Source organism: Macrococcus epidermidis (assembly GCF_024205965.1).
GTDB lineage: Bacteria > Bacillota > Bacilli > Staphylococcales > Staphylococcaceae > Macrococcoides > Macrococcoides epidermidis.
In genome coordinates, this window is the sequence record NZ_CP073819.1 from 1,384,116 (window position 1) to 1,441,786 (window position 57,671).

A 57,671-nucleotide genomic window follows, 5' to 3' on the forward strand; every position below is an offset into this window, starting at 1 on the left:
TCATCATAAAGAGCTGCTGAAAGAAGCTTTTAACTCGAAATGACTCTTCAAGTACATCTTCTACAACGTCTAAATCCGTGTACTCAAACCCAATAGCATGTAATATTGTGTCACTCTTTAATAATTTCATTTCTTCTTCACGTTCTCTATGTTTCCATTTGAATGCTACATTAATCGTATTTTCTGCAAGGTCAAAATAAGCAAACTTCTGAAAGTTTACTTTCACCGTCTCATCTTCACGTAATAATTGGGCTAAGTCAGTCAAAGTCATTATTAATGATGGATCGACGCGCTCATCATTAAATAATATAAATTTTTCACTCATTAAAAATTCAGTTCCATTGCATTGATAATCGCATTTTGTTCTCGCTCATCATCCAACTTATCAATGATTGCACGTTTCGCTGCACGTTCAATCGGCATTACTTGTATTAAATCACAGAAATCAAGCAAAGCACGGACTGAACTTGCTTCTTCACTAATTTGACCTTGACTCGCCATCGTTACTAAATCCTGATTAAACTTTATAATCTGATCAATTATCTTGGTATCTTGTAATGTCGTCTGTTCTACTATAACTTGTTTTAAGACATCACCACTTATATAGTGAAGATCTAAAACGACAAATCTATTTTTTAATGCTTCGTTCATTGGTAATGTACCTACATAACCAACATTTATCGCTGCAATAACTTTAAAATTATCATGTGCTTTAATCACTTCTCCAGTAAACGGATTCGTTATTGTTCTACGAAAATCAAGCACACCGTTTAAAATAGGTAACGTTTCAGGTTTAGCCATATTAATTTCATCAATGTATAATATGTTACCTTCACGCATTGCTTCAATAACTGGTCCATCCACGAATACGATTCGAGATTCACCATTGCTATTTTCGATTGTTTTATAACCTAATAAACTCTCTGCATCTAAGTCTACCGAACAGTTAATACTATTCATCTTCTGATCCATATCAACACTCAAAGTTTCTGCTAATTTCGTTTTACCAGAACCAGTTGGCCCCTTTAATAATACATTTTTACTTAAATTTAGCATTGCCAGAGCGTCCTCGTATATCGTTACATCGCTATTTTGATATTTTTGCATGATCTAACTCCTTTTCAAAATAAAAAGAGGCAATATTTTGCCCCTTTATTGTTTAACCTTATTATACATGATTGTACTAATATTTTGTTATAAACTGTTTTTACGAAATTGTCACAAAAAGTATTATAAATATAATACTTTATCAGTATTTACTTTCTGTATTAATAAAATTCTTAAATTTCTTCAAAATATTCTTTATAATATCCGCCAACTTTACCACTATTGTCTCGTATATGATAATATTCTTCTGTTTCATTGACCACATCATAAACTTGACCGACAGTAAGCATATCGTTTACTTTATATTTTTTAGCATCAACATTAACAACTTTAACTTGTTTGATTGCAGCTTTATCTTGCCATTCTTCATGTAACATATTAACAACCCCATATCTTTATTTTGTTTGAATTGGTTTTAATGCGCTTTCAATTTCATTTCTACGTGCTTCTAAAAATGGTGGTAAACTCAAACGTTCACCTAAAGCATCAACTGGTTCATCAGATGCAAATCCAGGACCATCTGTTGCAAGTTCAAATAATATACCAGAAATATCTCTGAAATATAAAGATTTAAAATAATATCGATCAACTACCCCTGAGTTTGGAATATTACCAGTATTTAATTTATTTAAGGCAGCTTGTAATTTTAACGCATCACTCACTCTAAAAGCGACATGATGAACACCACCATATCCTTGCTCTGTCTGACCAGTACGTTTTAAAAGATGTACTTCACCGCCGTTACCACCGTCACCCATTGAAAATACATGTACTGTATCTAAAGAGTCACTATGTTCGTATTCTCCGGTACGTTCCATACCTAATATTTGTGTCAAAACGGATGCTGTAACAAGCGTATGTTCTACAGCAAGTAAAACGGGTCCTAATCCTAAAACCTGATGAACACTTTCTACAGGACTATGTGGATTAGGTTTCCCCATCGGAATACCAGTATTCAATTCATCTGAAATCAAATAAATTAAGCGATCATCGAAATCATAGCAAGGTAGTGCATGTTTGCCGTTTATTTTAATAACCGCATCATATTTAATCTGCATTTCATCAAAACGCTGTTTAAAATAATAAAGGCTATAATCTGTTGGTACACGCAATGAAAAGGCATAAATATCATTTGTGCCACGTAAATGTTTTGGTGCATCTTTAAAATCAAAGAAAGTCACATCTGTACCTGGACTACCTTCATTATCAGCAAAAAACAGATGATATGTATCGACTGCATCTTGATTAACTGTCTTTTTAACAAGCTTTAATCCTAAAACTTTATGATAAAAGTCATAACACTTTTGTGCATCACTCGTAATGGCAGTGACGTGATGTAATCCTAATAAATCCATGATTTCTCCTCCAAATATAAAAAAAACAGTAACTTATACTTATTATAACGTGTATAAGTTACTGGGTAAATTATTTATAACAAATTAGCTTTCTAATAATAAATCTTCAGGATTTTCGATTAATTCTTTAACAGTTTTCAAGAAACCTACAGCTTCCTTACCATCGATAATTCTGTGATCATAACTTAATGCGACATACATCATCGGACGATTTTCCATGCGTTCTTTATCAATTGCAATTGGACGTGTCACGATAGAGTGCATACCTAAAATAGCAGCTTGCGTACCATTGATAATAGGCGTAGACATTAATGAACCGAATACACCACCGTTAGTGATTGTAAATGATCCACCCATCATATCATCTAATCCTAATTTTTTATCACGTGCTTTAATTGCTAAATCATAGATAGAACCTTCGATTTCAGCAAAGTTCTTCTTATCACAATCACGTACAACAGGTACTACTAAACCTTCGTCAGTAGATACAGCAACACCGATATCATAGAATTGTTTTAAGATTAAATCGTCTCCATCAATTTCAGCATTAACAGCAGGATATTTTTTAAGTGCTGCTACCACTGCTTTTGTAAAGAATGACATGAAACCTAAACGTGTACCATCATGATTTTCCTGGAATGCATCTTTTTTACGTTTACGTAAATCCATAACATTTGTCATATCGATTTCGTTAAACGTAGTAAGCATTGCAGTATTCTGAGAAACTTCTAATAATTTATTAGCAATCGTTTTTCTTCTGCGACTCATTTTTTCACGAATTACAGGTTTCGCAGGATTTTCAGGTTTTGCAGGTTTTTCCTGTGCTGGAGCTGCTGGTTTTTCAGCTTGAACAGGTGCATTAACTGCATTTTGTACATCATGACTTCTGATTAATCCTTTAGGATCGCGAGGATTAATAGAAGCTAAATCAATGCCATGCTCACGTGCATACTTTCTAGCAGATGGTGTTGCTACAATACGTCCGCTTTTTTCGTTAGATGTCATAGGCTCAGATGATTCCGGAGCATTTTTAGAAGTTTCAGCTGATTGTACTGTTTCTTCTGTTTTTTCAGAAGTTGCTGGAGCAGCATCAGGTGATTTATTTTCTGCTGGTGCTGATGTTGCCCCACCTTCACCAACGATTGCGATGACTGATCCAACTTCAACTGTATCTCCTTCTTGTGCTTTTATTTCTGTAATAACACCTGCTTCTTCAGAAATAACTTCTACGTTAACTTTATCTGTTTCAAGCTCAACGATATTTTCGCCTTTTTCAACTGTATCTCCAACTTGTTTAAACCAGGTTGATATTGTACCTTCTGTAATAGATTCTGCTAATTCTGGAACTCTGATTTCTGCCACTTTTATTTTCCCCCTTATAAGTTTAAAGCTTCATTGATGATTTTTGTTTGAACAAGTTTATGAATCTCATTATCACCTTCAGATGGTGCAGCACGTCGAACACGACCATAGTATTTAACGTCAATTCCTTGTGCCATCTCCAGTAATTCTGGATAAATATATTGCCACGCACCTTGATTTTCAGGTTCCTCCTGAACAAATCCGATTTCAGTTAATCCACGTAAATCGTTAATAATTGCTTGAATTTCTTCCTTTGGTAATGGATACAATTGTTCTAATCGAATTAAGTGAATTGTATCATTTGGATTTTTTTGCAATTCAGTGTATAAGTCAATAGCTACTTTCCCACTTGCAATTAACAACTTCTTAACTTTCGTCTTTTTATAACTTTCAGAAATAATAGGTTTAAAGCTACCCTCAGTAAACTTATCCACCGTATCTGCTACGAAGTTATTACGTAATAAACTCTTTGGACTCATTAATACTAGTGGTCGCATCTGTAACGTATTTAAATAATGTGCCTGACGACGTAATAAGTGGAAATAGTTTGCTGTCGAAGTTACATTCGCAACCGTCCAGTTATTTTCACCGGCAAGCTGTAAGAAACGCTCTAAACGTGCAGAAGAGTGTTCCGGACCTTGTCCTTCATATGCGTGAGGTAAAAGCAACGTTAATCCACTACGTTCTCCCCATTTAGCATTTGCACTTGATACAAAATTATCAAAAATCATTTGTGCCATATTAGCAAAATCTCCATACTGAGCTTCCCATACAGCTAATGCATCATTATTTTCAAGATTATAGCCATACTCAAAACCTACAACAGCTGCTTCTGATAACGGAGAATTATGAATATCAAAAGATGCTTTTGCGTCAGAAATGTGTTGTAAAGGTACATATTTATCTCCATTGTTCTCGTCATTTAATACCGCATGACGATGTGCAAATGTTCCTCGCTCCGCATCCTGACCTGTATGTCTTACAGGTTTTCCGTCTTGAATGATTGTTCCATATGCTAAAAGTTCAGCATGTCCCCAGTCAATTAATCCATCTTTAGTAAATGGATCATTTCGACGTTCAAGAATTTTTTGAAGTTTATTAAATACTGTAAATGTCTCTGGAGTATTTAACATTTCTTCATTTAGTTTCTTCAATCGATCAAATGAAACGCCAGTTTCCACACTTTCATAACCTTCTGTCACTTCAACAGGTGCTAGCATTTCACTGTCATTATTTTTAGTACTCTTATCTATTTTATCATGTGCAGCACGCATTTCAGCAGTAACACTTTCAAAAATTGCATTCATTTCATCTTCGGTAATAACACCTTCTGCTACAAGTTCTTTACCGTATTTGATTTCAATACTTGGATGACCTTTTACTTCTTTATATAACATTGGGTTCGTAATTGTTGGTTCATCCATTTCATTATGACCGTAACGACGATAACCTACTAAATCAATTACGAAATCCTTGTTGAATTTTTGACGGAATGCCATTGCAAGTTCAATCGCTTCCATACAAGCTTCGACATCATCAGCATTAACGTGAATAATCGGTAAGTCATAACCTTTCGCAACGTCAGTTGCATACGTAGTGGATCTTGAATCATATGGCTCAGTTGTAAACCCTACACGGTTATTTGTAATAATATGCAGCGAACCACCAACAGAGTATCCATCTAAATTGCTTAAATTCATACTCTCAAAGTTAATACCTTGACCAGGAAATGCTGCGTCTCCATGAATTAAAACTGCTAATGCTTTATTGAAATCCTGTTCAGGTTTATTCACATCAGTAGTTATTTCCTGAACTGCACGTGTCTTACCTAAAACGACAGGTGCCACAATTTCTAAGTGAGATGGATTATTTGCAAGTGACACGATTTGTTCGTTACCATATTTTGTCGTTGTCTTTTTACCACCTAAGTGATATTTAACATCACTTGTCCAACCTTTAGTGACCACTAACGAACCATCTTCCGGCAAAAATTTCATAGGGTCGGTATGCATAAACTCAGATAACATCATTTCGTACGGCTTTTCTAAAATGTGTGTTAATACATTTAAACGACCTCGGTGTGCCATACCTATTTCAATATTTTTGATGTTTTCTTTGTTTCCAATACGCAATACTTGCTCTAACATTGGTACTAAAGCATCTACACCTTCAATAGAGAAACGTTTTGCTCCTACAAAATTTTTATGGATATATTTTTCAAAGCCTTCAACGTGTGCAAGACTCTTTAATAGATTAATCTCTTCATCTTTACTTAATTGATGATGCTCACGTGATTCGATTTGTTCAATTAACCATTCACGTTCATAAGCATCATTTATATGTGAAATTTCAAAACCAATTGTACTTTGATAAGCCGCTTGTAGATGAATGATTGCTTCTAATGCATTGGCAAATTTTTGAGCATATTGATCAGAAATAAGACCAGCTGGCAAAGATTTCAAATCTTCTTCTGACAGATTAAAATCCTCAAGCGATAATGCTGGCAAATTTTCTCTCTGTGGACGGTATAATGGATATATATCAGCTGTAAGATGCCCATACAATCTAATATTATCGATTAACTTTAACACACGCTTAACTTTTTCAGTATCGGCATTACCTGCACTAGTTGCATTGCCTGATTGTGCTGATTGCCCCCCCTGAATACTTGAAAATAAAACTTGTAACTCATCAGATACCGACGATGGATCCACTAGATATTGATCGAACATGTCTAAAAGAATACCTAAGTTCGTTCCAAATCTAGGTGGTGCTTCATCTAGGTTTTTACCTTTTGTCATGGTTCCACCCTCCATTTAATTAAATAAAACGTTTACATAGCTATTTTAACAAAGCAAAGCACGAAATTAAAGGGGAAAAACATATCTTTGTGAATTATATTGTACGTATCGGGAATTGTATAATAACTTTTGTAAATTGATTGACTTCACTTTCTATCTTCACTTGTCCTTTATATGTTTCGATTAACTTTTTAGCGATCGATAAACCCAAACCATTTCCACCTTTACTTCTTGCTCTTGATTTATCAACACGATAAAAACGATCAAATATATTCGGAATATCTTCTTTTGGAATACCTTCTCCATTATCGATAATTTCAATCTGAACTAATTTATTCTTCAAAGAGGTACGAAGTACAATATGTTTATTAATCTGATCATATTTCATCGCATTATCCAGAAAAATCAGTAAAATTTGTTCAAAATGAAAACGATTGATATTCAGCTTAATCTGTTCATGAGTTGAATGATATTCAAACATATAATCGTCTTTTAACTGTTGTATGGAATGAATTCTACCTTGAATTTCTGCATTGATATCAATATTTTCAATCTGCTTTGTTTCTAATAAATTTGAGTCTTTCGATAATAATAACAATTCTTCTACAAGTTTATTAATACGATTCATCTCCTCCAATGAGATAGAGAGAGATTCTTCTAATATTTCGGGATTATTTTTCCCCCATCTTTGTATGAGATTTAAATGACCATTAACAATCTGTAGTGGTGTACGAAGCTCATGACTTGCATCTTCTACAAATTGTTTCTGCTGTTCAAAGCTTGATTCCAGCTGACTCATCATCTCATTAAATGTGTCAATCATATCATCCGTTTCATAGTAACTCGTAGAGACTTGCAGTTTATTTTGAAAACCATCTCTTTTAATTTGATTCATCTTACTCGAAAGTCTTCGAATAGGCTTTGTAATCTGATTAGAAAATAAAAAACTGATTAAAGCCGTCATAAATAAAGCTGTAAGCCCAAAAAAACTACACAGCAATATAAGAAATTGCATCACATTAAAGTAATCATCCAGAGAACGTGCAACGGTAATATAGCCGTTATAATGTTCGTTGTGAAATGGCGTTGACATTAATAAGAATTGTCTTTCTCCAATTTTTTTCTGAACAAGACTGCGTTCATTTGTCTTTATAACTGGTAGATTAAAGTCGTAACTAGAATTCGTACTGACATCATAAATACTATTTCCATCAAGATTATACAAAAATACTTTTTCATTTTTATTGATTGCACGGTAAATATCTGACTGTGTCACTTCGCCAGTCGTTTTTTCTTCAAATAGATTAGAAATATCCGTGACACTTTTCCTTAGATCTTCTACTTCCTGCTCTTTTTGGTATGTACTGATTAAAAATATTATGAATAGGCTAAAAATCATAAAAATGATAAATGTCAGTGTCGTTGTTAAGACAGTCCATTTAGAGCGTAATGATTGTGATTTCGTATTCATCGTATGACATAACCTACGCCGCGGACGGTTTCTATCAGCTTATGATATTGAAATGGTTTAAGTTTATTTCTTAAATATCTTATGTACACATCAACTACATTTGTCTCAACTTCACTTTCATAACCCCAGACACTTGTCAGAATCTGTTCTCTAGTCAATACATGTTTTTTATTCTCTACAAGTAGCTTAAGCAGTTCAAATTCAGTCTTTGTTAATTCAAGTACTTTTTCGTCAATCGAAACTGAGAATGCATCAAGATTGATCTTCATTTGATCAATTTGTAAGATATTTTCTTCAACAATATCATTCTTCGGTTGCTGTTGACGACGTAAAATCACCCTTATTCTCGCAAGTAACTCTTCTATATCAAAAGGTTTTACGATATAATCATCTGCACCATAATCCAAACCAATGACTTTATCGTAAGTATCACCTTTCGCTGTAATTATAATTACTGGAGTATCTTTCACTTTTCTAAGTTTCCTGCATACTTCTAAGCCATTAATTTTAGGTAGCATTAAATCCAAAAGTATACAGTCATAGTCATTTCTTATTGCTTCTTCAAGTCCAGCTTCACCATCATAAACGACACCGACATCATAACTTTCATGCATCAATTCTAACTGAATAAAACGGGCTAAATTTTCTTCATCTTCTATAATTAAAATACTATGCAAATCACCAACTCCTAAAAAGCTATTTCTTGTTGTATTTCTCCTGAATTTGTTTAATATTTTCTTTCACATCTGGCCATTCATCATCAATGATTGAATAAATAATTAAATTTCTTCTCACACCATCTAGATTACGTTCTTTACGAATAACACCTTCTTTTTGAAAACCTAATCGTTCTATCGCTCTATTAGAACGTTCATTGCGCTCATCTGCTCTAATTTGAACACGTACCATATTTAATGTTTCAAAACAGAATTCCAATAGTAAAAACTTACTATCTGTATTAACATAAGTTTTTTGTGCTTTCACACCAAACCAGGTCGTTCCAATTTCACAACTATCATTATCATAATCTATCTCTTTTATTCGCGTAGAACCAACTACTTCATTTGTTTCTTTCATTACGACGATAAAAGGAATAGATTTCATCTTTTCTCTTAAATGCACCGCGTCAATGACCCATTGTTCCATTAAATCCATATCTGTCGCTTTAAATAACATATAACTCCAAATTGATTCATGGTTGATTTCATGAAGATCTTTCGCATGTTCAATTTGCATCGGTATTAATTTAATTCTTTCATTCTCTAACACGACAGATTCAAATACGTTAATTGTCACTGTGGCACCTTCTTTTTCTGTGATATAGCAAAATCATATCAAGAAATTAAGAAAATTCATATGTTTATGATTAAAATTTACAAAGAAATAAAAATCAACACAAAAAACTCCTGACTGGGCAAAGTCAGGAGTGTATGGGCAAAATATTGGGGGGTTAATTGAAAATGTTCTACTAGAGGGGGAACTCTTCAATTGAGAACCATTTTCAATAACTATTATACCTTATTGAGAACGATTGTCAATTACTTTATGCAAAATTGTTTGAGATAAAAGAATACAAACAATACCACCTACAATTCCGGCAATGATATCTGTCGGATAATGAACACCTAGATAGACTCTACTTGAAGAAATCATGATAATTGTAAACACACATAATCCAATCAAATATGGTTTTAACTTACGATCACTTTTACTAAAAAGATATGCGAGGCTTCCAAAAAATGCGGTTGACCCCATTGCATGACCACTCGGGAAGCTAAATCCAGTAATATCGATTAGACGAAGTAAAGTTGGACGTTCTCTATCGAAAATATTCTTTAATAAAGGATTTAATGTACCTGATAGAATCATAGATAGTGCAAAAAATAACGCTTCTATCTTTAATTTTTTCAGCATAAGATATGCAACTACTAGTAAACTTAATGCTATCATTGCCCAGACTTCACCCACTTTAGTAAATCCGAGCATGATAGACGTTGTAATAAAACTTTCAGAAGAATATATAAATTCATATACTTCATTATCAATCCATTTACCTAGTCTTGATTCATGGAAAAAAGCTATTACGCCAAAAATAAAACTAAATATTAAAATTAAGGTAATTCTTCTCGCTCTCGACATATTATCTCTCCTACTTGGCATCAAATATAATTTTTTCTAAAAGGGTTTCTGCTGTATATGTAACCTGTTCAGCATGCATTTTATTTTTTATTTCAGAATAATTTTTTTCTACTTTTTCAATCGTATTGATTATATTCTGACTATTTAATTCAGATTCATGTAAAACTTCTGCAAAACCTTTAGATTTAAAAATCTTGGCATTTTCAATTTGATCGCCTCGGCTTTGATCTAAACCGAGTGGAATTAATATCATCGGTTTCTTTAATGCTAAAAATTCATAAAGTGCGTTTGAACCAGCACGTGAAATCATAATATCTGTAATTTTGTAAAGATGCATTAACTCTTCAGAGACAAATTCTCTCTGATAATAACCATTTTTTTGAATTGAAATATCTAGATTACCACGACCCACAAGATGTATAATTTGATATTTTTTTAATAAAATATCTAAATTATCTCGTACAACTTGATTAATAATCTTAGAACCAAGTGAACCACCCATAATCATAAGTACTTTCTTATCACGATTAAATTGTGTGATTTGATAAGCTTTTAACGCGTCTCCAGAAAATAAATCATCGCGAATAATACCGCCAACATAATCAGATTTTTCTCTAGGAACATATTTTAAAGTTTCTTCAAATGTCGTATAGAATCTATTCGCGAACTTTAATGCTAATTTATTAGCGAGTCCTGGTGTTACATCAGATTCATGGATAATAGTTTTAATATTAAGCATTTTTGCAGCAATTGTAACAGGAACAGCAACAAATCCACCTTTTGAAAATACTATATCCGGTTTTTCTCTTTTTAAAACACGCAATGCATCTAATACGCCTTTTTGAACTTTAAAGATATCCTTAAGATTTTCAGCAGAGATATATCTGCGTAATTTTCCACTCGAGATGCCATAATATTTAACGTTTGGAAATCGTTTTGTAATTTCATCTTTTTCTATCCCATTTTTAGAACCGATATATATACATTCAATCCTCTGCGCTTCTGCTTTAGGAATTAAAGCCATGTTAACAGCGACATGACCAATCGTTCCCCCACCCGTAAATGCAATTTTCATTCTTTTCACTCCATTATTTTGATTTTGCTTCTTTTATTGCTGTTTTTAATTGTGTATCATCAGTCTGAACTTTTTTCATTAATAATTCAGTAAACTTTTCAGTTGTTTTGCCACTGAATTGACCATTGATCGTTAAATCTTTGTCTGTCTGGAAATCAATAATTGCTTGTTCAGTCTTGCTATCAAATACAGTGTCTATTTTACCAGGATTATACCCTAGAGCTTTTAGTCCTAACTCTAAAGATTTAATATTATTACCTTTTTCACCAAGACTCAGCACTGTATCTGGATCTAATATTTGCGCATTCGTATATGCAGGTAATTTTGCTTCAACATCTGGTACAATTCCTTTTTTATGAATCCAGTTCTCTTTAGGCGTTAACCATTTCATTTGTGTATATTTCAACATCGATTTATCTTTATAAGGCGTTGCAGTCTGAACGATACCTTTACCAAATGATTTCGTTCCAACAATTTCTGATTTATCATTTTCACGCATTGCTTCAGCAAATACTTCTGAAGCACTCGCCGAACCTTCATTAAGCAGGATCACTGTTTTCAAATCCTTTGTGATTGGATTGGCAGGATTTTTCGCTGTCAGATTCTTTTTATCACCTTGTTTATTTTCTGTATATAAAATGGTATCACCTTTATCAAGAAACTCATTCGCCATCTTAGTAGCTTCATCCAGATAACCACCAGGATTATTGCGTAAATCAATGACTAAACGTTTCATACCTTTTTCATGCATGTTTTTCAGCGCATCATGAAATTCTGTTGAAGTTTTTTCCTGGAATTTTGTCACTGTAATAATAGCAGTTTTATCTTTTGTAATTTTTGAAGTAACACTGTTCATATGGATTTTATCACGTGTTATCGTTACTTTAAATGGATCCTGTGACCCACGTTTAATGGTTAAAACGACATCTGTTCCCTTTTTACCACGTATTTTGTTGACAACTTGCTGTGTATTCCATCCTTCAATGGTCTTACCATTAATTGCTAAGATGATATCATTTGGTTTAATACCTGCCTTATATGCTGGTGCACCCTTAATCGGACTTGAGATTAAGATTTTTCCATCCTTTTGTTCAACTTCTGCTCCAATACCTTGAAAATCACCTTGCATCGATTCAGAAAATTCACTTTGTTCTTTTTCTGTCATATATTCACTATAAGGATCTTTTAATCCACTAACCATCCCTTTAATAGCTGCATCGACGAGGTCTTCTTTTTTTACATCTTTATAGTAATCCTGGTTTAAAGTATCATAAACATGATAAAGTTTTACAAATTCACTACGTTTCGGAGAATCATCTGTAATGATTTTTTCATTGCCACTTAAGATTGAGAATGCAGTAATCGCAGCAGTAATGATGATTGTCGACACAATCATCATTATAAATTTAAAAGGGGAAATCACGTAATTTCTTTTTATCTTTTTGTCATTTTCTTCATTTGATTGATCAAAATCATTTTTGTCATGGTTCAACATATTTCACATCCAATTAATTTAAGTTTATTTCAATAGTATATAAAAAAACAAAAAATAAAGCACGTATCAAATGATACATGCTAAAAATTTAACCATTCCTGATATGCTTCGTACATTTTATCAAATGTAGAAAGTGACATATCAGAAGAACCATATTCTTCTATATATGTTGACAATTTTTCAAAATCAAGATTTTCTTTAGGAAACATTAAATCATTGAATACAGCTTCAGCAAAAATACCAAATTCATTTTTTGCACCGCGTTCAGTTAATGCGTAATGATAAAAAGAACTTTGCTTCATTATTTTACTTCAACTGATAAAACAGTTGTTTCACCACGAGCTAATAAATCACTATTTAATGTATCCAATTGATTAATCACATCAGAATTTGTAATGATAACTGGTGAAATAATAGATGAAGCTTTTTCTTGAATTAAATTAATATCAAAATCTAATAACGCATCACCAACTTTTACTTTATCGCCAGCACTTACTAAAGCGTCAAATCCTTCTCCGTTCATTGCAACAGTTTCTAAACCAACATGGATAAGTACTTCCAGACCATTATTTGCTTTAATACCAATAGCATGTTTTGTTGGGAATACATTGACGATTTCCCCATCTATTGGGGATACAACTTTGCCTTCCGAAGGTTCAATACCAAAACCTTCACCCATCATCTTTTGTGCAAACACAGGATCAGGTATATTTTCAATCGCTACATACTTACCTGTAATCGGCGCCTTAATTTCAATTTTTTTTGAAGCTTCTTCACCTTTACCAAACATTTTTTTGAACATAATAATTCCTCCAATACAAATTTATTTTGTTAATTATGTTTATCATACCCAATAAATATTAATCTAATACTTTTATATACTCAGAATAACCTAATGCTTCTAATTTCTCGTATGGTATAAATTGAATACTTGCTGAATTAATACAGTATCTTAATCCACCTTTATCTTTTGGACCATCGTTAAATACATGACCAAGATGAATATCACTAAGTTCAGTTCTGACCTCTGTTCGTGTCATTCCGAAAGACTTATCGACTAATTCAATAATCTCTTCATCACTTATTGCTTTTGAAAAAGATGGCCATCCACAAGAAGAATCAAATTTATCATTTGAAGTAAATAGCGGTTTTCCGCTCACTTTATCCACATATATCCCTTTTTCAAAATGATTCCAGTATTCATTTTCAAATGGTGGCTCAGTACCATTTTGCTTCGTAACGTAATATTCCATTTCATTTAGTTCATTGATATCTTTTTTAAGCATCCTGTTCACCCCAGTGTGATTTAATAAATCCTTTTCGTCCAGAACCCTCACTGTACGCAGCATAATGTGAAGGTGCTTTTTTATAATAATCCTGATGATATGCTTCTGCAGGATAAAAATTTTTATACGGTATTATTGGTGTAGATACCGGTTTTTTAAATATTTTAGCTTCATTTAACTTTTGAATCACTGTTTCTGCGATTTGTTTTTGTTCATCGTTATGAATAAAAATTGCTGGTGTATAACTTTCGCCTCTATCAAAGAATTGTCCTTCGTTATCAGTAGGATCAAAAGTTTTAAAGTATATATCCAGAATTTCCTGGTAACTTATAATATTTTCATCATAAGAGATTTGAACTGCTTCACGGTGACCAGTAGTATTTGTACAAACCACTTCGTAAGTAGGATTTTCTACGTGTCCACCACTATACCCACTCACTACAGACATGATACCATTAAACTGGTGAAATGGTTTAACCATACACCAAAAGCATCCACCTGCTAAAGTTGCTAATGCCATCCAATCACTCCTTTATTTTTAAATCGAAGTGCCACGCGTTCTCATTATCAATTTTTTTCAGTAAAATTTTTGTATCGCCAACTTCTTGTATACCTAGAGTATAGATGAAACGCTTATTTTCTTCATCCAATGTGACTTCTTTAGGCAAATCACCATATTTATCAACAATACGCAAAGCTTTTTGTTTTGATAAAGGTAGACGTCCGATGTCTATACGCTCTATATTTAAAGCAAGAACCCCAGGTGCAATAACTTTTGGCGTTGTTTTTATTTTAGTTTGTACATCTAAAGTCATAAATTTTGATTTAGCATCAATCCAAATGAAGTGATCTTTTAATTTAATCTTTGTATTTTTATCATCCATTGTAATAAAATGCTTGATGGTTTTTTCCGATAAAATCATCTGATCCTTTGAACCCATCTCAAATGAAGGTATAGCTTTAATTTGAAAAGGTTCAGAAAATATTTGTCTTGCCCAAAATATTGAATAAATATTTATGCACAATAATAAAATAAACAAAATAAACCAAACAGGATGTTTTATCGCTTTAGTCATTATATCCAAATACCGACAATCCTATTGCACCCGGCCCAGTATGCGTTGATACAATTGGCGTTGTAGTATTAACAGAAATTTTCTCGTCTGTGTATTGTTCAATAGAAGCTTTAATTTTCTCTAATAGTTCCATTGCATCCGCTTGTGAAATACCAATACGTAAATATTTATAGTCATCAGCCATTTTTGCAACTTCTTTCGTCAATAATTTTACGACTGCATTTTGTGTGCGGGCATTTTGTATCACTTGTATCTCTCCATCAATTACTTCTGCTACCGGTTTTAAATTCATCAATCCACCTATAAATCCCTTACCACGAGAGATACGTCCGCCTTTTCTTAAGTAATCAAGTTGACTAATTACCAAAAATAAGCGAGATTGATGCTTCATCGTATCAATAGCAGCTACGATTTCATCCATTGATTTATGTTTGATGATAAGTTCGGCCACATTTTGAATGATAAATCCATATGATTGCGCAATAAACCCACTATCAACAACAGTCACTTTACCATTCACCATACCTGCAGCTGTTTGTGCACTTCCTACAGTACCACTTAATCGATGCGTCATATGTAGGCTTAATATTTCATAACCTTCCTCTATATATTTTTCATAAATTTCAGCAAACTTTCCTGTAGGCGGCTGACTTGTTTTAGGAATATCCTTTAAAGTAACGAGTTGTTTCAAATATTCCTCAGATGTAATTTCTTCCTGATCTAAATATGTCTTGCCATCCATCACAATATTTAAAGGCACCTGTACAATGCCATGGTCATCTAAATATTGCTGAGGTAAATCATGTGTTGAATCTACTATCAATTTTATTTTACTCATTTTATCCCTCGATATCTGTTGTTATTTTATTACTGATTCTATACGCTCATGTACAAGATTAGCAACTTCCTGTAAAGAATAACGATCGAATATTTCTGGTTCAATTGCATCTAATATCGTGACATCAACCTGACCAGGTACAATTCTTTTACTATTATATTTTTCCATCAGTTCAGAAGTACCTTTAATAGCTATAGGAACGATTGCTACTCCAGCACTTTTTGCAAGTTTGAATGATCCCGCTTTAAACTCTGCCATACCATTCCCCTTACTACGCGTACCTTCAGGGAAAATCATAATACTATGTCCTGCTTTTAATGATGCGACCCCATCTCGAATCATTTGAATTGATGAACGACGATCCGTCCTATCGAGATAGATACAATTTAATAAATCCATCCACTTATGTAAAAATGGAATTTTCTTCACTTCCACTTTTGAGACGAACCCAAATGGTTTATTGATGGCATAAATTAGCACAGGAATATCAAAATTACCTTCATGGTTTGAAATAAATAACACACCATTTTCTGGATAATTTTGATTGCCGTGAATATTTACTTTTACGCCGGCTGTTCTTAATATTTTACTGGCCCATCTTTTCGGATATTGATTTGTTACTAAATCTTGTTCAGCAACAGTATCATATTGGGTTAATGAATTTTTTACACCGTTTAATTTTGGCGTGACTAAAGCTGCATACCCAATGATTGTCCCTATCGTTCTTATTAATCTAATCATTTTTCTTTCCTCACTAAATGCATAAAATGATGCGGTACAAGATTCTTTTCATCGAGTATACCTTCTTCAATCGATTCTACTGTGAAATCCTCGAAAGTATATTCCGGAAAAAAAGCATCCCCTGGATGTTTATTCTCGATTACAGTAATGTACATATCTTCAACCATATCGATTGTTTGTTCATATAAATTTTGTCCGCCAAATATATATACATGACCTTCTAATGCTTTGATTTCTTCTAGTGAATGAATAACATCTGCATCATTAGGTTTAAATGATTCATCACGCGTAATGACTACATTGCGTCGATTTGGTAAAGCTTTACCTAATGATTCATAAGTCTTTCTACCCATAACAATCGTGTTCCCAGTTGTTAATGTTTTTACGCGTTTTAAATCATTCGGCAAATGCCATGGCATTTTATTTTCAAAGCCAATAACTCTATTTTGATCGTGACAAACAATAATTGATAACATAATGATTCTCCTTATACTGCAATAGGTGCTTTTATCGCTGGATGTGCTTGATAATTGATTACTTCTAAATCTTCATATTCAATGTCGAAGATTGACTTATCGGTATTAATATTTAATGTAGGTGGTTCAAAAGACTCTCTTGATAGCTGTTCATTTACAGCATCGATATGATTTGAGTAGATATGGGCATCACCAAATGTGTGCACAAACTCACCAACTTCAAGATTGCATTCTTTAGCGATTAGGTGTGTTAATAAACTATAACTAGCGATATTGAAAGGCACACCTAAGAATATGTCTGCACTTCGTTGATATAACTGACATGATAATTTATTATCTTGAACATAGAACTGAAACATCGTATGACATGGGGGTAACGCCATCGTGTCTATCTCTCCTGGATTCCAGGCAGAGATAATATGGCGTCTACTCGTTGGATTATTTTTTATTCCTTCAATTACTTCCATAAGCTGGTCAGTCGAACCATTCTTCGTTTCGAAATTACGCCACTGCTTACCGTAAACATTGCCTAAATCTCCATATTTTTTACTAAAAGCATTATCATTTAAAATTTTATCTTTAAAAATTTTAAGTTGTTTTTTATATGCTTCATTAAAATTTTCATCAACAAGTGCACGATGTCCGAAGTTCGTCATGTCCGGACCATTATAATCGTCGCTTTCAATCCATTTTAAGAATGCCCATTCATTCCATATGTTATTGTTATATTCCAGTAGATACTTGATATTTGTATCACCTCTCATAAACCATATAAGCTCCGTTGCGATAAGCTTAAAAGAAACTTTTTTTGTTGTTAACAAAGGAAATCCTTTTGATAAATCAAAGCGCATCTGATGACCGAAGACAGAAAGCGTTCCCGTGTTTGTACGATCATCTTTATTTTTACCAGTCTCTAAAACTCTTCTACACAAATCGTGATAAGCTTGATCGAATGAATTCATCAAGTCACCTCTTTCTATTTTTTCTTATATACTTTATAATACATTTATATACCAATTAATTAAAGAATTAGATATTAGAGATTTAAATTCTAGGGGTGAAATATATGGGCGCAGATATGATGGTCGTTTCAGGTTTATTTTTATTATTATGCTATATGATCAGCATGTGTATAACTGAATAATTGATACATCATAAAAAGGCTTCGAATTTACGAAGCCTTTTTATTGTGCAATGATTTATATATATCGATAACCATAATGTGTCTTCGTTTGTTTTCTAACATTCATAGTAAACTGATAATCACGAATTAAACTGGATTTAAAATGCGCGCGCAGTATAACTTTCCCTCTGAAATGCTCAAATATCGTATTTAATAGCTTACGATCACTTTCAATATCATAGGTCACGACTTTAACTAAAGAAGCAATGTTAGACGTCACAACAGTTTCTTCATACATTGGATCTAAATAGATAACATGTGCCTGATTCAGTATACCGATATGATTTACAACACTGCCATAAATAAAATGTATGCGCGATATATCTAGTTTGTTTTTCTCTAAAACATTGAAATAGAAATGCACGCCCCATTTTATTGCAAAATGAATATAGAAATTGTCTTCAAATGCATAAAATATGCTGTTTTCCATCGTTAGAGCCATTAAGATTAAATCATTTGCCATTCCAGTTGTGGCATCGATGATGATGTCAGTATTGATAGAATCATCCTGAATAAGTTCAATAAGAGGAGGTACATGATTGCCGGTAACATAAGCTTTATACTTAACGCGTGTGGTATTTTCATGATAAAAAATCTTATTTTCATCAGAAGTATATAATACAACGCCTGTTTGTTGAATTACCATTACAGGTGTTGTATCTTCTTCAAATAAATTTTTAATGGTTAGCTTCTTTCTTTCAATAACTTCATAGTTTACATCTGAATATGTCTTAACATCAGTTACAATACATTTCAAATAATTCAATATTAAACGATTCGGTTTAACGCATGTTGTAATACGCAGTTTAATTTTAGCAGTGGTCATCAAAATATTCTTTAATATCCATACAAATTTCTTCTACCGGTCGTCCTTCGATATGTTCTCTGGGAATAAAACCAACTAATGATTGTCCTTTAAATAATGCCATAGAAGGACTTGACGGTGCTTGTGCTACGTATTCACGCATTTTATCTGTCGCTTCACGGTCCTGACCTGCAAATACTGTAACTAAGTGATCAGGTTTCTTGTCATTTTGTGTAGCTACTGTAACAGCTGCCGGGCGTGCTAATCCTGCTGCACATCCACATACCGAATTAATAACAACAAAAGTTGTTTCATCTTCTTTCACTTGATTAAAATAACCTTCAACCGCTTCACTTGTTTCTAAAGATTCAAAACCATGATTCGTTAATTCACTTCTCATTCCATTCGCAAGTGATTTCATATAATCTTCATAAGCATTCATTTCATTATTCTCCTTTGTTACGGTTAGCAATTTGTTTCCAAACGGAACCAACAGCTGCTTCACCATTTTTAATTCGTTCGTAAGCCATCTGTACTTGAAGTTTGACATCAAATGCAGAATCTTCTAAATGTTGCTCTAAATAAGTTAAACTACTTTCATCACCTTCGTCAAAGATAAACATCGCTGCACGCCATCTGACAATTGGATGTTTATCATTTAATGCTGCATGCATTATTGGTAAACTTTCTTTAAACCCAAGATCACTAAGTGTATCTCCAGCTGTACGACGCACAGTTAAATTATTATCATTCATTGCTTTATGCAAAGCAGGTAATACTTTTCTATCTTCTATCATACCTAAAAATACGACAGCAAGACGCCTAATCTGAGGCTTGTCATCTAGTAGCACAGCTTCAAAAAATGGCAGATCAGATAAGTCTGGATTCGGATAATGATCTATCTTTCGATAACGCTCCTGCCAATCTTCAATCGTATTATATTCATCCAAAGTAATTTTTTCTAATTTCTTGGATGTATCTATATACTGATTTGCTTTACCTTTTGCAATATATTCTGTCAGAACATCATTAGGAAATTTAGCATCAATTTCTTCTTTAATAGATTGGATGATTTCATCTTTCTCACCATATCTTACACCGTAATCAATCCATTTACGGAGTAAAATAACATTATCATCATCATTTTGTGCAGCTAGCATCGCATCGATAAATCTTACATCCAGTTGTTTACGTGATTCTCCATCTTTATCTGTAACTTTTATTTGATAAGGAATGCTTTTAAATTCTAGTACTTCAACTTTCTTTTCACCATTATCCACTGTTATTTCTTGCTGAACATCAATCTCTTCTTCAAAAACAGATTTAATTTGTGGTAGTACCACTTCCCAATCCGACTTCGGCGTTTTATCAACAGAAATAAAATCCATAACATGAAAAACTGATTTTACATCTTCTATTTGAAGTAATGCATTGATAAATGCGGGATTAGTTTCATGTATTGTTGAATATGTATTGCTTTTCATATCTTCTTTTTTATAATCAAGTGTTATCTTTAATGTGTTAGGACTTGGTGTTGGTTCGATTTTTATGATTCTCATAATAGCTCCTTACTGCAATATATTGCCGAGTTGTTTTATTTCAATACCTACAGAACATTTCTTTATACAATAGTGATGTGCGTAAGTTTTGCCATACGCTTTGCGGTGGTATGATTTAAGCTTACATCCTTCACAATAATGATCCGTTAAAGTATCGATTTGTTTTAAAGTCACTTTTTGTTGCAGGTTCATTATCTCACCTCAAAAAATAGTATATCAAAACTGCAAAAAAATTGATGCTCATTTGTTTCCTAATTGATAACTTGCAAATTCCACAGATACACTCTATAATACATAAGTTGAATTTTTATAGAAAGAGGTTTGCTATGAGTAATGAGTTATGGGCAGCAGCTGCCTTTTTGTTAACGTTTTTATGTATGGTACTCATGTACCGTTTTTTTGGAAAGGAAGGGTTATTTGTATGGGTAGCAATCGGTACAGTGATTGCAAATATTCAAGTAACAAAGTCTGTTGAGTTATTTGGTATTACTGCAACTTTAGGGAATGTCCTATTTGCGTCAATCTATTTAGCAACAGATATTTTAAATGACAGATATGGACGTAAAGTAGCAAAAAAAGCGGTATGGTTAGGATTTGCATCAGCTATTATCTTGACGATATTAATGACGATATCCTTACAATTTACACCTACAGAGACAGATATCGCACAAAAAAGCATGCAGACGTTATTTGGTGTCGTACCTAGAATCGTATTAGGATCAATCATTGCATATATTATCGGACAATATGTAGATGTTTACTTATTTAATTTAATCAAAAAATATTTTTCATCAGAGAAAACATTTATTGTACGTGCATATGGAAGTACAATATTCAGTTCAATTGTAGATACTGCATTATTTTCTTTAATTGCATTTACCGGTTTAATGCCTAATAATATTGTTATTGAAATCTTTATAACGACTTATTTATTTAAATTAGCTTCAACAATTTTAAACATTCCTTTCGGTTACTGGGCAAAAAGTTATCATAAAACAGATAACTTATAATCGTTTTGCGAGATTTAATAAAAAAATAGGAACATGAGGTATAAATATGGCTCAAATATTTATTGATGCATCAACAAAGCAGAATCCACTTCATAGCGCATGTGGTATTGTTCTCAAACTTGATGATAAGACGATTGAATATGGAGAATATTTAGGTGATGTAGATAATCATATAGCCGAATGGCAAAGTCTAATTATCGGCATGAAGCTTGCTTTAACCAATGATTGTAAAACTTTACTGATAAAAAGTGACGCCAAAATTGTTGTAGATTCTATTGATAAAAATTATGTGAAGCAACCTCTGTTTAAACCTTATTTACAGGAGTATCTTCAGTTGAAACCAAACTTTGATTTAATAATTATCAACTGGATACCTAGACATCAGAATAAACATGCAGATGCTATAGCAAGAAGAACTTTGCAGCAATATTTATAATATTGCTCAAAGTTCTTCTTTTAATATTTTCTCCATTGTAATTAACACACCATTTTCGTCATTACTCGGTATTTCATACTTTGCGATTGATTTAACTTTGTCATTTCCGTTTGCCATTGCAAAAGAATTTTTTGTAAGTTTTAGCATTTCAATATCATTATCACTATCACCAAAGACATATAAATCTTGCATATTTGCAACCAATATATTCAACACCTTTTTAATTGCGACAGCTTTATTTGTACCTTTATGAATGATGTCGATACAATTAAAACCACTATATACTGCAATGCTTGACTGGCATAAAGCATTTAACTGAGCAATCAACTCTTTCATATCACCTTTTATTTCAATTGTGATTTTAGTAATATCATTCATTTCATTCATTTCATTCAAATTATTTATAATTAAATCGTTATAATAATGCTGCATTCGACTGATAAATTGTTCGCCAGCTAATTTGTATACATAAGATTTTTCTAACGTACTTGTTACATAAGAATAAATATTATTATAATTTAAATACTTTAAAATCCGATAAATATCAGTGTTATCGAGAAATTGCGTATCTATAATTTTATCATCAAACGCAATGACTGCACCATTAGAGCCAATATAGTATATATCTTTTTGTCTAAAGAATGTTTTGAGATGAGAAATAGTATTGCTACTTGCTACTAACAACTTAAATTCATCTTTATATTCTGTATTTAATCTTTCGAAAAATTTCTTATCATAATTATTATCACTATCTAGAAACGTGCCATCCATATCCACTGCAAATACTTTCATAAACTCATCCTTATTCACGTGAAACAATCATTATTTCACTTTATATTGTGTAGATTTTCCTTGTCCAACTTTAACAATAAAGTCTTCTTTTTGAAGTTGTACTAATGCCCGTTCAATTGTTTTACGACTAATATCTGCGAGCATAATCTCTAGATCTTTACGCGCAATCGGTTCAAAGGATCTATTTAAAACATTAAGTACTCTATACTGCGGCGTTATTTTCTCATCTAACATTAACTGGAAATTAAAGTCCAATGATTCATAGGACGCCAGTATTTTATAAAAATAATAATTCATAAAATCCTGTATATCTTCAAAAGGAAAATAATCAACATTCTTTTTCTTTAATTTTTTATTATTACCTACGATATCTTCATAAATCAGTTTATCGATACTTTGATACTGAGTAACTAAAATATTTGATTTATATAATAACAAATTCAATAATAATCGGGAAAATAAAAGCGTTTTATTAGCAAACAGATTAGACTGAATAAATTCAAACACAAATTGAAATATCTCGATTAGTATATTTGTATGTGGCAGATCTATTACATTATTATAATGTAAACATAATTGCTCGATAGTCTCTCTTTGTGTTTCAGAAGATTTTGATATCGATTCTTCATCTCCCATTGACATCTCTAAATACATCGCACAAATTGATTCATAATTGATGTCAATAAATTCATAATCCTCTACAATATATAACAATGCATCTCTAAATCCACATATCTGCGCTTCTATTTCATTATTAAATGATTTTTTAAACTGTAGTATCTGTAATAACTTTGTATCAGATACAGAATATCCTGATAAAGCACAACCATATTTCACATTGTGATACATGCCTGAAAATTTAAGTTTCTCCAATGTGGCAGTATTATATTGTAAATAAATAATTTGTTTACCTTTGAACTCATGAATTTTAGTCATTAAATTCACAATATTCGAGTTATATCCAACCATATATACACCTCTTTATCAGTCATTTTATATTATTTGACTGATAAAATAAAGAATATTAAATAAAGAATATTAAATAAATTTAAGTTATTTCAAAAACTTTTAAATCAATAACATTTATAAGGATATTGCTTTATTATTCCAAATGGATATTATATAATATTTCCACTACTAAAAAATGGAGGCTTTTCTTATGACTGCTTTAACTATCCAGCAAGCAATATTCATCTCAAGTAAATTACGTGCTCAACTTGATAATGCAACAGAAAAATTCAGAACAGAGTTTCGCGTTCCGATCGCATTAAATAATAAAAGTATTGTTACAGAAGAAAAGAATGCTTTAGTGCATGAAACAATAAGCTTAATTGAGAGTTTAAAGTCTGATATCTCCAATTTAAAAACAGCTGTTCATAGAGCGAACTGTAATGCTCAGATTGAATTTGAAGATACGTTATACTCACCTTCAGAACTCCTGGAGTCTCTTAAAATTGAAAGAAATATCGTCAACATGCTTGAAAATAACATTTCGTTCGGATATGGACAGGAGCGAATTAAAGCTGTCGCTGGTGTTGGAATCGTTGAAGAAGGTATTATCGATGAGCAATACGTTCGTAGTTACATAGAGCAGTTAGAATCCTCTGCAAACAACAAATCAATGTTAATCGATCGTTTTAATAATGAGTATACAATAGATGTTGAGTTGAGTAATCAAGTATAATTGCCATCTTTCTTAATTTTAGCTTAGCATAACTCATTACTTCACTTACTACGTCACATCGTTATGTTGTTTTGGTAGAAAGTCTTATTCAGTCATCGAATGGAGCCGCTTTTCGTTTTACTTAACAATTACGTCTTACGTATACGAAGATTACGGAACTCAATTTGTGATCATTTAACTTTCGATGGGTGTAAACCAAAAACGCAGAATAGCTCGTTTTGCCTTTCAACTATTCAAAAGAGGATTAGACACTGTCTAATCCTCTTTCTTCATAAAATTTCATTGATTAATAATTACCTGGACACCAGATTCGACCATTTGGACAAGGTTTTGTCGTCGGTCTTTCAGTAGTTGGTTGCTCAGTTGTTGGTGTAGTTACAGTATTTTCGACTTCAACGAATTTGATATTTTGACCTTTATCAGATGGTACTTTAAAAGAATTCTGCACATCAAATACTACTGAACCTCCTGGAGCTAATGCAGATGGTAAATTTGTAATATGTCTTCAATTGTCACAAATAACAAAACCCTCTATGCATTACATTTTTGCATAAAGGGCTTGTCATTACAATTTCGCTATAAAATTTTTGGCAACCTTTAGTTCGTATTGATTACATATATCGATCATTGATTGCAAATCAACTGAATATGGCATTTCACTGATAATTTCATCTAACTTTAGTGGTACTTCTGTATGGATTGCTGCAAGTTGATGAGAAAGCTTTAAAGCATCTGCTGCTCCATTGATTTTATTTTGCTGTCCTTTCGGAAGTTCTTCAATATGTTCAAGTACACCTTCAACACTTCCATATGTCTGAATTAATTTAATTGCTGTTTTTTCACCAATACCCTTTACACCAGGATATCCATCAGCAGTATCACCCATAAATGCTTTTACATCAATTAATTGCTTTGGCTGAATTTGATATTCTTCGATAAATCGAGTCTTATCATATTTATTGTAAATATTGAAGCCTTTTTTTATTAACCATACTTCAATATGCTCATCCAGTATTTGCAGCAAATCACGATCGCCACTAATTACTTTTATATCATATGTGCCATCTAACGTATGTGCTAACGTCCCGATAACATCGTCAGCCTCGAAATTTTGTATGCCAATATTATGAAATCCAAGTTGTCTTGAGATTTCCTGCACCATATCAAATTGAGGAATCAACTCGTCTTGTGGTGCTGGACGATGAGCTTTGTAGTTAGGGTCGATTTCGTTTCTAAATGTTTTAGCCCCCATATCCCAACAGACTATTACATGATGGGCATCGGTGTCATGAATCGCACTTACAACATGTCTTACAAATCCTTGAACACCATTTGTAGGAACACCTTCTGAATTTTTCATATAGTTTTTGTGTAGACTTGTAGCAAAGAAGTGACGAAAGAGCAATGCCATTCCATCAACGATTAATAAATTGTTCATTTTTGTTCTCCAGTTTCTATTTGATTTGGATATTTTGACACCCACTCGGAATAACTACCTACATATACTTTTACATTTTGGTCTAATGTCTTGAGAGCGACATATAAAGGTGTAGCGCTTAAACCTGAACCACAATAAATAATGCTTTCTTTCTCTAAAACATTTCTAAATACATTTCGTAGTGCCTCACTATTTTTCGGGACTCCATTTGCATACACTTCACTAAAAGGAATATTGATTGCTGTCGGAATATGGCCCGCAATTTTATCCATCGGTTCAACTTCGCCAACATAGCGTTCATGAGCACGTGCATCAATAAGTACGACATCATGTTGAGGAGCCTTAATTAAGCTTTGGATATTGTTACAGAAAGTGATGATATCTTTATTAAAATTTTTGTTTAAATCTCTATTTGCTAATTCTTTATATTTTTCCACCGCCATTTCATACTCTTTGTCGGTGCATTTATATAATTTTAATAAAGCATGCTGTTTTCCTTCTATTGGATCTTTTGTCGATTTCTTAAACAGTTTCAAATCTTCATAACCTTCCTGAATAAGAAGACATTCAATACCTACAAGATGACACAGAAATACAAAGCGAGTGCCATAAAAACTATTACGATTATCATAGCCTATTATCGTCTTTCCTTGAGCAAATGCTTCCACAATATCAATGAAATCATTTAAATCAGGTAATGGATGTCGTCCACCTGATATTGGATTGTTACCCATTAAGAATGAATGAATATACGCTGCTCCTTCAATTCTTTCTTCGTGATAGTTTTGAATACTTTGTTCTAAATTGTCCATTATACCTCGACAATCAAAAAGTACTGCATCATTATTTTGTACCAGTTTATAAGCTTGTTGTTCTGTTATCCATATTCTCATGACTACACCTCTATTTTTTGAATTGCTTTTGAAACTTCTTCTTTTAAAGTATGGTCAATTTTTTGTTGCATTTTTTCGCGCATTGTTTGATGCATCATTTTATTTTTTTCTTCAATATAATTAGACAATTTTATTGCATTGTCGTCAATAAGCTTCAAGATTTCATTTTCATACATATCAATTAATTTAATTAGCATTTGTATCGTTTTTTGGTGTATTTCATCGTACAGTTCAGTTTTCAGTGTCTGATTCATAAACTGCTTCTGCTTAATATTACCTAAATTTATTGTATGAATTTCATCAGTGAGCTTACTAATACTTACGTCATTAGGATTTAGTAATTGTTCTTTATATTGTAAATCTTCATAAATCTCTTGTTGTTCTAATTGATTAGTAAGCACTTGAATACCTTGACTAAAGAACGACTGCGCACTTTTATTTAATCTTGGCATAATCAAATATAAGTCTTCATTTAACTTTTGCTGAACAGCATGTAAATAGCTCTGTTGTACTTTAGACAAATCCGAAGAAGTATTGATTTGTTCTTTTAAGACGTCATACAGCTGTATTTTCATCTTGTCTTTAAGATATGTTGTTTGTTCAGTCAATATATCTTTTACCGATCGTATTACATTATCTTTTACATTTAAATCGATTGGACCATTGGCTAACCACTCTGTGTAATACTGATTTCTAATTTGTATTTGATTTTCGTACTGATCAAAATTACTTACAAGTGCTTTTGCTTTTTCGTATAAAACAGATGTCTGGTGATTAATTTGTTTAATTTTCTGTTGTTTACTTGTTGTTGTCACAAAGCTTTCAATTGCTGTTTTAAATTCAGTAAAATTATCATCGTAACTTTTTAATGCATTTCGACTTGAAACCGGATAAATAGGATCATCAATGTTTAAAGTTTGTAGTTCTCCTGCTAAATAATCTATCACAGAATTTAACTCCTGTTCATCTTTTGCTAAATCTACTGCATTAATAACAAAGAAATTCTGACTATCTTCGTTTATAATTTCTACTTCATTTAAATAAGAAAGGAATGCTTTGTCTTTTTCAGTATAAACATGATTGTAATATGAAACATAGATTAATAAATCGCTATCAGCAATTATTTCAGTTGTTTCTTTTGTATGTCGGCTGTTCGTACTACCTGTGCCTGGTGAATCAATAATAATCTTATCTTTTAGAAAATCATTTTGGATGCCGAGAGTAATCTTCTGTACAAAAGCTGCATGTGCATCAACAGCAGTATACTGTGTTATTTCGTCATCATTCACTTCAATTGTTGCATGATTCTCTAAATACTGTGCATATAGATCATAATTTTGAATAATCGCTTCTGCAAAATTTCTGTTCTGTGCATTTAACTGATTAAGTTTTCCTTTAAATCGTTTAATCCATTGACTAATTGTAGGTATTTCAATTGTTGAAGTTAACATCATGTCATTTAATGATTTCAATATGTCTTTTTCCAACTTAAATGTGACATAATTCTTATCACCATATTGAATCTCAGTTATTGAAGCTGTCGTTGGATTCGGTGAAGAAATCAATATTTCTTCTTTTAAAAGTGCATTAATCATTGCACTTTTACCTGCACTAAAAGCACCAAATACAACAATTTTAGTTATATTCTTATTCAATCGTTCAATTTGAGCATTTACTTTCTCTATATCAGTCTTGAAGTACATAACATCAGACAAATGTTGCAGAATTGATTTACTTAGATTCAGATTCTCATTTGCAAAAGTTGTTTCTTTAATAATTTTTGAAATTTCTGTAGGTTTTTCTTCAAGCATTTCAAATGTTACATAATTTCTATCAATTAATTTATCCACCGATTCATCAACATGAATATAGTAGTGTAGATAGTTTTTAGTAGTGATTGACTTTATTAATGATTCATTCTCAAAATATTCATCAAACTTCACAGTTTCCTTACTATTTTCATCATTTGTATTTAAAATAGACATATTTATATTTTTTATGAACAGCTCATGCCAATTCTTTTGCTGATTAACGATCATACGTTCAATGAATAATTTTAATTCATCTGAATAAATTAAAACATAATCATTTGTGATAGATGTTTGTTGCTTAATTAACTGCTTAACATCATCTTGTGAAATATTAAAAACAAGTTCATTAATTATATTTGGATTACTTAAGTATTTTGAGAATTGACCATAATATTCTTTAAGCTGAAATGTAATTTGTTTCTCAATTAACGCATTCAGTGATGTAACAACTGTTGCCACTTTTTCATCCTGAATCGCTAGTACTTTTGCTTTTTTACCAAAAAGTCCTGGTACTTTATAGTTATCTGCAAATGTTTCGAGCATCTCACGATTTTTCTCGCGCATTTCATAAGGCATTAAATAAGCATTTTTTATAATATCTTTCACACCATTTAACAATAACTGTGCGTTATTTGCATCTGCTAATATAGCTTGTTCAGCGTTCATCGCTACATTTGCACTTGCTTTTTGATATGCCATATCTACTTCGTCTTCTTCAACGTTTATTGTAGCCAGTAAATTTGTTTTAATTTTATTCAGATAATGTATTTGTGTCGATTCAATATAAGCTATCATGCGTTCAAAATAATACGCTTTGTTTGTTTCTGCATTGTGTGCAAAGTGCTCCATTAATGGAATCACATTATCAATTTCATTATTAACACTGTCATAAATTGATGTATATAAAATATGCTCAATCTTAAGATGCCAACGTTCAATATTATCATTTATAGCAGTTTTAAAATCCTCAAATGATATTTCTTCTTCATGATGTTTATCAATCTGATTGATTATCAACACGACTGGGACGTTTAATTGATTTAATGCTCTAATTTGATCAAAGTTTTTTTCTGAATTTACATGATTATACTCAACCGTATAAAAAACCACGTCACTAATAAGTAAAAATTTCATTGTACTTGCTTCATGATTTTTAAATGTTGCATCAATGCCTGGAGTATCCTGAATGACGGTACCATTATCAAATAGATGAGACGATTTTTTGATTTCAACTGATTCTATTTTATGGTTAAGTGTATTTACTCTTTTTATATCTTCATATTGATTTAAATCACTATATGTATGATTATCAAGATTGATGCGTACATTTTCAGTGTCACTGATAATAATTTGAGCCGTATTACTTGTAGTAGGAACTGGTGAACTCGGTAAAATATTCTCATTGAATATATGATTTATTAAAGATGATTTCCCTGAAGAAAAGTGACCAATAAAGCTGATAACAACTTGATCCTGATGCACTTTTTTAATAATTTCATTGATTTGTTCCACCAAAATCACATTGTTTGACTTCTCTACTTCTTTTTTTAATTGATATAATTGCTTGATTTGTTCATGATGTTTCATAACATACCTCATTTATATATATTTATTTGTGAAATTTTTAACGAAAATAAAAAAAGTGTGATATTTATCACATTAATAAACTTTGTACTCTATTATTATAAAGAAAGAAAAGCTATTAAGAAAGGGTGTTCATTATGGCAGAGGATAAAAATTTAAATCAATCACATGATCCGATTCAGGTTAATGAAGAAGTTCATCACGATTTAGATTTAAGAGGCACAATGGCGTCAGTATTATTTTTAGGCGCAGTGTTTATCGTAACATGGTTTGCAATTTTTATATTATTTTTAGAACGCGTATAGGAGGGGAATATTTTGCATAAGTTAGAGAAAATTTGGCTGGGATTAGGTATGGGATCACTTGTTTTATTCTTAGGTATTATTTTTGTTTCTGCAATACATAGCGGTCATGAGCCAATCGCCAGTGGACGAGAATTTGTCGATCCAGAATTAATTGATAAACATGAAGTATTCAGCAAACCAGGATTACATAAAGTTGAAGGTAAAGATTGGGATTACGAATTAGTATTTGTAGTTTCTGCATTTAACTACAATCCAGGTGAAGTTGAAATTCCAAAAGGTGCGAAAGTAAAAATTATCGCAACAAGTCGCGATGTTGTTCACGGCTTCGAAATTGCTCAAACAAACGTTAACATGATGATAGAGCCAGGACACATCTCAACATTCGTAAAAACATTTGATAAAAAAGGTGAATACCTATTATTGTGTAACGAATACTGTGGTACTGGTCATGCAGACATGAAGTCAAACATTAAGGTGGTAGATAAGAAATGAACGCATTCAAATTAGATAGCGGCGTATTTGACGATCGCTCTACTTATAGAAACCATCATGCCGAAGAAATGGCAGAACGTGTAGAAATGGACCGTAAAGATGGTAAATTAATTATGGCGCATATGTATGTAGCAATTGTGTGTTTAATCATCGGTGGATTAGCAGGTCTACTACAAACATTAGTGCGTTCTGGTCAATTAAAATTACCTGCAGGAATCGGTTATTATCAAATCTTAACTGTTCATGGTATTATTTTAGCTTTAGTATTAACAACATTCTTTATTATGGGATTCCAGACAGCTGCAGTAATCCGTACTTGCGGTAAACTTTCACCATTACAAAGAAAATTAGTTTGGTTAGGATTCTGGGTAATGTTAATCGGTACTGCAATGGCAGCAACGATGGTATTACTTAATAAAGCTACAGTCTTATATACATTCTATGCTCCTCTGAAAGCACATGTAATCTTCTATGTTGGTATGGCATTAGTCGTTGTTGGTTCTTGGATTTCTGCAGCTGGACAAATCATGCGCTATGCACAATGGAGAAAAGAACATAAAGGATTAAAATCTCCTTTATTAGCTTATATGGCAACAATCAATAATGTAATGTGGATCGTATGTTCTATCGGTGTTGCAGCAACAGTTTTATTACAAATGATTCCTTGGTCATTAGGTATAGTTGAACGTATCGATGTTTCACTTAGCCGTACGCTATTCTGGTACTTTGGACATGCTTTAGTTTATTTCTGGTTATTACCAGCATATATGTCTTGGTATGCAGTCGTTCCAAAAATTATCGGTGCTAAAGCATTTAGTGATAACTTAGCACGTATGAGTTTTATGTTATTCTTATTCTTCTCAATTCCAGTTGGTATTCACCATCAGTTAACTGAGCCTGGTATTGATGTAACATGGAAATATGTACAAGTTGTATTAACATTCATGGTCGTTATTCCTTCATTAATGACTGCATTTAGTTTATTTGCAACATTTGAAGCGTATGGAAGAAAAGTTGGTGCTAAAGGATTATTTGGATGGATTAAAACATTACCTTGGAATGATGCACGTTTCGTATTACCATTCATCGGAATGGCAGCATTTATTCCTGGTGGAGCTGGTGGTTTAGTTAACGCTTCAGCTCAAATGGACCAAGTCGTACATAATACTATCTGGATTACAGGTCACTTCCATTTAACAGTAGCAACAGCAGTTATCTTAACGTTCTTTGGTACAATGTACTGGTTAATTCCACATGCTACTGGGCGTGTAATGACAAAAGCAATCAATAGATTAGCAATTATTCAAGGTGTTATGTGGGCAATTGGTATGTCAATCATGTCTGGCGCAATGCACTACATCGGATTATTTGGGGCGCCACGTCGTTCTACTTATTCTGAATATGGTGGTTCAAAAATTGCAGCTGAGTGGATTCCTTACCAGGTAATGCAAGCAGTTGGAGGTACAATTTTATTTATCTCTATCATCTTAGTAGTTATCGTGTTCATTCAGTTAGCATTCTTTGCTCCTAAAGGATATGAAGCATTCCCAGTTTCTGAAGCAATGGATGAAGCAGCACCTGCTTATAAATTCGTTGAAAACTGGAAATTCTTAATTATCGTTACGATTGCATTAATTTTAGTAGCGTATACAGTACCTATCGGACAAATGTTTATGGATCCACCTCCTGGTGCTAAAGGTATGGGCGAAGGAAAACTTTGGTAAAATCAAAACATCAAGCGAAAGCTTGATGTTTTTTTATTTTTATATTCATTATTTCTCACTATTAATTTCATCTATTATTTCTTTAATCGCTTTAAAACTTTCTATTTTTAATGTAAAGTCAAACGTATTGTTGATTACCATCAGTTCATCAAATCGATACGTTTCATATAATTTTTTAATTTCATATTTAACATCTTCTTTTATTCCAATAAAATAACGTCCTCTGTTCTTCTCAATGATACGTAAATCCTCTTCACTATATTTATTTTTATTAACCTGTTCAATTGAAGGAATAACAGTATCCCTTCCTTTAGTAACATTTAATAACCAATGATCTAATATACGTCTTTGCATCTCTTTTTCTGCATCATCTTTCACAACAATGATAAATGAACAAAATATCGTATATGCGCATTTCATAAATGCATTAGGAATAAACCCTTGTTGATAAATTTTTATTGCACTGTCTCGAAATTTATCACTGATAAAATTACCGAATACAAAACCTATTCCTAATTTTGCAGCCCTTTTAGCACCATTATCAGTCAACCCTAACGTAAAAATTTCTGGATGATTTTCAATCCTAGGTCCAGCTTTAACACCTCTATATTGATGCTCTAAAGGCAAAGTGTTACGCATGAAACCTAAAAACTCTTCTAGCATTCTATCGTAATCTCTCACCTTACTTGCGCCACCATCTGTTAATGCTTTTCTGGTCATTTCACTTCCACCTGGAGAATTTCCTAAGCCAATCGTCACACGACCAGGAAACAACGCTTCTAATAAGTTTGCATTTTCCGCAACCTTATAGGGGCTATATTGAGGTAAAAGAATACCCGCAGAACCAATATTAATGGATGACGTTACTGATAATAATCTTGTCATAACAATTTCTGGTGAATTGCTAATTAATCCTGTCGTATTATGATGTTCAGCAACAAAATAACGATCATAATTTAATTTTTCTGCAAATTGAACGAGTTCTATCGTATGCGCCAATGCATCCCCTGGCGTTTCTCCACGTGACATGGGTACTTGATCTAATATACTTAATTTCAATGTATTTTCACCTTCTTCTTGATACATATATCATAAACAAAAAACCACACAAAACATATAGTTATGCTTTGTGTGGTTACATTTATTTAAAGGTTTGTCGACATCCTCTTCTATCTCTCGCCCCAGTATTGATAGTACGTACATTCAATGTATCCATTAAATAATTTTCGGCGTTTAGTTGCTTTTTTGCCTACTAATATTTCAAATGTCTTCAAACTTGTCAAAATATATAGTGACCATTTAGGATTTTTTTCAATTAGTTCTCCTAAATACGTGTACATTGCTTCCACTTCTGCTCTCTCACCTATACGTTCGCCATACGGCGGATTACCAACAATTGCACCCTTTTCACTGTTTAACGTAAGATCATGAACATTCATTTGCTTAAATTCAATGATATCTCCAAAGCCTACTTCAATCGCATTATTACGCGCAATTTCAACCATGTTCGGATCAATATCACTTGCTGTAATCGATATTTCTTTATCATATTCAGCAACTTCTTCTGCCTTAACACGTTCTTCATCGTACATACCTTCAGGAATGATATCCCAGTTTTCACTCACAAAATCTCTGTTAAATCCTGGTGCAATATTTTGAGCGATCATTGCTGCCTCAATTGCAATGGTTCCTGAACCACAGAAAGGATCAATAAATGGTGTTTCTCCTTTCCAGTTAGATAACAATACAAGTGCAGCTGCTAACGTTTCTTTCATCGGTGCTTCACCTTGTGCGAGACGGTATCCACGTTTATGTAATCCGGCTCCTGAAGTATCAATTGTAAGTAATACTTCATCTTTAAGAATCGCAACTTCAACTTTATATAATGCGCCATCTTCACGTAACCATCCTTGCTGGTTGTGAGCTTTTTTTAGACGTTCAACTATTGCTTTCTTGACAATTGCCTGGCAGTCAGGTACACTGAATAACTTTGATTTTAAACTTCTACCTTGAACTGGAAAACTTCCATTTTCACTAATATAGTTTTCCCACGGTATATTTTTTGTCTGATCAAACAACTGTTCAAAAGTAGTAGCATAGAAACGTCCAACAACAAGTTTAACGCGATCTGCGCTGCGTAACCAAAGATTTGATTTCACGATTGCCCGTGCATCACCCTGATATAATACACGTCCATTCTCTGTTGTTGTTTCATATCCAAGGGCCTGAACTTCTTTTGCTGCAACAGCTTCCATCCCCATTGGTGTAGTAGCTAGTAATTGATACATAATTCCCTCCAAGTTTACATAATACTTTTATGGTAGAATGTAATGTTTATTAATTCCATTGTAACACGATAAATACGTTCAATAAATAAAAAAAGTCCCCCATTATAAATGGAGGACATCTAGAAAGATATCTCTATAAGCCATGTTCTGTTCCTTAGTACTGCAAATGAGCCTAGATACTCTCGTACGCCGGTGATAATCATCTGTCTGTATTTTCATACCTCTTCTATACGTTCATTTCCGCTAGAAAAGTGCTCCTACCAAATTTGGATTGCTCACTCGAGGGGTTTACCGCGTTCCACCTTTTCTATTTCTAGAAAAGCTACGTCACTGTGGCACTTTCAAGTTACTCAGACCATATCAAAGACTTAGGTCTATTCACTGCCGTCAAATTAATGCCCTGGCTTATTGTTTCACCAGGCACGATCACTACAGCCATCTCAGGCATGTGTGAGCATGGACTTTCCTCTATACAAAGTATAGCGATTATCCGAGATATCTTTTAACATTATTAAATTATAGCATCAAATGCATTGAATTGCGATGACTATTATTTACCGAACACTGCTTTTTCAAGATTAGAAATACGTTTTAATAAATCGTAGTTATTCGGTGTTTGTTGTTGATGATCACTTCTACCTGTTGCAACACGCATACGAAGGTTTTCAATTTCACGTTTCAATTTTGAATTTTCATCAGAAAGCTTTAATAATTGATTGTTCATGTCTGCCATCTTTTGATAGTCTTCTATCACTTCATCTAGAAAACTATCTACATCTTCCGGTTTAAAACCGCGTACCATCGTTCTTTCAAATTCTTTTTCATAAATATCTTTTGCAGATAATTTTAAATTCATTTCTGACATAATAACACCTCTAATTTTCTTGTTCTCTCGTATATTCATCTATAAAATCTGATAAGTCGAAAAAACTGATACTATCCATAGTATATTGATTTTCTGTCATAAAATCAATGAGCGTTCTTTTGAAGAATTTAGGACTTGCTTCATGCTCTTCGTCATAAAATAATAAAGTACCTTCAGTATTATCCAAAATGAACTGATTCGCCTGACTAAACATATATCCACCTTTATAAGTATCCTGAAACACACTATTTATATAATCTGCTTTACTGATAATCTGTTGATAGTATTGTTGATTTTCTTCATTCCATTTTTCTGTGTGACTTAAAAATGGCGTGATAATGCCCAATTTAATATCATATTGTTTTTTTAATCGAATCGTTACTTCAGCTGCCCATAATTCCGTACCTAAATTCCCCTGGATAATGACCCATTCAAGACCTTCTTCAATATATGATTTAATTTTATCCTGAAGGAAGAGTTTTATATATCGTACTTCAGGCTGATTATTTTTAAAAATACCAATCTCATACGGTTTATATCCAGTTATATATAAAGTCTTCATTACTATATCCTTAAACTTTTTCTATTACTCTGTTGATATATTGAAGATCATGATTGACTGCTTTGAATTTGTCGATAAATATTTTTTTACTCGTCTTATCAAAAAAACAATCGACAGATAACTCTCGAATATATAGCATCAGCAATGATAATTTCTTTTCATTCATTAAAGGTAAAGATAATATCTCTTCTTTATAATTATTTAATTGATTTAAATTTGCATCTACTTGTTCAGTAAATGGTTGTACATCAATAACAAAGTTAAATAGTTCACCATTTTTTGCGCTATGAAAGTACTGATCAATCTGTTGCATATTTTCAATTAAACTTTTAATACAATTTTGTAACATTTAACTACTCCTTTCACAAGTTGTGTTAAACTCATTGTATATGAAAAAATAAGACATCACAATTAGGATGAATAAAATGGTCAATTATCCAAATGGTAAGCCTTCTAAGTCTTTAGACTTAGTTACAAATACTATAAATAATAGTAAAATTGAATATGGAAAACGTGGTATGAAATTTGAAGATGAAATCGACAACAGCAATCGATATTATCTCCAAAACGATCTTGCAATTATACATAAAAAACCGACACCGATTCAAATCGTAAAAGTTGATTATCCGAAACGTTCGAAAGCAGTAATCAAAGAGGCTTATTTCAGACGTGCATCAACAACTGACTATAATGGCATATATAATGGTAAGTATATTGATTTTGAAGCTAAAGTTACCCAAAATAAAACGAGTTTTCCACTGATCAATATACACCAGCATCAAGTTTCACATATGCATCAAGTTTATCGTCATGGCGGTATCGTCTTTATTTTAATTTGCTTTTCCAGTCTTGAAGAAGTATATTTATTACCGTTCGAAAATTTTTATCATTATTGGCAAAGATACAAAGACGATGAAAAGAAATCTATTCAGTTAAAGGAAATTAAAAAAGATGGTATATTGATACCATATACATATCGTCCTAGAATTGATTATTTAAAAGCAATACAATCACTATATTCTATTTAAGTTTAATGAGAGAGAGGATTTAAGAATGGCGAAAAAGAAAAAAAGTTTAAAGAAAACGATCTTACAAGTTGTAGGCGTGCTTGTCGCATTATTTACAACGATGGTCGTTGCTGGTATGCTACTGTTTCTATATTATGCATACAATGCTCCGAAATTTAATGAGTCAGCATTACGTGATCAATTACCGACTAAAATTTATGATAAAGATAATAATCTAGTAACCATATTATATATGGGACAAAAACGTGAGAAAGTTAAGTTTGCAGATATTCCAGATACGATGCGCGATGCTGTACTTGCTACTGAAGACAATCGTTTCTATGAACATGGTGCATTAGACTTTAAACGATTAACCGGCGCAGTATTTAAGAATTTTACTGGTGGATTTGGTTCGCAAGGTGCTTCAACATTAACACAACAAGTAGTTAAACGTTCTTTCCTAACAGATCAAAAATCTATTGAACGTAAAGCACAGGAAGCTTACCTATCTTATCGATTAGAACAAGAGTATGATAAAAATCAAATTTTTGAGATGTATATGAATAAAATTTATTATTCTGATGGTATATATGGTGTTAAAACAGCAGCTAGATATTATTTTAATAAAGATTTAGATCAACTATCACTTGCTGAATCAGCATATTTAGCTGGACTTCCACAAGTTCCTAACACGTATAATTTATATGACCATCCAGAAGCTGCAGAAAAACGTAAAGATACTGTTTTATATTTAATGAATCGTCATAAACGTATCTCTAAAGCTGAAATGGAACAGGCGCAAGCTGAAGACTTATCAAAAAATTTAGTACCTAGAACAGCTGCGCAACGTCAAAATATAGAAGAAAATGATCCGAAATATGCATCATACGTCAATGTAATAAAGCAAGAATTAAAAAATAATAAAGAATTTCAAGGCAAATCATTAAGTGATGTGTTAACTAGCGGATTAAAAATTTATACGAACATGGACAATAATGCACAGATTTCACTGCAAAACAATGTTGATAACATGAATATCTATAAAAACAAATATCAACAAGCAGCATCAACGATTGTTGATACTCAAACTGGTGCACTTGTTGCTATAAGTGGTGGGCGTAATTTTACAGACGTCGTTGATAGAAACCTTGCAACAGACGTACATCCTGTTGGTTCAACAATCAAACCATTCTTAAGTTACGGTCCAATTGTCGAAAATGAACAATGGGCAACAAATCATAAAATACAGGATGAATCAGAATACGATATAAATGGTATCAAATTTAAAAACTATGATACGCAAAACCACGGCGTTGTAACAATGCGTGATGCTATCCGTCGTAGTTTAAATATACCGGCATTAAAAATCTTCCAGGAAGTAAAAAAAGAAGCTGGTAATGATGCATCTTATGAATTTGCCAAAAATGTTGGATTAGAATATCAATCAAAAGACTTAGGTCCTGCTGAAGCTTTAGGTGGATCATCTTCTGAGTTCTCTCCTACTCAAATGGCAAGTGCATTCTCTACTTTTGGTAATGGTGGTACATACAACAAAGCGCATGCTATTCGAAAAGTTGTGACACAAGATGATGAAACGATTAAGTTTGATACAGTTTCTGAAAAAGCGATGGAAGACTATACGGCATATATCGTAACGGATATGTTAAAAGGATCATTTGAACCTTTAGGTACAGCTTATGGTAGTAGTATTCCAGGTCTTACACTTGCAGCTAAAACAGGTACAGGTACGTATGGCAATGAAACGTATGAAAAATACAATTTACCTGACAATGCTGCAAAAGATGTCTGGATTGTAGGGTATTCACCACGATATACTATGTCTGTTTGGATGGGGTTCACTAAACTTGCTGAAGGCGGTGCTAATTCATTCGTTGGTCCTGAAGAGCAAGCATTACCAAAATCTTTATTTAAACAAGTAATGAGTGAAATCAGTCCAATAGATGGTCAGGATTTTGCAATGCCTGATTCAGTTGAAAAAATCGGTACAGATGTTAAAGTAAAAGGTCAACAAGATAATAATGATGTTTTAACAGGAAAAAATGATAATTCATCTACTACAGAGTCAGACTCAACGACAACTTTTCCTACAGGTTCTTTAGATGAGCAAACTGAGGCAGCGCGTAATAACAATGAACGTGCTGCTGAAGCTGCTAAGAGAGCCTTAGAAGAAGCAAAACAGGCAGAACAGGATGCGAAGAATCAAATCAATAACCAGTCATCTAGCAACTCTGAAAAAAAAACTTCTAATTCAAAAGACAAGAATAAAAACAACACCACTGAGGTTGTAACAGAAAATATACCTACTACAATGGAAAGAAGAACAGCTGAAACTGTTCCATCTAGCCAATCTGCAGATCAAAAAGCTGCCGCTGACTTGAAAGCAGCGAGTGATAAAGCTGCTGCAGACTTAAAAGCTGCAAGTGATAAAGCTGCTGCTGATTTAAAAGCCGCAAATGAACGGGCAGCACAAAATTTAGGTCAATAAAAAAGAAGCGAAACAATGATGTTATCGCTTCTTTTTTATGCTTTTTATCGCAATTAACTTATTGATTTCAACAAGCATTGTCTTCATTTGCTGATAACCCATAAAATGATGTTTACGCTGTTCAATATACTTTATACGTTCAATAAAATTTAAAGGTCCTATTTGAATATTATCAGCTTTAAGTTCAACATTGGGTTCTAAATCATTTAATGTTCTCATTAAATACAGTAATCCTTCATAATATTCATCAAGTAATTTTATTGCATCAATACTATTCAATGTTCTATTTTTACTGTGCTGATCAATTTGTTCTTCCAGCTCACTCATTCTCTCTTTCATGATACAACCACCTTATGACGTTTCTTACCTTCTCTGCAATCCTTTAACAATGGACATTCAAGACATTTCGGATTGCGAGCTGTACAATGATATCGGCCAAAGAAAATTAATTGATGATGCGTTTTGTTCCATCGTTCTCTCGGAATCTTATTACATAATGTTGCTTCAACCTGCTTTACATTATCTTTCCATTTACATATACCAAGTCTCTTAGATACACGTTCTACATGCGTATCAACAGCAAGTGCAGGAATTCCAAACGCTACTGATACTACTACATTGGCAGTCTTTTGACCAACACCTGGTAATGCAACAAGTTCAGCATGTGTCTGCGGAACTTTTCCATCATATTTATCTATTAAAATACGACATAATGCCTGAATATTTTTTGCTTTATTCTTATATAAACCGATTGAGCGAATATCATCCATTAGCTCCTCAATCGGAACATTTATATAATCTTCTGGTATTTTGTATTTTTGAAATAACGTTCGAGTTACTTTATTGACGAGAACATCTGTACATTGTGCCGATAATAATACAGCAATTGTTAATTCAAATGGATTGTCATGAACAAGTTCACATTCAGCATCAGGAAACATTTCATCAATAACATCTAACATTTCTAAAGTTTTCTTCTTACTTATCATATGGATTCTCTCCGTTCACCCAATCAAAAACAGGAATATCAGGTACTGTTTTAGATAGCGTTTTTGACGGCTTATATTCATTACTTACTATTTTTGATTCATCAATCGTCTTAACATTACGTTTTTTCCAGTTCAGTAATATTCGATCGATATATTTAATACTCAGTTTATTATGACTGCTTGCTTCGTTTAAAGCTGTAATAATTAGTGGCGCAGAATGCTGATCTGTATCTATCCAATGAGAAATCGTTTCGATTTCAATAGGTGTTAAAGGTCGTGCAAATGTTGCTTCAAAACGTTCAAATATTTCTTTAAAACTCGTTTGTCGTACATTGACATCGTTAATTTTTTCTTGTTCTTCTTGTAATCTTAATAATTGCGATTCTAATGGTGTTAAATCGTAACGTTCTTCAAATGACACATCATTATATTTTTTTACATCAATTTTTATAAAATCTTTACTGATTAAGTTTTGTAATATCAACATCACTTGCGACTTGTCAACACTCATCGCATTGCTAATTGTCTCAAATGAAGGTAAACTACTTTCAATTGATAATTCTATTATTTTCATGATCATGATGAGTTCTGTTTCACTCATCCCAAGTTGATGATATTGTTCAAAAAGAATACGAGGAATGATGACATCTTGTTTAAATATACTCATTGTTTCCCCCTTGGTGATAGAAAAATCGTACAGATATAAAATTATATCTATACGATTTAATATTATTAATCTATATTAACTTAAATTTTATGGATATAAACGATTCAGTAAACGTGGGAAAGGACTCGTTTCACGAACGTGTTCTACACCTGAAAGCCATGCTACTGTTCGTTCTAATCCTAATCCGAAACCAGAGTGTGGTACACTGCCGTATTTACGTAAATCAGTATAATAACTATACGCAGCCGGATCTAAACCATGTTCTTTAATACGTGATTGAATTAATTCAAGATCCCAAATACGTTCTGAACCTCCAATAATTTCACCGTACCCTTCTGGTGCAATTAAGTCTGCACATTTAACTGTTCCTTCTTCATCAGGATTAGGCTGCATATAGAATGGTTTAATTCCTGTCGGATAGTTTAAAATAAATACAGGTAAATCGTAGTGATTAGCAATTGCTGTTTCATGCGGTGCACCGAAATCATCGCCCCACTCAATATCATCAAATCCTTGTTCTTTTAAGAATTGAATCGCATCAGTATATGTTATACGTGGAAACGGTGCTTTTACTTTTTCTAATTTCTCAGTGTCACGACCTAATAATTTTAAGTCTAATTGACAGTTCTTAAGGACTGACTGAACAATATATGAAACATACTGTTCCTGAACTTCTAAACTATCTTCATGTTCGTAAAATGCCATTTCCGGTTCAATCATCCAGAACTCGATTAAGTGTCGACGTGTTTTAGATTTTTCTGCACGGAATGTAGGACCGAATGAAAATACTTTACCGTGTGCCATCGCTGCCGCTTCCATATAAAGTTGTCCTGATTGGCTTAAGAACGCATCTTCTTCAAAATATTTCGTTGCAAATAATTCGCTTGTGCCTTCTGGTGCAGATCCTGTTAAGATCGGTGGATCAATCTTTGTAAATCCATTGTCGTTAAAGAACTCATATGTCGCACGTATAATTTCATTTCGAATTTTCATTACCGCATGCTGACGTTTAGAACGTAACCATAGATGACGATGATCCATTAAGAAATCTGTACCATGTGCTTTCGGTGTAATAGGATAGTCCACTGATTCATGAATCACTTCTATGCCTGTCACTTCCATTTCATAACCGAAATCTGAACGTTCATCTTCTTTAATTACACCAGTGATATATAAAGATGTCTCCTGCGTAATACCTTTTGCAACTTTAAATAATTCTTCACCAACTGATTCTTTTACGACTACTGCTTGCATAAAACCAGTTCCATCACGTAACTGAAGGAATGCAATTTTACCGCTTGATCGTTTATTTAAAATCCATGAACCGATTGTTACTTCTTTACCTACATATTTACTCGCTTGATTAATCGTTATTTTTGTCATGTTTATTTCTCCATTTTCTCTTCTACGAATTCTTTAATGCGTTTAATCGCTTCATGCATTGAATCTAAATCCGTCGCATAGCTTAAACGAATATTATTTGGTGAACCAAAACCTGATCCTGGAACCACTGCAACTAATTTTTCTTCTAATAATGCAGTCACAAATGCCTCTGTATTTTCATATCCACAAAGTTTCACTGTTTCACTTACATTAGGATATAAGTAGAATGCACCCTTTGGTTTAATACATTGAATGCCTGGTACCTCCATCAGTTTAGGATAAATCTCATCTAGACGACTTTTGAATATACCATTCATTTCGTTTAAGAAAGTTTTATCTCCATTGTATGCTTCAACTGCTGCCCATTGAGAAGGTGTTGTCGGGTTACTTGTAGAGTGACTTGATAAATCCGTCATCGCTTTAATTAATTTCGCATCTCCACAAGCATAACCGATACGCCAGCCTGTCATTGAATGACTCTTTGAAACACCATTGATTACAACTGTTAATGCTTTGATGTCATCATTAAAGCTAGCGATACTCACATGTTCACCATCGTACACAAGTGTTTCATAAATTTCATCTGATACTACGACAATATTATTTTCTACTGCCCAGTCTGCAATTTGTTGTAATTCTTCTTTCGTGTAAACCATTCCACTTGGATTACTAGGTGATGTTAAGACAAGTGCTTTTGTTTTGTCTGTTTTCACTTTATTTAGCGCATCGATAGTAACTTTATATTCAGTTGTTTCGTCACTATCAGCATAGATAACTTTACCGCCAGCTAATATTACTTGTTCAGGATAGCTTACCCAATAAGGAATTGGGACAATTACTTCATCTCCCTCATCAAGTAATGCCTGAAATAAATTGTAAAGTGCATGTTTGGCACCACTTGCTACCATAATTTCATTTAATCCATAATCTAAATTATTATCATCTTTTAATTTCTTTTGAATAGCTTCTTTAAGTTGTTTCATTCCACCAGATGGCGTGTATTTCGTTGCACCATTTTGAACGGCTTCGAATGCTTTATCAATAATATTTTGAGGTGTATTAAAATCTGGTTCCCCTGCTGCTAAACCAATAACAGGTTTTCCACTTGCTTTTAATTCATTTGCTTTAGCTGTTATTGCTAAAGTCGTTGATGGTGTTAACTTTTGAACACGTTGTGATAATTCCACGATTCCTCATTCCTCCCAGGATTCATTATAAGAACAGTTTACCAATAATTAAGTCATTTATTAAGTAGTTTAAGCTAGAATTCCGAAAAACTTTTGTAGAGTGTATACATAAATTTCTCAAAATCCTCAATATTCCCCTCTTGCTTATTAAAGTTTGAAAGTATATGACTGAATTTAGTTGCATAGCGACTATCTACTATTCTTCTATCAAAACAAATCATCCAACCACGATCTTTTTCGTTCCGAATTAAACGCCCAGTAGCCTGGTGTAGTTTATTGACAGCGATAGGAACCTGGTAATCTAAAAACACATCTTCAACTTCTTCTTTCATTAAAGCAATATTTAAATCTTTCGGATGCATAAAAGGTAAAGAAACAATCATTACGCATTTTACACCGTCATACTTAAAATCTATACCTTCATAAAATGTTTGCGTAGCGAGCAATACACCTTTTTCTAATTGATTAAATTGCTGATTCAGTTTCGTAGTATTAACATCACTATTTTGCGTCAATATAACTTGATCAAGTGCTGTTTCATATAAGTAGTCTCTCAAAATTTCAACTTGTTGATAGCTATTTAGTAAGATTAATGCTTTACCATCATAATTGTTTAAATACATCAATATATATTCCAGACATTTTTCTATATATGCTTCTTGTTGCTGATAATTGAATGCTGGTATATCTGTAGGTATATATAAAGGTGCTTTATATTTTTCGAATGACGCATCAAATTTTATATATTTTTTGCTCTCCATAAATAAGTCTGATAAAACGTTATGTTCATTAATTGAGTTTATCGTTCCGGAGATAAATATTTTCGAATCAAAAGCATCTAAAATATAGTTTTCAATCACTTCTTTTACATTATGCTCTTTTAAAATAATATGAATGCCTGATTTATTGTGATTATTAAACATGATATATAGCTCACCATGTAACAATATATTGTTATAACATCGTTCAAAGTTTTCTTTTAAGTTAATAATCATTTTGCGTTGGATTTTTGTAATGTTAGGTGCAGAAGCAATCGTTGACAGCGTATGCATTAATTCAAGCATTAAAATAGCTGGTTCATCTGCTTTATTGATTTCAGCTTGTATAATACGATCTGAATAATAATGTGTAAGCAGGTAATCAAATAACTGTTCATACTTTTCATTTAATTGCTGTAATTCATTATTAATACTCCCGTATTGGAAAAATGTCAAATCATTTAGTTTTTGCTTGTGACTAATAGCACTTGTATCAAATTCCTGCAATGTCTGAGATATTAAATATTTTAAATTCTGATATTTCATTTCAAATGTCGTGTATTTTAATGCGTAATTAAGTATTTGATGTGCTTCATCAATAATAATATGACGATAATTTTCAAATACATTAAATTTTCGATTTGATAAAAGATGTGCATGATTCGTGATTCCAATATGCGCCGTATCTGGATAAGCATCAAACAAATAAGTTTCATTTTGTTGAGGTATATAGAGGCTACGCATCAATTCAAAGTATATTTTACGTCCTCCATTTAAGTTCAGCTGTTCGATATCACCATCGTTACCACTCATTAAAAAGATGATCAACTGCATTTTTAATATGGAAATATCATGATTAATTTTTGTATCCTTTAAAATATAATCTACAAATTCAATGGTTAAATAATGATTTTTACTTTTAATAATTTGATACGGTATATTTAAACCTTGACGCTTTAAAAGTGTGATATCATAATCAATCATTTGATTTTGTAGCGCTATCGTAGAAGTAGACACGAGTACAGATTGATTAGTCTTCGCAATAAAATATGCGGCAGCAATTAAATAACTTAATGTTTTTCCGCTGCCAAGTTCTGCTTCTATCGTGATTTCAGTTTGTTGTTTTAAACTTAAATAAATTTCATAAGATAATTGATATTGTTCTTCTCTATAAATAAAATCGAGTGAATGTATCGTCTGTTCAAAAAATGTTTCAAAAGATACATCGATATTAAGTGGATTCACTTGTCTATTTTTTTTGATAAAATTAATGCCGTTCACTGTATGATAATCAATAGAACTATGTTCATAATCTCGTATCAGATCAAATAATACTTCATCAAAATGATAGCGCATTTGTTTGGCATGGCTATATAATGATTTCAAAGTAGTACTAGGTAAATTGCGTAATTGATCTAATGCAATCATTAAGATTTCACAAGTTGCTTTCGCATCGTCAATTGCTCGATGTGCATTTGTTAACTTTATATTTAGCTGCTCAGATAAATAAGACAATTGATACCTCGACATTTGAGGAAATACTATCTTAAATACATCTACAGTATCAATAATATACTTTGGTTTATAGAATATATTACTTTCATTAAAATATTTTCTTAAAAAATTTAAATCGAAATCAACATTATGTGCTACAAACACACACCCTTCTAATAATTCATATAGTTGAAGAGCGATCTTTTGAAATGTCGGTGCATGTTCGACCATTTCATTATTTATTTTTGTTAATGACTGAATAAACGGCGGAATCGGTTGCGTAGTATGCACAAATGATTCAAATGTGTCGATAATCTGATTGTTTTGCATAATACAAACACCAATCTGAATCATTTCATCCACTTCCAGATTATTCCCTGTTGTTTCTAAATCTACAATAGCATATTTTAATGCCATATTTTACACCTACACTTCTATATCTGCACTTATGAATTGATGGCGTTCACCTATATCATCTAATACAACGAGTACACCATCGTCTTTTAAATCGATAGCTTTGCCATAAATTTGTTTATTGCCTTCAGTATACCTTAACGTTCTATCCCAAATCATAGAATAGCCTTTATAAATTTCTTTTATCTCTTTAAATGGTTGCGTTAAAAAAGCTTCATAATAGTGTTCAATTGAATCTATTAATGCTTTAATAAAAATATAACGATCAGTATCTGTTTTAGACTCAAGTTTAAAACTTGTAGCAGTATCTCTTATAGTTTCATCAAAATCTTCGAGTTTATGGTTAATATTTATACCGATGCCGCAAATGATCGTATGAACACCATCAGAATCTCCATTGATTTCTGTTAAGAAACCACATACCTTCTTATCATTGATATATACATCATTCGGCCATTTAATTTTTGGTTCAAGCTGTGTTACATTTTTTATCGCTTCAGCGATCGCAATAGAAATAAACAAATTAAACGTTGCAATTTGCTGATAGCTAATATTAGGATGCAGCACAAGGCTCATCCACAAACCAGTATCACGTTTAGAAGCCCATGGACGTTTAAAGCGACCTCTACCAACTGTCTGAATTTCGCTTAATACAAGTAACGGTTCATCAAATTCCATTAATAATTCGTGTGCAATAGTCTGAGTTGAAGTTACTTCTTCATAAACAAATTGTTTTTGAAATATTGAATCCCCTAAAACATATGATAATAAATCACTGTCCCAATGATCTGGAACCGATGTAATGCGATATCCTTTATTCTTTATTGACTCAACTGAATAGCCTTGTGTCTTCAAAACTTCAATTGCTTTCCATATCGCAGTGCGTGATACGTTGAATTGTTCAGCGAGTTTTTGTCCAGAAACATAATTGCCTTTATGCATCATTAAATATTCAAGTATATCCTGTTTATATTTAGACATGATTCTTTGCCCACTCCAATATTTTTTCTTGTCGATTGCTCAGTCGTCCTTCAATAACTGCTAATTCAATGTTGTTTAGCATACTTTTTAGCCATGGACCAGGTTTTTTATTTAAATATGTCATTAACACATTCCCATCAATTTGCAATTCATCTCGTGTCTGAATTGTTAATTGCAGTTTAGCTTTTTGAATTGATGTTATATCTACTAAATTATCTATTACAACTTTTTCATTTAATATAAAATGATACACATTTTGAATTAAATCTATATCAAATCGATATACAAACGCTTTTAAACTCATCTCAGGGTGATTAAAATAATCAAAAATTAAGACGCAATCTTTTATTTTTTTCTTCTCTTGATTGGATAGTTTAAAATCAGAAATTTTAGATGTTAAATCCTGATCTATTTTTAATTCACAATATATAATATATGCGATGTAAACTGTAAATTCAGCAGGTGATTGCAGCTGATACGTAGTAGTATTCCCCCTTATATCTCTAAAAAAAGGTAGATATCTATGCATTGTCTTATAAAAAATTTGTAATGCTTGATGTACGCCTTTACCCATCAATAGTTTCTTCAATTCAACAACGATACGTTCGATAGAAACTAAAGCAATTGTTGCAGCAAGTTCATCAATAGCCAGCAGCGTATTCTCTTCAATATTGAAATTTAGGACACTTTGAAATCGGATAGCACGCATCATGCGTAATGCATCCTCTTCAAATCGATGTGCTGCATGACCAACTGCACGTATTTCTTTATTTTTCAAATCTTTTTGACCATCAAAATAATCGATAATTTCGTGTGTTTCACTTAATGCCAGCGCATTGATGGTAAAATCTCGACGTTCTAAATCAGATTTCAAATCGGTAACGAATTGTACTTGTTCAGGACGTCGATGATCAATATATTCACCATCTACTCGAAATGTTGTTACTTCAAACTGAAAATCCTGCCACAATACGATGACTGTACCATGTTCAATACCAATAGGCACAGTCTTACTAAAAATCTTGATAATATTCTCCGGTAAACAATTTGTAGTTATATCGATATCATTTACCTCTTTTTTAAGCAATAGATTGCGTACAGCACCGCCTACAATGTAAGCTTCATATCCATGCAGCTTTAATTCTTCGATAACTTCATTTGCAGCTATAATCAACGTTTGTGTTGTATGATTTAAATATGTTAGTTCTAATTTCATAACTACTCCATTTTTGATATTAATTTTTAACTAAAGATTGGTAGATTGCCTCGTATTGATCTGTAATAATTGTAGAATGGAATCTTTCATTAATATCAACTTTCATCGCTTTCTGAAATTTTGAATATAAATTATCATTCATAAGTAATTCAATGGCGTATTCACTTGCTTGAACTGTATCCCCTACATCTACAATATATCCTGTTTCATTATGTTTAATGACTTCCTGAATACCGCCAGCTGTTGTTCCGATACACACGACACCGGTATGCATCGCTTCAAGCAATACAAGTCCAAAACTTTCTTTTTCACTCATCAATAAGAATAAATCAGCCATTTGATAATAGCTCGCTACCTTATCCTGTTTACCTAAAAACATGACATCTTCAAGAACACCTAGTTTTTTTGCATAGCTTCTCATTTTCGATAGTTCTGGGCCATCACCTAATAAAATGAGCTTAGACTTTAACTTTGCTCTTACTAAACTAAACGTTTTAATTACATCCTGAATGCGTTTTACTTTCCTAAAATTTGATACATGAATCAACACTTTATAATCATCAGGTATACCATAACACGCTCTTAATGCTTTATTATCAATTGGTTCAAAATCTTTTTCATTAATAAAGTTGTATACTGTATTGATTTCCTTATATGGTGCAATAATATCATATGTTTCCTGTGTTAATGCATTACTCACACTTGTGACTATATCGCTCTCTTCGATACCAAATTTTATGGCACCCTTTAATGTTGAATCGTACCCAAGAACCGTAATATCAGTACCATGTAAAGTTGTTACAATACCTACATCTTTTCTGGCAATTTGACGTGCAAGGATACCACAAATTGCATGTGGTACCGCATAATGCATATGTAATACATCAAGGTCATACACATTGATAACTTCCGCAATTTTAGTTGCCAACGTAATATCATAAGGTGGATACTGAAAAACTGAATATTGATTAACATCAACTTGATGGATCGTAATATTTGGCATTTGGAACTGTATTCTAAATGGGGTGTTAGAAGTAATAAAATGGACGTCATGGCCTCTCTCTGCCATCTTTATTCCGAGTTCAGTTGCAATAATTCCTGAACCACCCATTGTAGGGTAACATGTTATACCTATCTTCATAATGACCTCCTATAATGACTCAAAATACGTAATAATTGCTAGGGCGCTACCTTCGTTTGTAGCAAGTGGTACATCATAAACATCAGACAACCGTAACAATGCACTGACATCTGGTTCATGAGGTTGCGCAGTCAAAGGATCACGGAAGAAAAAGATGGCATCAATTGCTTTATTAGCGACTAATGCACCAATTTCCTGGTCACCACCGAGTGGTCCTGATTTAAATCTTGTTACATTCAAACCCGTTCTTTCAATTACACGTAGACCAGTTGTGCCTGTTGCAAACAACTGATGTTTACTAAATTCATCTATGTGATCTTCAATAAACTTAACTAGCGCATCTTTTTTCTGATCATGTGCGATAATAGCAAACTTCACTCCTTATCCACCCTTTCAAAGCGATTTTTATCCCTATTATTAAATTTATCCATCGTCTGATTAAAACTTTCTGTCAAATCAATATTCATTGAGTTAGCAAGACAGATTAACACAAAAAGATTATCAGCAAGTTCTAATCCAATCTCTTTTTCTTTTTCACTTAGTTTCTTTTGTTTTGGACCATATACATGATTAATTTCTCGTGCCAATTCCCCGACTTCTTCTGTTAATCTCACCATATTTTCCATTGGTGAAAAATAACCAAGTTTAAATTGATTTATATATGCATCGACTTCTTGTTGCATTTCTAATAATGATTTCATAATTACCTCCAAAATATTAACATTATTATGTATAATTAATTTTATAAAGGGGGTTAATAAATGCAAAAAACGATTCAAGTAAAATTAATTAATATTATCATGATTCTTATCGGTGCATTTATTTTTAGTTTTGGTATCGTGAATTTTAATATGGCTAATGCGCTGACAGAAGGTGGTTTTACCGGTATTGCTCTAATATTATATCATTTATTTCATTTCAGCCCTGCTATATTGAATTTAATCTTTAACATTCCACTTTTCTTTGTAGGATATAAACTATTAGGGAAACTTTCATTTATCTATACCTTAATCGGTACTTTAAGTGTATCGTTATTTCTTGGTATTTGCGAAAAATATCCATTACATATTAATTTAAAAGATGATTTACTTCTCGCTAGTTTATTTGGCGGTGTATTTATTGGTGCAGGTCTCGGCATTATCTTTCGATTCGGAGGAACAACCGGTGGTGTTGATATCCTTGCCCGACTTATGAAAAAATATTTCGAAGTACCGATGGGAAGAACGATGTTCGCATTCGATTGTCTCGTTATTCTTGCAACATATTTAACATTAGGTGATTATCGCATTACAATGTATACACTCGTCTGTGTATTTGTTGGAGCGCGCGTCATCGATACAATCCAGGACTCAGGTTACTCTGCACGAGGTGCAATGATTATTTCTGAGCAACATCAGGCAATTTCTGATGAAATCAGTAACGTATTAGAACGTGGTGTTACATTAATCTCAGCACATGGACATTATTCTAAAACTGACCGTCCAATAGTATACTGTGTCGTGCCAAGAAATGAAATCACACGTCTAAAACAGGTCATTAACAGTATAGATCCACATGCCTTTGTATCATTGCTAGATGTACACGACGTGTTAGGCGAAGGATTTACTTTAGATGAATTTAAAAAGCCGATAGAAAGATAGTATAAAAATTATAAAATACATAATTAAAACCGACCATATCTTTAAATCAACGAATGATTTATAGATATGGTCGGTTTTATAAATTAGTTATATTAATTATAAGTTGCTTAATGATTCAGCATGATTAATCTGAATTTCTTGCCATCATGAAAAATCTTAAGAACTCTGCAACAGCTACTGCAGTCGCTGCAACATATGTCATTGCTGCTGCAGATAAAACAGTTTTAGCATGACGGTATTCTTCTTCATTAACAATATGCAATGCTTCAATCTGATTCATCGCACGCTTACTTGCATCAAACTCAACCGGTAATGTAACGATTGAGAATAATACTGCAAATGACATTAACACAACACCAGCCCATATAGCCATTGTTCCAATGCCACCACCTTGTTGGCTCATTCCAGTTAATACTGCACCAATCATGATAAGTATGTAGCTAAATGTTGTCCCTAAATTTGCTAATGGTACTAAAGCACTTCGTACTTTAAGCATTCCGTAACCTGTAGCATGCTGAATTGCATGACCAACTTCGTGTGCAGCAATTGCAGTTCCAGCAACACTTGGTTGTCTGAAATTAGATGGACTAAGTACTACAACCTTTTTATTAGGGTCATAATGATCTGATAAGAACCCTTCACCTTCAATAACTCGAACATCTGTAATACCGTTTGCTGCTAAAATTTCTTCAGCTACTTGTTGTCCAGATTTTCCACTTGTAGAACGTACGCGACTATATTTATTATAAGTAGACTTTACTTTATATTGGAAATACATCGGTACTAACATAATGATAATAAAATACAGGATATAACTCATTAATGTATTGCCTCCTTATATTAGATTAGTTTTATTTTATTAAAATGGTCAAAATTAATCAAATGTTATGTCCTTATCCATGATGTAAAGTAGTAGCACAAAACATAATATCGATAACCAGTATGAAAAATATCCAATATGTTGTATGTATTCATTCAACATACTATATACAGGATACTGCATATAGACATAATCTATGACATCATTATGAAATACCCACATTGCAGTAAATAAAACGTGTTTTAAGCTTATTTTGAATAATGGAAAGAAAAGAAGTGCCTGCACCGCCATGATGGCATGTGATATACAGAGCATTAAACCGATAGCTGTCACCTGACCTAATTCAATAAAGGTAAATATATTCATCATTACTGCCCATATGCCATATTTAATAAGCGTGATAAATGCAAGGCATTCAAACAACGGTAAATGATTTTTAAATAAAATAGCTGTAAGCGCAATAATTAAAAATAAAGTGGCTGTCGGACTGTCTGGTACAAATGGAATAAAATACCATTTCGTTTCAGTAAGTTGTCCTATATACCAATAATAGCCATAAAGCGTACCTAAAAGATTACACAGAATTATGAAAATAAGAAATACTTTATTCTGAATCCAGTAATAAATTTGATCTATCATCATGCACCTCATAAAAAAAGAATCATCACATGGATGATTCTTTAGTTATTATTTCTTAAGTGGTTTACCATTTTCGTCAGTTTCTTCTAAACCTTCGATAAATTTACCAACTTCTTTAATTTGTTCTTTTGTTAAAGTATCTTTAAATGATGGCATTGAACCACTACCTTTTTCAACAAAACCTTCAACAGCAGCTGCAGGTAATTGAGATTTAACTAAATTAGGACCAGCCCCACCAGTTAATTCTCCACCGTGACAACTTGTACAGTTAGATTTAATAATCTTTTCGTACGTTGGATCTTTCTTGTCTAAGTTAGTGAATACAATCTTACCTTGAGCAGCTTGTTTCTTCCAATCATGATAATGAGAAGATTCCCACGTAGTGTAGAAGATTATAGCAACTGCAAGTAACATAAATCCAGAAGCTAAAGGACGTTTTGTCCATTTACGCTCAGGGCCTCTGTCTAACCATGGTGCTAACATTAATGCACCGAAAGCAATACCTGGCATTACAATTGCACCAAATGTATTAAATGGACCTGATGCGTAAGTATATTTTAAGATTTGATATAAGAATAAGAAATACCAGTCAGGTAATGGTGTGTAACCTGTATCTGATGGATCTGCGATACGCTCTAATGGAGATGGATGCGCAACTGTTAAACATAAATATGCAACTAAGAATACTGCTCCAGTCATCCATTCTTTTAATAAGAAATCAGGCCAGAAACTTTCTGTTTTACCTGGAAATTCTGAATAATCTCGATTTAATTTTGGTTTCTCATATGATTTAATACGAGAATCTCCAACAAATTTCATACCTTTTCCGCGATGCATCTATATTACCTCCTTTTATAGTGTATTCGTGTTTATAGTGGCCCCGAAATACCTTGTTTTCTGATCATGATAAAGTGAGCTGCTAACAACGCGAATAAACATGCAGGCAAGAAGAATACATGAATAGCGAAGAATCGCGTTAATGTTTGTGCACCGACAATCTGTGGGTCTCCGGCTAATAACGTTTTAACCCATGGACCAATAAACGGTACAGATTCTGCAATTTGTAAACCTACTTTTGTTGCAAATAAAGCTTTCATATCCCATGGTAATAGATAACCTGTAAACGATAATCCTAACATTACGAAGAAAATTAATACCCCGACTAACCAGTTTAATTCACGAGGTTGTTTATAACTACCTGTAAAGAATACACGAAGCGTATGTAAGAACATCATGACTACAACTAAACTTGCACCCCAGTGATGCATACCACGTACAATAACACCTGCTGCAACATCATGCTGTAAATAATAAACTGATTTCCATGCATTTACGATATCTGGTACGTAGTACATTGTTAAGAACATACCTGATAATACTTGAATTACTGTGATGAAAAACGTTAAACCACCAAAACAATAAACGAATGCAGAAAAGTGATAAGCAGGGTTAACATGCTCAGGCACCTCATGATCTGCGATATCGCGCCAGATTGGTGTAATATCAAGTCTGTCATCGACCCAATCATAGATTTTATCGATCATTTTTTACCCTCCTATTTCACTAATTCATTTGGATGTTTTTTACCGATTGTAAGCATTCCGCCTTTATCACCAGTTTCATACTGATCTAAAGGTCCAAGTGGTGGTGTACCAGGAACATTTTTACCATTCTTCTCGTAACGACCATTATGACATGGACAGAAGAATTGGTTTGGATTTGATTTATCACCATTCCAGGCAACAGTACAACCTAAGTGCTTACAAACTGGAGACATTGCAATAATGTTTTCCCCATCTTTATAAACCCATGCAAATTCTGTTACTTCGCTCGTATACCATGCATCTTTTTGTTCGAATTTGAAGTCAACTTTCGTTGGTTCTTCAGTAATTTCCGAAACTTTAACGCTTGTTGTTATCATATCTCCTGCTGCTCCAGATTTAAACACAGGATCTAACGCAAAGCGCCCTAAAGGCATAACCATACCAGCAGCCATAAATGATCCAACTCCCATTAAGGAATAGTTTAAAAATTGGCGTCTTGTGACACGTTGGCTCATTTAATTTTCCCCCCTCTAACGCGATTCTTTTATATAAAATATACTAGGACATATCAATTTTAGCTTATTAAGGTGGCTTGGTCAATAAGATGTCACAAATTATGTAATAAAATTGTCATTATTTATTCCATAAAATAATAATTGATTTCATCAATGATTTGATGTTCTCTTGTACGAACTCCTGTTTCATTTCATGATCTAATGTTTCTAATGGTAAAATATTTATTTTATGTACATTTTCTTTTTCAAGATTAAATTTTTGTGGTATCACAAATACCAGGTTTTTAAATCCGAATGTTTGTAATTGTGATTCGATAGTATCAAGGATTTTAATATCATCTATGAGCTGAATAGGTGGTACTACTAACAGACGACCTTTAAATTGTTGTTCTACTCCCATCGTTACATATTGAATCATTTCATAATGATCAGCGATGTCCATCAAATGTTTTGAGTAATCCACCGGTACAACCGGAATAATTGCAGTGTCGATATATTCAAGTTGATCCTGCAAAGTTTTTAGATCCTGATGATTAAATAACATGTTTTCTTTTCCCCTCTAAATCAATTTTTAATTGCGTAAGCATTGCAAAACGCGTTTGATTTTTTGTAAGTAAAGTGTCTTCTATTGCGTAGTTAATCTGTTCAATCAAATAACTAAATAACTTAGGATTTGTGAATATTTCATACAAATCTATTTTCATTTCAATATAATCAATGTTTAAATCGTTTTCATCCATCACTAGAAAATCAATTTGATACATTATCTCTTGCTGACAAATGATATCGTATTTCAAATCACTAAATAATATATTCACGTATAACGGTTGCTCATTATTTAATAGATAATGGAAAATAACATCACTATCAGTATAAATACCATGACTTAATATCAAATGTACTTTAAAATGATTAAAAATGATTAACTGATCTTTTAGTTGGGTCGTTTTTTTAAATTGTATATGTTCTAAAATATTTGGTTTATCTTTAATTAAATTAAGTAACCACACCGTATTTTTATCATGAATTTCATACTGATTGAGTAAATACTTTATGAACCCACTACGTTCATCAATGATATTGTAATTCATTAATCATCAATATCCGCGTTCGGATCGATTTGAAGCATTAGCGCATACAATTGTTCGGCAAGTTTTACATCTGCAATCTCACGAGCATAGTTATAATAATCCTTTAAGAATAATGCATTATCTTTTAGCACATTATAGCTTTCAGCATAAAAATGTTTCGCTTCTGTATCTTTTTCCAATTGTTGATAACTATATGCGAGATGCCACATCACTGTTGGATCTAAATCTTCTTCGTCTATATATGCAAATAATTTTACAAGATCTTCATATGCTTCTTCTTCTCTATAATAATCGGCAAGTAAAAGTGATGCTTCAACATAAGATGGATCTATTGTTAAGGCCTGAATTAAATATTCAATCCCTTTTTCATTATGCATCTTAATCATGATGCGTCCTGTATCAACAAGTAACTCTTTATAAAACTCATTTAAACTCAAACCTTTTTGTCCTACAATGATTGCATCATTGTATTTACGTTCGCTTTCTAGCAAGTTTACGAGTAACAAATAAGCCTGCATATAATCCGGATCTTTATCTAATAAGGTTTGTAATGTCTGAATACTGCGTTCTATTCGATCTGCTTTCTGATAACTGATTGCCATCTTGAAATAATCATCACTTAGCATATCCTTGTCATCTATTTTTTCATAATGTTCTACCGCTTCTTCATAGTCACCAGATTGTAAGACGCAATCAGCTAAGCGTGATTGAATATTAACATTATTGACACGGTCAATTCCATTATTCAACAAATATTCATAACTTCGTGCTGCCGGTAAATATTGACCGTCAAAATAATATAGTTCAGCGAGTGCAAAACTTATAATCGGATCCTCACTAGACATCGTATATGCCTGTTTTACTTTTTCAATCGCTACTTCAAGCATATCCTGCTGTTGATAGATATCAGCTTCTAACATTAAACGTTCTACAGTTAGTGGTGTATTATGTAGTGCCTCTATCGCCTTATCATGTTGATTATCGTCAATTAAACATTCAATATAATAAGCCATAACATCTGGTTCA

Annotated in this window: 64 protein-coding genes and 1 other RNA gene (2 of these 65 cut by a window edge); 9 read left to right on the top strand and 56 right to left on the bottom strand. The window is 32.7% G+C overall.

Annotated elements, in window-relative coordinates:
• The 25 genes from KFV12_RS07250 to KFV12_RS07370 form a co-directional block, all read right to left on the bottom strand.
• A protein-coding gene (locus KFV12_RS07250) for a vWA domain-containing protein (RefSeq protein ID WP_254256459.1) crosses the window boundary here: on the bottom strand, positions 1–325 show its 5' portion. 1,517 nt of this gene lie to the left of the window's left edge; 325 of the gene's 1,842 nt are visible here — the first part of the coding sequence; it begins with the start codon at positions 323–325; the stop codon falls past the left edge of the window.
• Positions 325–1,107, bottom strand: a complete 783-nt coding sequence (locus tag KFV12_RS07255) for an ATP-binding protein (RefSeq protein ID WP_111714936.1) — start codon at positions 1,105–1,107, stop codon at positions 325–327. Before KFV12_RS07255 ends, KFV12_RS07250 begins: the two co-directional genes overlap by 1 nt.
• Positions 1,108–1,280: 173 nt before the next feature.
• Positions 1,281–1,484, bottom strand: a complete 204-nt coding sequence (locus KFV12_RS07260) for a DUF6501 family protein (protein WP_111714937.1) — start codon at positions 1,482–1,484, stop codon at positions 1,281–1,283.
• 18 nt (positions 1,485–1,502) lie between these two features.
• On the bottom strand, positions 1,503–2,462 hold the full coding sequence (locus tag KFV12_RS07265) for a ring-cleaving dioxygenase (RefSeq protein ID WP_254256460.1): 960 nt from the start codon (positions 2,460–2,462) through the stop codon (positions 1,503–1,505).
• A gap of 84 nt (positions 2,463–2,546) precedes the next feature.
• Positions 2,547–3,824 carry a 2-oxoglutarate dehydrogenase complex dihydrolipoyllysine-residue succinyltransferase gene (odhB, locus tag KFV12_RS07270; RefSeq protein ID WP_239242984.1) on the bottom strand — a complete coding sequence of 426 codons (1,278 nt, stop codon included), beginning with the start codon at positions 3,822–3,824 and terminating at the stop codon, positions 2,547–2,549.
• Between the two features lie 14 nt (positions 3,825–3,838).
• The gene (locus tag KFV12_RS07275; protein WP_254256461.1) at positions 3,839–6,625 is read right to left on the bottom strand and encodes a 2-oxoglutarate dehydrogenase E1 component; all 2,787 of its coding nucleotides are present in this window, start codon (positions 6,623–6,625) and stop codon (positions 3,839–3,841) included.
• A 94-nt stretch (positions 6,626–6,719) separates the two neighbouring features.
• The gene (locus tag KFV12_RS07280) at positions 6,720–8,096 is read right to left on the bottom strand and encodes a HAMP domain-containing sensor histidine kinase (RefSeq protein WP_111714943.1); all 1,377 of its coding nucleotides are present in this window, start codon (positions 8,094–8,096) and stop codon (positions 6,720–6,722) included.
• Positions 8,093–8,773, bottom strand: a complete 681-nt coding sequence (locus tag KFV12_RS07285; protein WP_111714945.1) for a response regulator transcription factor — start codon at positions 8,771–8,773, stop codon at positions 8,093–8,095. The genes KFV12_RS07280 and KFV12_RS07285 overlap by 4 nt, the downstream gene beginning before the upstream one ends.
• A 19-nt stretch (positions 8,774–8,792) precedes the next feature.
• Complete coding sequence (locus KFV12_RS07290) at positions 8,793–9,392, bottom strand: GNAT family N-acetyltransferase (RefSeq protein WP_096076500.1); 600 nt, start codon at positions 9,390–9,392, stop codon at positions 8,793–8,795.
• 222 nt (positions 9,393–9,614) lie between these two features.
• Entirely contained in the window at positions 9,615–10,235 is a 621-nt protein-coding gene (locus KFV12_RS07295) for a phosphatase PAP2 family protein (RefSeq protein WP_111714947.1), read from the bottom strand.
• Between the two features lie 10 nt (positions 10,236–10,245).
• The gene (murG, locus tag KFV12_RS07300; RefSeq protein WP_111714949.1) at positions 10,246–11,310 is read right to left on the bottom strand and encodes an undecaprenyldiphospho-muramoylpentapeptide beta-N-acetylglucosaminyltransferase; all 1,065 of its coding nucleotides are present in this window, start codon (positions 11,308–11,310) and stop codon (positions 10,246–10,248) included.
• 13 nt (positions 11,311–11,323) lie between these two features.
• A complete protein-coding gene (locus KFV12_RS07305) occupies positions 11,324–12,805 on the bottom strand; it encodes a S41 family peptidase (RefSeq protein ID WP_239242986.1) in 1,482 nt (493 codons plus the stop codon).
• An 80-nt stretch (positions 12,806–12,885) separates the two neighbouring features.
• Positions 12,886–13,107, bottom strand: a complete 222-nt coding sequence (locus KFV12_RS07310) for a YozE family protein (protein ID WP_111714952.1) — start codon at positions 13,105–13,107, stop codon at positions 12,886–12,888.
• Positions 13,107–13,607, bottom strand: coding sequence for a PTS sugar transporter subunit IIA (locus KFV12_RS07315; protein WP_111714954.1), 501 nt, complete (start codon positions 13,605–13,607; stop codon positions 13,107–13,109). Before KFV12_RS07315 ends, KFV12_RS07310 begins: the two co-directional genes overlap by 1 nt.
• Positions 13,608–13,665: 58 nt before the next feature.
• Entirely contained in the window at positions 13,666–14,091 is a 426-nt protein-coding gene (gene msrB / locus KFV12_RS07320) for a peptide-methionine (R)-S-oxide reductase MsrB (RefSeq protein ID WP_111714955.1), read from the bottom strand.
• Positions 14,084–14,611, bottom strand: coding sequence for a peptide-methionine (S)-S-oxide reductase MsrA (gene msrA, locus KFV12_RS07325; protein WP_254256462.1), 528 nt, complete (start codon positions 14,609–14,611; stop codon positions 14,084–14,086). Before msrA ends, msrB begins: the two co-directional genes overlap by 8 nt.
• 4 nt (positions 14,612–14,615) lie before the next feature.
• Positions 14,616–15,167 (bottom strand): DUF2140 family protein, encoded by a 552-nt coding sequence (locus tag KFV12_RS07330; RefSeq protein ID WP_254256463.1) that lies wholly within the window; start codon positions 15,165–15,167, stop codon positions 14,616–14,618.
• Positions 15,160–16,005 carry a DegV family protein gene (locus KFV12_RS07335; RefSeq protein ID WP_111714960.1) on the bottom strand — a complete coding sequence of 282 codons (846 nt, stop codon included), beginning with the start codon at positions 16,003–16,005 and terminating at the stop codon, positions 15,160–15,162. Before KFV12_RS07335 ends, KFV12_RS07330 begins: the two co-directional genes overlap by 8 nt.
• Before the next feature lie 21 nt (positions 16,006–16,026).
• Complete coding sequence (locus KFV12_RS07340; protein ID WP_111714962.1) at positions 16,027–16,746, bottom strand: lysophospholipid acyltransferase family protein; 720 nt, start codon at positions 16,744–16,746, stop codon at positions 16,027–16,029.
• Positions 16,743–17,225, bottom strand: coding sequence for a dihydrofolate reductase (locus KFV12_RS07345; protein WP_111714964.1), 483 nt, complete (start codon positions 17,223–17,225; stop codon positions 16,743–16,745). The genes KFV12_RS07340 and KFV12_RS07345 overlap by 4 nt, the downstream gene beginning before the upstream one ends.
• A gap of 8 nt (positions 17,226–17,233) precedes the next feature.
• Positions 17,234–18,187 carry a thymidylate synthase gene (locus KFV12_RS07350; RefSeq protein WP_111714965.1) on the bottom strand — a complete coding sequence of 318 codons (954 nt, stop codon included), beginning with the start codon at positions 18,185–18,187 and terminating at the stop codon, positions 17,234–17,236.
• A 234-nt stretch (positions 18,188–18,421) separates the two neighbouring features.
• Entirely contained in the window at positions 18,422–19,231 is an 810-nt protein-coding gene (locus tag KFV12_RS07355; RefSeq protein WP_111714967.1) for a class I SAM-dependent methyltransferase, read from the bottom strand.
• Complete coding sequence (locus KFV12_RS07360) at positions 19,218–19,652, bottom strand: BrxA/BrxB family bacilliredoxin (RefSeq protein WP_111714969.1); 435 nt, start codon at positions 19,650–19,652, stop codon at positions 19,218–19,220. The genes KFV12_RS07355 and KFV12_RS07360 overlap by 14 nt, the downstream gene beginning before the upstream one ends.
• 4 nt (positions 19,653–19,656) lie before the next feature.
• On the bottom strand, positions 19,657–20,769 hold the full coding sequence (locus KFV12_RS07365) for a conserved virulence factor C family protein (RefSeq protein WP_111714970.1): 1,113 nt from the start codon (positions 20,767–20,769) through the stop codon (positions 19,657–19,659).
• A 9-nt stretch (positions 20,770–20,778) separates the two neighbouring features.
• Positions 20,779–20,961, bottom strand: a complete 183-nt coding sequence (locus KFV12_RS07370; RefSeq protein ID WP_111714972.1) for a zinc-finger domain-containing protein — start codon at positions 20,959–20,961, stop codon at positions 20,779–20,781.
• Positions 20,962–21,095: 134 nt separating this feature from the next.
• Here KFV12_RS07370 and KFV12_RS07375 point away from each other — a divergent pair, with 134 nt between their 5' ends.
• Together KFV12_RS07375 and KFV12_RS07380 are read left to right on the top strand one after the other, a co-directional pair.
• Positions 21,096–21,779 carry a queuosine precursor transporter gene (locus tag KFV12_RS07375; protein WP_111714973.1) on the top strand — a complete coding sequence of 228 codons (684 nt, stop codon included), beginning with the start codon at positions 21,096–21,098 and terminating at the stop codon, positions 21,777–21,779.
• 46 nt (positions 21,780–21,825) lie between these two features.
• Complete coding sequence (locus KFV12_RS07380; RefSeq protein ID WP_239242997.1) at positions 21,826–22,215, top strand: ribonuclease HI family protein; 390 nt, start codon at positions 21,826–21,828, stop codon at positions 22,213–22,215.
• A gap of 6 nt (positions 22,216–22,221) precedes the next feature.
• Here KFV12_RS07380 and KFV12_RS07385 read toward each other — a convergent pair whose 3' ends face one another.
• Positions 22,222–23,007, bottom strand: coding sequence for an HAD family hydrolase (locus tag KFV12_RS07385; RefSeq protein WP_254256464.1), 786 nt, complete (start codon positions 23,005–23,007; stop codon positions 22,222–22,224).
• 30 nt (positions 23,008–23,037) lie between these two features.
• Positions 23,038–23,976, bottom strand: a complete 939-nt coding sequence (locus tag KFV12_RS07390) for a Fic family protein (protein ID WP_254256465.1) — start codon at positions 23,974–23,976, stop codon at positions 23,038–23,040.
• Between the two features lie 190 nt (positions 23,977–24,166).
• On the opposite strand from KFV12_RS07390, the gene KFV12_RS07395 reads away from it, so the two are divergent.
• A complete protein-coding gene (locus KFV12_RS07395; protein WP_254256466.1) occupies positions 24,167–24,691 on the top strand; it encodes a hypothetical protein in 525 nt (174 codons plus the stop codon).
• Positions 24,692–24,977: 286 nt separating this feature from the next.
• Here KFV12_RS07395 and KFV12_RS07400 read toward each other — a convergent pair whose 3' ends face one another.
• The 4 genes from KFV12_RS07400 to KFV12_RS07415 form a co-directional block, all read right to left on the bottom strand.
• Positions 24,978–25,139: a hypothetical protein gene (locus KFV12_RS07400; protein WP_170122452.1), complete on the bottom strand. Its 162-nt coding sequence runs from the start codon at positions 25,137–25,139 to the stop codon at positions 24,978–24,980.
• 117 nt (positions 25,140–25,256) lie between these two features.
• Complete coding sequence (locus KFV12_RS07405; RefSeq protein ID WP_254256467.1) at positions 25,257–26,129, bottom strand: 5'-3' exonuclease; 873 nt, start codon at positions 26,127–26,129, stop codon at positions 25,257–25,259.
• Complete coding sequence (locus tag KFV12_RS07410) at positions 26,126–27,022, bottom strand: sulfurtransferase (protein ID WP_254256468.1); 897 nt, start codon at positions 27,020–27,022, stop codon at positions 26,126–26,128. Before KFV12_RS07410 ends, KFV12_RS07405 begins: the two co-directional genes overlap by 4 nt.
• Positions 27,023–27,024: 2 nt before the next feature.
• Positions 27,025–30,420, bottom strand: a complete 3,396-nt coding sequence (locus tag KFV12_RS07415; RefSeq protein WP_254256469.1) for a dynamin family protein — start codon at positions 30,418–30,420, stop codon at positions 27,025–27,027.
• A gap of 134 nt (positions 30,421–30,554) precedes the next feature.
• Here KFV12_RS07415 and KFV12_RS07420 point away from each other — a divergent pair, with 134 nt between their 5' ends.
• From KFV12_RS07420 to KFV12_RS07430, 3 genes are all read left to right on the top strand, one after another.
• Positions 30,555–30,722, top strand: coding sequence for a cytochrome c oxidase subunit 2A (locus KFV12_RS07420; protein ID WP_242444216.1), 168 nt, complete (start codon positions 30,555–30,557; stop codon positions 30,720–30,722).
• A 12-nt stretch (positions 30,723–30,734) separates the two neighbouring features.
• On the top strand, positions 30,735–31,214 hold the full coding sequence (locus tag KFV12_RS07425; RefSeq protein ID WP_199798205.1) for a cupredoxin domain-containing protein: 480 nt from the start codon (positions 30,735–30,737) through the stop codon (positions 31,212–31,214).
• A 68-nt stretch (positions 31,215–31,282) separates the two neighbouring features.
• Positions 31,283–32,938, top strand: a complete 1,656-nt coding sequence (locus KFV12_RS07430; protein WP_111715531.1) for a b(o/a)3-type cytochrome-c oxidase subunit 1 — start codon at positions 31,283–31,285, stop codon at positions 32,936–32,938.
• Between the two features lie 48 nt (positions 32,939–32,986).
• Here the strand turns inward: KFV12_RS07430 and KFV12_RS07435 are convergent, their stop codons facing one another.
• The 6 genes from KFV12_RS07435 to KFV12_RS07460 all read right to left on the bottom strand — a co-directional run bounded on the left by KFV12_RS07435 (position 32,987) and on the right by KFV12_RS07460 (position 37,002).
• Entirely contained in the window at positions 32,987–33,997 is a 1,011-nt protein-coding gene (locus KFV12_RS07435; protein WP_254256470.1) for an MsnO8 family LLM class oxidoreductase, read from the bottom strand.
• Positions 33,998–34,107: 110 nt separating this feature from the next.
• Entirely contained in the window at positions 34,108–35,226 is a 1,119-nt protein-coding gene (locus KFV12_RS07440; RefSeq protein ID WP_111714989.1) for a THUMP domain-containing class I SAM-dependent RNA methyltransferase, read from the bottom strand.
• 131 nt (positions 35,227–35,357) lie between these two features.
• Positions 35,358–35,724: RNase P RNA component class B (rnpB, locus tag KFV12_RS07445), an RNA gene on the bottom strand.
• Between the two features lie 52 nt (positions 35,725–35,776).
• Positions 35,777–36,091 (bottom strand): cell division regulator GpsB, encoded by a 315-nt coding sequence (gene gpsB / locus KFV12_RS07450; protein WP_099578161.1) that lies wholly within the window; start codon positions 36,089–36,091, stop codon positions 35,777–35,779.
• 10 nt (positions 36,092–36,101) lie between these two features.
• The gene (locus KFV12_RS07455; RefSeq protein WP_111714990.1) at positions 36,102–36,653 is read right to left on the bottom strand and encodes an SLOG family protein; all 552 of its coding nucleotides are present in this window, start codon (positions 36,651–36,653) and stop codon (positions 36,102–36,104) included.
• 10 nt (positions 36,654–36,663) lie between these two features.
• Positions 36,664–37,002 carry a DUF1798 family protein gene (locus tag KFV12_RS07460; RefSeq protein WP_254256471.1) on the bottom strand — a complete coding sequence of 113 codons (339 nt, stop codon included), beginning with the start codon at positions 37,000–37,002 and terminating at the stop codon, positions 36,664–36,666.
• 76 nt (positions 37,003–37,078) lie between these two features.
• On the opposite strand from KFV12_RS07460, the gene recU reads away from it, so the two are divergent.
• Positions 37,079–37,681: a Holliday junction resolvase RecU gene (gene recU / locus KFV12_RS07465; RefSeq protein ID WP_099578167.1), complete on the top strand. Its 603-nt coding sequence runs from the start codon at positions 37,079–37,081 to the stop codon at positions 37,679–37,681.
• A gap of 25 nt (positions 37,682–37,706) precedes the next feature.
• The gene (locus KFV12_RS07470) at positions 37,707–40,166 is read left to right on the top strand and encodes a transglycosylase domain-containing protein (protein ID WP_111714993.1); all 2,460 of its coding nucleotides are present in this window, start codon (positions 37,707–37,709) and stop codon (positions 40,164–40,166) included.
• Between the two features lie 21 nt (positions 40,167–40,187).
• On the opposite strand, the gene KFV12_RS07475 is transcribed toward KFV12_RS07470, so the two are convergent.
• From KFV12_RS07475 to KFV12_RS07525, 11 genes are all read right to left on the bottom strand, one after another.
• Positions 40,188–40,505 (bottom strand): YpoC family protein, encoded by a 318-nt coding sequence (locus KFV12_RS07475; RefSeq protein ID WP_254256472.1) that lies wholly within the window; start codon positions 40,503–40,505, stop codon positions 40,188–40,190.
• Positions 40,502–41,155, bottom strand: coding sequence for an endonuclease III (nth, locus tag KFV12_RS07480; protein ID WP_111714997.1), 654 nt, complete (start codon positions 41,153–41,155; stop codon positions 40,502–40,504). The genes KFV12_RS07475 and nth overlap by 4 nt, the downstream gene beginning before the upstream one ends.
• Positions 41,145–41,822, bottom strand: coding sequence for a DnaD domain protein (locus KFV12_RS07485; protein ID WP_254256473.1), 678 nt, complete (start codon positions 41,820–41,822; stop codon positions 41,145–41,147). The genes nth and KFV12_RS07485 overlap by 11 nt, the downstream gene beginning before the upstream one ends.
• Before the next feature lie 87 nt (positions 41,823–41,909).
• The gene (asnS, locus tag KFV12_RS07490) at positions 41,910–43,205 is read right to left on the bottom strand and encodes an asparagine--tRNA ligase (protein ID WP_111715000.1); all 1,296 of its coding nucleotides are present in this window, start codon (positions 43,203–43,205) and stop codon (positions 41,910–41,912) included.
• Positions 43,206–43,207: 2 nt separating this feature from the next.
• The gene (locus tag KFV12_RS07495; RefSeq protein WP_111715001.1) at positions 43,208–44,392 is read right to left on the bottom strand and encodes a pyridoxal phosphate-dependent aminotransferase; all 1,185 of its coding nucleotides are present in this window, start codon (positions 44,390–44,392) and stop codon (positions 43,208–43,210) included.
• A gap of 74 nt (positions 44,393–44,466) precedes the next feature.
• Positions 44,467–47,061, bottom strand: a complete 2,595-nt coding sequence (locus tag KFV12_RS07500; RefSeq protein WP_111715003.1) for a helicase C-terminal domain-containing protein — start codon at positions 47,059–47,061, stop codon at positions 44,467–44,469.
• Positions 47,062–47,070: 9 nt separating this feature from the next.
• Positions 47,071–48,039 carry a biotin--[acetyl-CoA-carboxylase] ligase gene (locus KFV12_RS07505; protein WP_254256474.1) on the bottom strand — a complete coding sequence of 323 codons (969 nt, stop codon included), beginning with the start codon at positions 48,037–48,039 and terminating at the stop codon, positions 47,071–47,073.
• Complete coding sequence (locus KFV12_RS07510; protein WP_254256475.1) at positions 48,032–49,255, bottom strand: CCA tRNA nucleotidyltransferase; 1,224 nt, start codon at positions 49,253–49,255, stop codon at positions 48,032–48,034. The genes KFV12_RS07505 and KFV12_RS07510 overlap by 8 nt, the downstream gene beginning before the upstream one ends.
• Positions 49,256–49,274: 19 nt before the next feature.
• Positions 49,275–50,396: an N-acetyl-alpha-D-glucosaminyl L-malate synthase BshA gene (bshA, locus tag KFV12_RS07515; RefSeq protein ID WP_254256476.1), complete on the bottom strand. Its 1,122-nt coding sequence runs from the start codon at positions 50,394–50,396 to the stop codon at positions 49,275–49,277.
• A gap of 9 nt (positions 50,397–50,405) precedes the next feature.
• Entirely contained in the window at positions 50,406–50,774 is a 369-nt protein-coding gene (gene mgsA, locus KFV12_RS07520; RefSeq protein WP_254256477.1) for a methylglyoxal synthase, read from the bottom strand.
• Positions 50,771–51,097: a nucleotide pyrophosphohydrolase gene (locus KFV12_RS07525; RefSeq protein WP_099578189.1), complete on the bottom strand. Its 327-nt coding sequence runs from the start codon at positions 51,095–51,097 to the stop codon at positions 50,771–50,773. The genes mgsA and KFV12_RS07525 overlap by 4 nt, the downstream gene beginning before the upstream one ends.
• 60 nt (positions 51,098–51,157) lie before the next feature.
• On the opposite strand from KFV12_RS07525, the gene KFV12_RS07530 reads away from it, so the two are divergent.
• Complete coding sequence (locus KFV12_RS07530; protein WP_111715013.1) at positions 51,158–52,036, top strand: YitT family protein; 879 nt, start codon at positions 51,158–51,160, stop codon at positions 52,034–52,036.
• Between the two features lie 124 nt (positions 52,037–52,160).
• Here KFV12_RS07530 and KFV12_RS07535 read toward each other — a convergent pair whose 3' ends face one another.
• From KFV12_RS07535 to KFV12_RS07570, 8 genes are all read right to left on the bottom strand, one after another.
• A complete protein-coding gene (locus tag KFV12_RS07535) occupies positions 52,161–52,856 on the bottom strand; it encodes a zinc metallopeptidase (protein ID WP_111715015.1) in 696 nt (231 codons plus the stop codon).
• A gap of 54 nt (positions 52,857–52,910) precedes the next feature.
• Positions 52,911–53,495, bottom strand: a complete 585-nt coding sequence (locus KFV12_RS07540; protein WP_436970144.1) for a DUF1405 domain-containing protein — start codon at positions 53,493–53,495, stop codon at positions 52,911–52,913.
• Between the two features lie 48 nt (positions 53,496–53,543).
• Positions 53,544–54,332, bottom strand: a complete 789-nt coding sequence (locus KFV12_RS07545; RefSeq protein ID WP_254256479.1) for a menaquinol-cytochrome c reductase cytochrome b/c subunit — start codon at positions 54,330–54,332, stop codon at positions 53,544–53,546.
• 32 nt (positions 54,333–54,364) lie between these two features.
• Complete coding sequence (gene qcrB, locus KFV12_RS07550) at positions 54,365–55,039, bottom strand: menaquinol-cytochrome c reductase cytochrome b subunit (protein ID WP_086042577.1); 675 nt, start codon at positions 55,037–55,039, stop codon at positions 54,365–54,367.
• A gap of 11 nt (positions 55,040–55,050) precedes the next feature.
• Complete coding sequence (locus tag KFV12_RS07555; RefSeq protein WP_096076454.1) at positions 55,051–55,554, bottom strand: QcrA and Rieske domain-containing protein; 504 nt, start codon at positions 55,552–55,554, stop codon at positions 55,051–55,053.
• A 118-nt stretch (positions 55,555–55,672) separates the two neighbouring features.
• Positions 55,673–56,098 carry a DUF2487 family protein gene (locus tag KFV12_RS07560; protein ID WP_111715018.1) on the bottom strand — a complete coding sequence of 142 codons (426 nt, stop codon included), beginning with the start codon at positions 56,096–56,098 and terminating at the stop codon, positions 55,673–55,675.
• Positions 56,088–56,645: a YpiB family protein gene (locus tag KFV12_RS07565; RefSeq protein ID WP_254256480.1), complete on the bottom strand. Its 558-nt coding sequence runs from the start codon at positions 56,643–56,645 to the stop codon at positions 56,088–56,090. Before KFV12_RS07565 ends, KFV12_RS07560 begins: the two co-directional genes overlap by 11 nt.
• A protein-coding gene (locus KFV12_RS07570) for a tetratricopeptide repeat protein (protein WP_436970145.1) crosses the window boundary here: on the bottom strand, positions 56,645–57,671 show its 3' portion. The gene runs 188 nt beyond the window's last position; only the last 1,027 of its 1,215 coding nucleotides appear in the window; its start codon lies beyond the right edge, outside the window; the stop codon is at positions 56,645–56,647. The genes KFV12_RS07565 and KFV12_RS07570 overlap by 1 nt, the downstream gene beginning before the upstream one ends.

What these genes read in the sequence shown, in the direction of transcription:
- KFV12_RS07560 (WP_111715018.1), bottom strand. Translation starts at nt 56,098, where the DNA reads ATGTTATTTAATCATCAGGATCTAAAAACTTTGCAGGATCAACTTGAA.
- KFV12_RS07275 (WP_254256461.1), bottom strand. Translation starts at nt 6,625, where the DNA reads ATGACAAAAGGTAAAAACCTAGATGAAGCACCACCTAGATTTGGAACG.
- KFV12_RS07410 (WP_254256468.1), bottom strand. Translation starts at nt 27,022, where the DNA reads ATGAGAATATGGATAACAGAACAACAAGCTTATAAACTGGTACAAAAT.
- KFV12_RS07370 (WP_111714972.1), bottom strand. Translation starts at nt 20,961, where the DNA reads ATGAACCTGCAACAAAAAGTGACTTTAAAACAAATCGATACTTTAACG.
- KFV12_RS07505 (WP_254256474.1), bottom strand. Translation starts at nt 48,039, where the DNA reads ATGTCTAAATATAAACAGGATATACTTGAATATTTAATGATGCATAAA.
- KFV12_RS07280 (WP_111714943.1), bottom strand. Translation starts at nt 8,096, where the DNA reads ATGAATACGAAATCACAATCATTACGCTCTAAATGGACTGTCTTAACA.
- KFV12_RS07430 (WP_111715531.1), top strand. Translation starts at nt 31,283, where the DNA reads ATGGCAGAACGTGTAGAAATGGACCGTAAAGATGGTAAATTAATTATG.
- recU (WP_099578167.1), top strand. Translation starts at nt 37,079, where the DNA reads ATGGTCAATTATCCAAATGGTAAGCCTTCTAAGTCTTTAGACTTAGTT.
- KFV12_RS07470 (WP_111714993.1), top strand. Translation starts at nt 37,707, where the DNA reads ATGGCGAAAAAGAAAAAAAGTTTAAAGAAAACGATCTTACAAGTTGTA.
- KFV12_RS07310 (WP_111714952.1), bottom strand. Translation starts at nt 13,107, where the DNA reads ATGAAGCAAAGTTCTTTTTATCATTACGCATTAACTGAACGCGGTGCA.
- KFV12_RS07530 (WP_111715013.1), top strand. Translation starts at nt 51,158, where the DNA reads ATGCAAAAAACGATTCAAGTAAAATTAATTAATATTATCATGATTCTT.
- KFV12_RS07305 (WP_239242986.1), bottom strand. Translation starts at nt 12,805, where the DNA reads ATGTTGAACCATGACAAAAATGATTTTGATCAATCAAATGAAGAAAAT.
- KFV12_RS07390 (WP_254256465.1), bottom strand. Translation starts at nt 23,976, where the DNA reads ATGGTTGGATATAACTCGAATATTGTGAATTTAATGACTAAAATTCAT.
- qcrB (WP_086042577.1), bottom strand. Translation starts at nt 55,039, where the DNA reads ATGATCGATAAAATCTATGATTGGGTCGATGACAGACTTGATATTACA.
- KFV12_RS07260 (WP_111714937.1), bottom strand. Translation starts at nt 1,484, where the DNA reads ATGTTACATGAAGAATGGCAAGATAAAGCTGCAATCAAACAAGTTAAA.
- nth (WP_111714997.1), bottom strand. Translation starts at nt 41,155, where the DNA reads ATGATAAGTAAGAAGAAAACTTTAGAAATGTTAGATGTTATTGATGAA.
- KFV12_RS07555 (WP_096076454.1), bottom strand. Translation starts at nt 55,554, where the DNA reads ATGAGCCAACGTGTCACAAGACGCCAATTTTTAAACTATTCCTTAATG.
- KFV12_RS07365 (WP_111714970.1), bottom strand. Translation starts at nt 20,769, where the DNA reads ATGAGAATCATAAAAATCGAACCAACACCAAGTCCTAACACATTAAAG.
- KFV12_RS07395 (WP_254256466.1), top strand. Translation starts at nt 24,167, where the DNA reads ATGACTGCTTTAACTATCCAGCAAGCAATATTCATCTCAAGTAAATTA.
- KFV12_RS07510 (WP_254256475.1), bottom strand. Translation starts at nt 49,255, where the DNA reads ATGAAATTAGAACTAACATATTTAAATCATACAACACAAACGTTGATT.
- KFV12_RS07380 (WP_239242997.1), top strand. Translation starts at nt 21,826, where the DNA reads ATGGCTCAAATATTTATTGATGCATCAACAAAGCAGAATCCACTTCAT.
- KFV12_RS07545 (WP_254256479.1), bottom strand. Translation starts at nt 54,332, where the DNA reads ATGCATCGCGGAAAAGGTATGAAATTTGTTGGAGATTCTCGTATTAAA.
- KFV12_RS07420 (WP_242444216.1), top strand. Translation starts at nt 30,555, where the DNA reads ATGGCAGAGGATAAAAATTTAAATCAATCACATGATCCGATTCAGGTT.
- KFV12_RS07525 (WP_099578189.1), bottom strand. Translation starts at nt 51,097, where the DNA reads ATGAAATCATTATTAGAAATGCAACAAGAAGTCGATGCATATATAAAT.
- KFV12_RS07565 (WP_254256480.1), bottom strand. Translation starts at nt 56,645, where the DNA reads ATGAATTACAATATCATTGATGAACGTAGTGGGTTCATAAAGTATTTA.
- msrA (WP_254256462.1), bottom strand. Translation starts at nt 14,611, where the DNA reads ATGGCATTAGCAACTTTAGCAGGTGGATGCTTTTGGTGTATGGTTAAA.
- KFV12_RS07330 (WP_254256463.1), bottom strand. Translation starts at nt 15,167, where the DNA reads ATGACTAAAGCGATAAAACATCCTGTTTGGTTTATTTTGTTTATTTTA.
- KFV12_RS07385 (WP_254256464.1), bottom strand. Translation starts at nt 23,007, where the DNA reads ATGAAAGTATTTGCAGTGGATATGGATGGCACGTTTCTAGATAGTGAT.
- KFV12_RS07455 (WP_111714990.1), bottom strand. Translation starts at nt 36,653, where the DNA reads ATGAAGACTTTATATATAACTGGATATAAACCGTATGAGATTGGTATT.
- KFV12_RS07360 (WP_111714969.1), bottom strand. Translation starts at nt 19,652, where the DNA reads ATGAATGCTTATGAAGATTATATGAAATCACTTGCGAATGGAATGAGA.
- KFV12_RS07375 (WP_111714973.1), top strand. Translation starts at nt 21,096, where the DNA reads ATGAGTAATGAGTTATGGGCAGCAGCTGCCTTTTTGTTAACGTTTTTA.
- asnS (WP_111715000.1), bottom strand. Translation starts at nt 43,205, where the DNA reads ATGACAAAAATAACGATTAATCAAGCGAGTAAATATGTAGGTAAAGAA.
- murG (WP_111714949.1), bottom strand. Translation starts at nt 11,310, where the DNA reads ATGAAAATTGCATTTACGGGTGGGGGAACGATTGGTCATGTCGCTGTT.
- KFV12_RS07485 (WP_254256473.1), bottom strand. Translation starts at nt 41,822, where the DNA reads ATGAGTATATTTAAACAAGATGTCATCATTCCTCGTATTCTTTTTGAA.
- KFV12_RS07315 (WP_111714954.1), bottom strand. Translation starts at nt 13,607, where the DNA reads ATGTTCAAAAAAATGTTTGGTAAAGGTGAAGAAGCTTCAAAAAAAATT.
- KFV12_RS07405 (WP_254256467.1), bottom strand. Translation starts at nt 26,129, where the DNA reads ATGAACAATTTATTAATCGTTGATGGAATGGCATTGCTCTTTCGTCAC.
- KFV12_RS07535 (WP_111715015.1), bottom strand. Translation starts at nt 52,856, where the DNA reads ATGAGTTATATCCTGTATTTTATTATCATTATGTTAGTACCGATGTAT.
- KFV12_RS07255 (WP_111714936.1), bottom strand. Translation starts at nt 1,107, where the DNA reads ATGCAAAAATATCAAAATAGCGATGTAACGATATACGAGGACGCTCTG.
- bshA (WP_254256476.1), bottom strand. Translation starts at nt 50,396, where the DNA reads ATGAAGATAGGTATAACATGTTACCCTACAATGGGTGGTTCAGGAATT.
- KFV12_RS07415 (WP_254256469.1), bottom strand. Translation starts at nt 30,420, where the DNA reads ATGAAACATCATGAACAAATCAAGCAATTATATCAATTAAAAAAAGAA.
- KFV12_RS07500 (WP_111715003.1), bottom strand. Translation starts at nt 47,061, where the DNA reads ATGGCATTAAAATATGCTATTGTAGATTTAGAAACAACAGGGAATAAT.
- KFV12_RS07355 (WP_111714967.1), bottom strand. Translation starts at nt 19,231, where the DNA reads ATGACCACTGCTAAAATTAAACTGCGTATTACAACATGCGTTAAACCG.
- KFV12_RS07540 (WP_436970144.1), bottom strand. Translation starts at nt 53,495, where the DNA reads ATGATAGATCAAATTTATTACTGGATTCAGAATAAAGTATTTCTTATT.
- msrB (WP_111714955.1), bottom strand. Translation starts at nt 14,091, where the DNA reads ATGCTTAAAAAAGATATCAATGAACTAAATGAAATGGAATATTACGTT.
- KFV12_RS07295 (WP_111714947.1), bottom strand. Translation starts at nt 10,235, where the DNA reads ATGTCGAGAGCGAGAAGAATTACCTTAATTTTAATATTTAGTTTTATT.
- KFV12_RS07440 (WP_111714989.1), bottom strand. Translation starts at nt 35,226, where the DNA reads ATGTATCAATTACTAGCTACTACACCAATGGGGATGGAAGCTGTTGCA.
- gpsB (WP_099578161.1), bottom strand. Translation starts at nt 36,091, where the DNA reads ATGTCAGAAATGAATTTAAAATTATCTGCAAAAGATATTTATGAAAAA.
- KFV12_RS07460 (WP_254256471.1), bottom strand. Translation starts at nt 37,002, where the DNA reads ATGTTACAAAATTGTATTAAAAGTTTAATTGAAAATATGCAACAGATT.
- KFV12_RS07265 (WP_254256460.1), bottom strand. Translation starts at nt 2,462, where the DNA reads ATGGATTTATTAGGATTACATCACGTCACTGCCATTACGAGTGATGCA.
- KFV12_RS07340 (WP_111714962.1), bottom strand. Translation starts at nt 16,746, where the DNA reads ATGATTAGATTAATAAGAACGATAGGGACAATCATTGGGTATGCAGCT.
- KFV12_RS07335 (WP_111714960.1), bottom strand. Translation starts at nt 16,005, where the DNA reads ATGAGTAAAATAAAATTGATAGTAGATTCAACACATGATTTACCTCAG.
- KFV12_RS07475 (WP_254256472.1), bottom strand. Translation starts at nt 40,505, where the DNA reads ATGAAAGAGAGAATGAGTGAGCTGGAAGAACAAATTGATCAGCACAGT.